Source organism: Parasphingopyxis sp. CP4, assembly GCF_013378055.1.
Taxonomy (GTDB): domain Bacteria; phylum Pseudomonadota; class Alphaproteobacteria; order Sphingomonadales; family Sphingomonadaceae; genus Parasphingopyxis.
This window is the reverse complement of the sequence record NZ_CP051130.1, coordinates 965,905-1,022,691: the sequence shown is the minus strand read 5'-3', so window position 1 is coordinate 1,022,691 and position 56,787 is coordinate 965,905. Positions and strand designations below refer to the sequence as shown.

Sequence of the window (56,787 nt, the reverse complement as noted above, 5' to 3'; positions counted from 1 at the left end):
TTGCCAAATCGATATTCGGATCGAGCAATGATCGGTACATCAAAAAGCTCGAAAAGATCGTCGCGCAGATCAATGCGCTAGAGCCCGAGATTCAGGCTCTCAACGATGATCAACTCAAGGCCCAAACGCCAAAATTGAAGGATCTCCTTGCCGCCGGTGCGACGCTTGAGGATATCCTACCCGAGGCCTTTGCAACCGTGCGCGAAGCAGCCGTACGCACACTCGGCCAGCGGCACTATGATGTGCAGATGCTGGGTGGAATTGTGCTCCACCGTGGCGAGATTGCAGAGATGGCAACTGGCGAGGGTAAAACGCTCGTCGCGACGCTGCCCTGCTATCTGAACGCCTTGGAAGGCAAGGGCGTTCATGTCGTCACGGTCAACGACTATCTGGCTCGCCGCGACGCGGAATGGATGGGACAGGTCTATAATTTCCTCGGCATGGAAGTTGGCGTGATCGTCCCGAACTTGCCGGAAGAAGAGCGCCGTGCTGCCTATGCAGCGGACATCACTTACGGCACGAACAACGAATATGGTTTCGATTATCTGCGCGATAACATGAAATATTCGCGCACGCAGATGGTCCACCGCCCGTTCAATTTCTCGATCGTCGATGAGGTGGATTCTATCTTGATCGATGAGGCGCGGACACCGCTCATCATCTCTGGTCCGACCGAAGATAAATCTGAGCTGTATATCGGCGTTGACGCTGTCGTGAAGAAGCTCGTCGAAGACGATTATGAGCTCGATGAAAAGCAGCGTGCTGTAACCCTCACCGAAGACGGTACTGAAAAAGCCGAGCGACTGCTTGAAGAGGCGGGACTGCTCGAAGGTGCCAATCTCTATGATTATGAGAACACGCTCGTCGTTCACCATTTGCAACAGGCTCTCCGCGCCAACACGCTGCAGAAGCGCGACAAGGAGTATCTCGTCAAGAATGATGAGATCGTAATCATCGACGAGTTTACCGGCCGCATGATGGACGGACGACGCTGGTCAGATGGTCTCCACCAAGCTGTTGAAGCCAAAGAAGGCGTGCCGATCAAGCCGGAAAACCAGACTTTGGCGTCAATCACCTTCCAGAACTATTTCCGGATGTATCCCAAACTCGCTGGTATGACCGGTACCGCGCTGACCGAAGCGCCGGAGTTTTTCGATATCTATCAAATGAATGTGACGACGATCCCGACCAATGTCCCGATCCAGCGCATCGACGATACCGACGAATTCTACAAAGATGAGATGGATAAGTTTGCGGCAATTGCCAAGGCTATTGGCGAGGCGGCTGAACGCGGACAGCCGGTTCTGGTCGGTACGGTTTCAATCGAAAAATCCGAGCTCTTGTCGGAGTTTCTGAATAAAGAGAAGGTTGAGCACGCCGTTCTTAATGCACGACATCATGAGCGCGAAGCCCATATTGTTGCGCAAGCCGGACGCACCGGTGCGGTCACTATCGCGACAAATATGGCGGGTCGTGGCACCGATATTCAGCTTGGCGGTAATGTTGAATTCCGGATTGAAGACGAACTTTCCGATATGGAAGAGGGGTCGGAGCGCGACGCTGCGATTGAGCGCATCACCAAAGAAGTGAGCGAAGAGAAAGAGCGGGTGAAAGCCGCTGGCGGCCTGTTTGTTCTCGCGACCGAACGCCATGAGAGCCGCCGGATCGACAACCAGCTCCGTGGTCGCTCGGGACGACAGGGTGACCCAGGTCTGTCGCGTTTCTATCTTTCACTCGATGATGACCTGCTGCGTATCTTCGGCCCGCAGACAATGTTTGCCAAAATGGTTCGCAGCAATCTCGAAGAGGGCGAGGCGATTGTTAGCCCGTGGGTAGCCAAGGCGATCGAGACCGCGCAGAAAAAAGTCGAAGCGCGCAACTATGATATCCGCAAACAGGTCGTCGAATATGATGACGTGATGAATGACCAGCGCAAGGTCATTTATCAGCAGCGTGGTGACATCATGGATGCCGAGGATGTTGATGATATCGTTGTCGATATGCGTCAGGAGACAGTGAATGGCATTGTGGCCGATCACTGCCCGCATGGCACCTATCCTGAGCAATGGGACGTAGAGGGCCTGAAGAAGACGGTTGATGATCTTCTGGGAATGCAACCGCCGTTCGACGATTGGATGCGCGAAGAGGAAGTGGCTCCCGATCTTCTTGAAGAGCGGCTGTTAGAACTCACCGACCGTCAGGTCGACGATAAGTCCAAGGACATTCCGGCTCCTGACTGGGTTGAGGTTGAAAAGAGCATCCTGCTGCAGAATCTCGATATCCAGTGGAAAGAACATCTCTCCACTCTGGATGCGCTTCGCCAGGTCGTGAACCTGCGGTCCTATGCGCAGAAGAAACCGATTGACGAGTATAAGCGCGAAGCCTTCATGATGTTCCAGCAGATGCTGGTGAATATTCGCGAGGAGGTGACCAAGACTTTGGCATTCGCGCGGTTTACACCCGCCGAACCGCCGCCATTGCCGGATCTGCCAGACTTCATCACCACCCACATCGATCCGCTGACAGGTGAAGATAACAGTGCTGACATCGATGGGGGCGATTTGGGATTGGTGACATCCAAACTACCGCCACGCCAAACAGGCGCTCCACGCTTGGACGAGCTAGCTGCCGGCAATCCTGAGGATTGGAAAGGCAAAGTTAGCCGCAATGCGCCGTGCCCATGTGGCTCGGGACGCAAATACAAACATTGTCACGGAGCGCTCAAATAGGCGCTGCTCATCTGGCACATATTCGGCGGCCACGCATATGATGACGACGGCCGCCGATCCGGTCGTTCTTGCGGACGACGCGCTGTCGCGCGGCGATAATCTCGAGGCATATGATATCGCCATTTCCGCCGAGGCGGAGGGCCAGCAAAGGCCACGCCTTGCCTATATCGCGACGCTCGCCCTTGCGCGTATGGGCGACACGAATATGGCGCTGGATTATTATGACAAGGCGGGGCTTGGCGATATCGATGATGACGATATTCTGGCGCTTTTGGGACGCCTTAAGAAAGATCTGGCTGAAACAGCAAAAGCCAGAGATCAGGCGGAGTTGTTTGCTGAGGCAAGCCGTGCTTATCGCGAAGTTTACGAAAATCGCGAAAGCTATTTTACCGGCATCAATGCCGCCACGACGGCGCTTCTCGCCGGAGATCGGGTATCGGCTGAAGAGCTGGCCGAGAAAATCCTCGACGATCCTGCAGTAGCAAAACCGACGGGATTCTACGCCACCGCGACGGCGGCTGAAGCCAATATATTGCTCGGCCGTGGTGAGGATGCGTTGGATGCAATATCGGCGGCGGTGCGCTGGTCAGATGCGAGTGTGGGATCCAAGGCGTCGACATTCCGGCAAATGATGTTGATCGCAAAAATTGTGCCGGACATGGCAGAAATTATTGCACCGATAATCGAGGTGCTCCGCCCCTCGCCGGTATTGGTTTTCACCGGCCATATGTTTCGTGCCGACCTTAAAGCCGAGGAGGCTTTGACGGCCCAAATAGATGCGGCGTTGGATGAGCTTGAACCGGATACGGCCTATGGCGCTCTTGCCTGCGGTGCTGACATATTGGTTGCAGAAGCCGTAATCCGGCGCGGGTTAGAGCTGCACGTCGTCCTGCCATTTGAGCGCGAGGATTTCATCACTCAATCTGTTCGCCCAGGTGGCGAAGACTGGGTGCCCCGATTTGAGAAATGCATGGAGCGGGCGACCAGCGTCAGCTTTGCGACTGATATGAGCTATATAGGTGACCCCAATATGTTCAGCTATGGCTCGGCCGTTGCAATGGGCCTTGCACGGATGCGGGCCAGGCATTTGCGGACAAGCGCCGTGCAGCTAGCGATTGCTCAGACTGAAGACAACGCGCTGCCTGTCGGCACCAATAGCGACGTTTCGACGTGGAACAGTCTCGGCCATGAAAGCAGGATCATTGATCCAAGTGAGATCGATCGCAATCTTGATCGGCCGCCAGAAATCTCAATGCCTGAAGGGGTTACGCGCGTCGCACATTCGATGATCTTTGCGGACTTTGCCGGTTTCTCGAAACTGTCGGAAGCGGCCCTGCCGCTGTTTGCGCGCGATATCTTTGGACGGGCGGGCAAAGTGCTAGACGAATATGGTGATAAGATTCTCTACCGTAACAGCTGGGGCGATGCGCTTTACGCCGTTGTTTCGACACCAAAAGATGCGGCTGAAATCGTCCTGAAACTACAAACTCAGTTTGCCGAAATTCCCGACCTGTTGCAGGAATGTGCCGGCGGGAATTGTGGGATGCGTATCGGGGTCCATCACGGTCCGATCTATCGCGGCCATGATGCAGTAATGATGCGGACGACATTCTTTGGCACGGAGGTTACGCGAACTGCCCGGATCGAACCGGTAACGCCGACCGGCGAAGTCTATGCGACCGAAGCATTTGCAGCGATATTATCGTTGGAGTCGGATCGGCCATTTGGAACGCACTATGTTGGCCGGGTACAGCTCGCAAAGAATTATGGCACGCTTGCGATGTACAAGCTCAGCCGGCGTAATCTCGATCTGTAAGGAAAGGGTGGCTCCCCGGGTCTGATTCGAACAGACGACCGATCGGTTAACAGCCGATTGCTCTACCACTGAGCTACCGGGGAATGCCCTTGAAACCTGCCTCGCGATTCACGGATCGTCTGGCAGAGGCGCGCCTATAGCAACGCTTTATGGGGCGATGCAAGCGTCTCAGACGATGAATTGTTCGCGGGCGATCCGTTCGTCGAGTGCGTGTTCGGGATCAAACATTAATGTCAGGGCGAGGCTGGCGTCCAAACGGACCTCAACGGTCGCCACATCGCGTACTTCGCGTTGGTCCGCAACCGCGCTGACCGGGCGTTTCAGCGGTTCGAGCACGCGAAAAGCGATCCGCGTATTGTCCGGCAAAATGGCGCCTCGCCAGCGCCGCGGACGAAACGGGCTGATCGGTGTCAACGCCACCATGTTCGATCCCATCGGCAGGATCGGACCGCGGGCAGACAGGTTATATGCCGTCGATCCGGCCGGTGTGGCGACAATCACGCCGTCACAGACCAGTTCTTCAATGACGACATTATCGCCTGCCATCACTTCGAGCTTTGCCGTCTGGCGGGTTTCCCTGAGCAGCGAGACTTCGTTGATCGCGGGACTGGAAACCGTTTCACCCTCTACCGTCACCGCATCCATTCGCAATGGCATCACTGTAAAGGACTTGGCTTTAGACAATCGCTCTTCGAGCCCATCGGGCCGCCATTCGTTCATCAGGAAACCGACAGTACCGAGGTTCATGCCGAACACCGGAAGGATCCGACGTTCTGAAAGCATTTGATGCAGTGTCTGCAGCATGAAACCGTCACCGCCCAGGACAATCGCGGCCTCAGCGTCAGCCATGTCGGCAAAGCTGTGCCGTTCGCGCAGGGCGGCTTCTGCGGTCTGGGCTTCTTCTGTCGGCGAGGCGACGAGCGCATATTTGCTATCGATCGTCATCCGCCGGTTACGCTCATATGCCGCTCAACCGATGGCCTCGAATCGCTTCCAATGGCGAAATCATGACGTTTAGGCTTCATGAGCATCGCGCGATCAAGCAGTGCGTCCAGCGCCTCGCGACCGCCCTTGCGCAGGGCTGTGCGCAAATCGAGATTATCGTCATGTCCAAGGCACATATAGATCTTCCCAGACACAGTGATCCGAACGCGATTGCAGCCGTCGCAGAAATTATTCGTCAAGGGCGTGATAAGGCCCAGTTTCAAACCGAGTTGCTCAACCTGCCAATAACGGGCCGGTCCGCCGGTCCGTTCGGCCAGAGGGTTGAGCGAGAATTGATTTTCTAGCTGACGCTGCACACTATCAAGCGGGAGATACCGATCTTGCCGATCATCGTCGATCTGACCTAGCGGCATTGTTTCGATCAGCGTCAGGTCGTGGCCTTGATCGGCGCACCAGCGCATCATTGGGACAATCTGGTCGTCGTTCAGGCCTTTCAAGCCGACCATATTGATCTTCACCTTCAGGCCAGCCGATTTTGCGGCGGCTATGCCCTGCAAAGTTTTGTCGAGGTCGCCCCAGCGCGTGATGTAGCGAAAGGTTTCGGAATCAAGAGTATCGAGACTCACATTGACGCGCCTAACACCGGCATCCACCAATCGCTCAGCGAATTCTGCCAAGCGCGACGCGTTTGTTGTCATCGTCAGTTCGTCGAGATTGCCACTGTCGAGATGGCGTCCCAGCATATCTACCAAGTCGAGAACGCCTCTGCGAACCAGCGGTTCGCCGCCCGAAAGGCGGATCTTGCGGACTCCACGATCGATGAACGCAGTCGCGATCTGGTCAATCTCTTCGAATGACAGAATCTCGCTCCGCGGCAGGAACTGCATCTTCTCGGACATGCAATAGCGGCACCTTAGGTCGCAGCGATCGGTCACCGATATGCGCAAATAGCTGACATGTCGGCCAAAACTGTCCGTAAGTGGCCGATTCTGTGGGATCGTGTCCGGATTCATATGCTATGCCCTAAAACGGGGCAGTGATGCGGGCAAGTGTGGATCGGATCATTGCGCCGACACTCGGGTAGGATAGACTGAAGTTGGCCTATCGATGGCCGCTCGGGCGGGGAGGCCCAATATTTCGACTTTTGCATCTTCCACCGGAAACCCGCTCTTTCTGCTGTCTTTTCGGCAGCGAAACGAAATGGCGGCCATTGCGGAGCGGGCGGGGTGGTCACCGATCGCCGCACGGCGGCTCGATAAAGCCGAAAGACGGTTTACGCTTTCGGGTGCCAGAATTGCAGTTGTTGACGCGCGTGGTGCGTTTGATGACGGAATAAAAGCGGTCCAGTTGCTGGCTGAAGCGGTTGAAGCCAATGCCGCAGCGTTGCTGGTGTTGATATCCAAAACCGATACTGATCGGATTGATTCCGTACTTGCCGCTGGAGCGACGCATTATTTGGCGAGCCCGTTTGGAGAACAGGAACTCGTTCAGGCACTGCGGTTTGCTGACAGATATACGGTCCGTGTTGGCGGTAGATTTCATCAGGCTGCTCAGCGCGCACCTTCGATGGGCGCTGAACTGGGTTGGCGTTATGACCGAACGACAGGCCTGGTCACACCAACCCCGGCACTTCATGCGCATCTTGGTTTGCCGGGTGGGCCGGGCGAGCCAATGCCTTGGTCCAACTTTGCCGAGCTGCTCGATGACGACGCACAGGGAGATTCCGCGCGGGCGATTGAAAAACTGTTGGCCAATCGCGAGCCTACAGCCTTTGCGCACGACACCCCGAATGGTGGAGCGAGCCGGATGGTGCACCATTTGGCTCTGGATGAGACCGGCAATCAGGTCGACGGACGTGTCGAGCTCCCCGATGAAGAAGCATCCAGTCGATCTACAGCCGACCGAGATTATCTTACCGGTATTGGCGATGTTCGGGCTGCGCATCGATGGCTGGACACACAGCTTGGCGCGCAGGAAGAAGCTGAGCAAAATTTTGCACTGATCCTGCTGTCCTTGCATCGATTTGAACGGATCAACCAAGCCTATGGCAGTGCCATAGGCGATGCTGCCTTGCAGGGCATGGCGCGGCGCATTGAGCGATTGGTTATGGGAATGCCAATGCGCAACAAGTTGATTGCCAGGTTGGCAGGTGCCGAATTCGCTATTGGCCTTGCGCCGGGGGTCTCGCTCGATGAAGCCGAATTCGTCGCACAGCAGTTAAATGGCGTGATAGAGCAGCCGTTTATTACCGATGGTCAGGTTATCCGGCTGAAGGCGCGTTGCGGCATTGTTACAAGCATAGAGACGGATGCAAATGCTGCCGGGATTATGAGACGCGCAAGTGTAGCCTTGGCCGATGCACGGTCCGCAGATGGCAGCGCAATCAGCGTGTTCGGTCGCGACGAAGAGATTGAAGCGGCCAGAGACAGCCGACTCGAGATTGACCTTCGACTGGCGCTGGACCGGGACGAAATCGAAATTCTTTTTCAGCCTCAGGTATCGATTACATCTGGCAAGGTAATCGGAGTGGAAGCACTTGCGCGGTGGCAACATCCAGGCTTTGGCGAACTTGGTGCAGTGGCATTGTTCGCTGCCGCAGAAAGGTCCGACTATCTCACCGAATTGTCGACCCATGTTCAGCGTAAGGCGGTTGAGGTCGCGGCCAGCTGGAATGACGCCCGCGCCAACCTGCGCGTGTCCATTAACGTAACGGCGGCGGATATGGCTGAACAAGGCTTTGTCCAGCGATTTGCCGCGATGGTCGATGATGCAGCATTGAGCCGAAATCTTGTGACCGCAGAAGTAACAGAGAGCGGTTTGATCGAAGATCTTGGCGTCGCCGCTGACCATCTGGCGGAGCTTCGCGCCGATGACTTCCGCGTCGCAATCGACGATTTTGGGACGGGCTATTCGAGCCTAGCCTATCTTAAGTCCTTGCCTATGGACTATCTCAAGATCGACCGTCGGCTCAGTCAGGATATAACCGGCAGCGCCCGGGACCGCATTGTCGTCACTGGCGTAATCGAAATGGCGCGGTCGTTAGGCCTGTCTGTAATTGCCGAAGGCGTGGAAACCGAAGAGCAGTTGGCACTGCTCGCGGAGCAAGGGTGCGAACTCTATCAGGGGTATCTTTTCGCGCCGCCGGTTTCATCGGACGAGCTCGCGAAGCTTGTTTCTCAGGACGATTAGCTGGCTGCCTTGGCCAGTCCCTTCGACAACTGCAGAGCCGCGTTAAGCCGCGCCTGCGGGTCGCCCCAATTGCGCGTGATGACCATCTTGTGGTCTGGGCGCAGCTTTGCCGTACCTTTCAGACGCTCAACATAGTCAATCAGCCCGGCCGGGTTTGGTACGCTGTCCTGGAAGAAGCTGACCAGTGCGCCGCGTGGCCCCACATCGATCTTGGACACATTGGCGACCTTGGCGTTGAGCTTGGTTTCGATGATCTTGAGCAGATTGGATGTCGGAGCAGGGATCTCACCGAACCGATCGATCAACTCTGCCGCGAACGCTTCTACCTCCTGGCGATTTTCGAGATCATTCATCCGGCGATAGAGGCCCATACGCAGATCGAGATCAGGGACATAATCATCAGGGATCAGGATTGGCGCGTCGACAGTAATCTGCGGTGAGAAATCGGTTGAACTGCTATCGATGCCTATGTCGCCAGCCTTGGCAGCGACAATCGCATCTTCCAGCATCGATTGGTACAGCTCGAAGCCAACCTCCTTGATATGGCCGGACTGTTCATCGCCAAGCAGGTTGCCTGCCCCACGCTGGTCAAGGTCATGGCTGGCAAGTTGGAAACCCGCACCTAATGATTCGAGATCGGAGAGCACGCCGAGCCGTTTTTCCGCGGCTTCGGTGACGATGCGATTGGCTGGCGTCGTCAGATAGGCATATGCGCGCTCTTTCGATCGCCCGACACGACCGCGCAACTGGTACAACTGGGACAACCCGAATTGATTGGCGCGGTGAATGATCAATGTGTTCGCCGAAGGGATATCAAGACCGCTTTCGACGATCGTGGTCGACAAAAGTATATCATATTTCTTGTCGTAAAATGCGCTCATCCGTTCCTCGACCATGGTCGGGGCCATTTGACCATGGGCGGTGATAAAGCTGACTTCCGGAATCTCCTCGCGCAAAAACTCCTCAAGATCCGGTAAGTCGGAAATTCGCGGTGCGACAAAAAAGCTCTGTCCACCGCGATAATGTTCGCGCAGCAAGGCTTCGCGCAAAACGACGGGATCCCAAGGCATGACATAGGTACGGACAGCGAGGCGATCGATTGGCGGAGTTTGGATTACCGAGAGTTCACGTAATCCTGACATCGCCATCTGCAGGGTGCGTGGAATCGGGGTGGCGGTCAGAGTCAGGACATGGACGTCAGATTTCAGGGTTTTCAGGCGCTCTTTGTGAACCACCCCAAAATGCTGTTCTTCATCGACAATCACGAGGCCAAGGCGTTTGAAGTCGATCGACTTGGCGAGCAGGGCATGGGTACCGATCACGATATCTATCGAGCCATCCGCAACGCCTTCGCGGGTCTGTTTTGCTTCGCCGGTTGGCACCAGTCGTGAGAGCCTTCCGATCTTCATTGGAAAGCCGGAAAAACGCTCCGTGAAATTTGTGAAATGTTGGCGTGCGAGAAGCGTGGTCGGACAGACCAAGGCAACCTGCATCCCAGCCATGGCCGCGACATAAGCCGCTCGCAATGCAACTTCGGTTTTGCCGAAGCCAACATCGCCGCAGACCAACCGATCCATCGGTGTGCCCTTGCCAAGATCTGTAATCACCTGGTCGATAGCCCGATCCTGATCTTCGGTTTCGGCATAGGGGAAGCGGTCGACAAAGCTCGCATAGCTGCTGTCCGGTTCTGCAATATCGGCTTTGCGCAGGGCACGGGCGGCGGCGGTTTCGATAAGATCGCCCGCAATGGCGCGAATGCGATCCTTCATCCGTGCCTTACGCCGTTGCCACCCTTCACCACCCAATTTGTCGAGTTGGACACCTTCGGTGTGCGCGCCGTAGCGAGACAGGACGTCCAGATTTTCAACAGGGACGTAAAGCTTGTCGCCACCCGCATATTCGAGTGCCACACAGTCATGTGGCGCATTGCCGACGGGTATCGACATCAGGCCCTCGTAACGGCCGATCCCATGCTCGCTGTGGACAACCAGATCACCAGGAGAGAGCGTTGCGAGTTCATTGAAGAATGCATCCGCATCCTTTCTTCGGCGCGTGCGGCGTCGTAACCGATCGCCGAGCATGTCCTGCTCGGTCAGGACCGCGATATTCTGCGCAGCATAGCCGTGATCGAGCGGAATAACCGCAAGCGTGATATCGGCCGTCTGGGCGCTTTGCCAATCGTCGACCATTTGCGCGGCTGGCAGTCCATGCTCCTCGAGCAGGCCGCCAAGGCGTTCACGCGCGCCAACACTGTAGCTTGCCAGCGTAACGGTTTTGCCTTGCGATCTCAGGGCAGCGATATGGGCGACGACAGCTTCGTAGATATTAGCATTGGCCTTGCGTTCCGGTGCAAAATCACGGGCGCTTTCAACGCCAAGGTCGATGACGGTTGCGCTTTCGGGTTCGCGATAGGGGCTCGTGATATGCAGCGGAGATTCGCTGATGCGATTCTGCCACTGCGCTTCGGACAGATAGAGCGTTTCAGGGGTGAGCGGACGATAACTGCCGGGATCGCTTGTGCGAACATTTTCGCGATTACGATAATAGTCGGCGATTGCCTCGAAGCGGGATTCCGCGGCCGCCGGCGATCCACTGTCGCGAACAATGACAGCGCCGTCGCCCAGATGATCGAAAACGGTAGCCAATGAGTCTTCGAACAAGGGGAGCCAATGCTCCATGCCGGCGAGCCTGCGACCCTCGCTGATCGCCTGATACAGCGGATCACCGGTTGCAGTGGCGCCAAATAGCTCACGATATTGGCCACGAAATCGCGTTATATTCTCGGCATCGAGTAATGCTTCGGAGGCGGGCAACAGCGTGAATCGATCTGCGCGGCCGGTTGTCCGCTGATCAGCGGGATCAAACCGACGGATGCTCTCAATCTCATCGCCAAAGAAATCGAGCCGCAATGCTGCCTTTGCGCCCGACGGAAACAGGTCCAGAATTCCACCGCGCACCGCAAACTCGCCAGCATCCGCCACACTCTCGACGAGAATATAACCATTGGCTTGGAGTCTTGCGGTCAGGGCATCGCGATCGATGCGCTCACCGGGTGCAAGATTGGCCACGAGTTGCCGAATACGAAATGGTGTGAGTGTGCGCTGCGTTACCGCATTGATGGTGGTGACGACGAGGCGGGGCTTTTCGGTATCGCGTTGCAGTGCCGCCAGCGCCGCCAGTCGCTCGGCAGAGATACGTAGGCTAGGACTGGCGCGATCAAAGGGCAGGCAATCCCATGCAGGAAACGCAATCACTTCCAATTCAGGTGCAAAATATCCGGCAGCATCCATAAGGCCACGCATGCCCGCATCGTCGGCGGCGACGTATACAGCTGGACGGTCCTGAAAAGCGGCCGCGCGCGCGATATCGGCCATCAGCGCCGGCAGAAATCCTGCCGGCGTACTGGCGAGCGTCACCGGTTCTGACGTATTGAGAAGTTTCTGGATGTCGGTCATTCGGAGATGGGGATGTAATCCAGCTGTTGCATCCGTTTCATCATCGGTCCGTCAATATTTTCAGGCGGAACTTCCGTTCCGATTGCCCATGCCATGATCGAAACATCGTCAATTTCCAGCAATCGCTCAAACCAATCGGTTTGATCGTTGGTCCAACTATCAGAAAAGCGATCAAAAAACCCCCCAATCAGCAGGTCTGCTTCTTTGGTGCCCCGATGCCAAGCTCGGAACTTGAGGCGCTTTAGGCGGTCTGCGTGATTCATAACGGCTCCAACAGCAAAAGGCCGACGGGCGCTAGCGCGGCCTGCCGGCTTCGGTATAGGGTCATCTAATCATGCGCCCCGAAATTCTCAATCCGCTCTTTGCCGAAATCGAGGCACTCAAGGGAGTAGGCAAAGGCCTTGCCAAGCCCCTGGGCCGCCTGAAGCTTGAGCAGATCGTCGATATTCTGTTTCATCTGCCGACCGGATGGATCGACCGGAAACATGTCGAGACGCTCGATATGGCCGACGCTGGCCGGATTGTGACGGCGATTGTGACACCCACCGATTACCAGTCTCGCGGCCCGCGCAGCCCGCTCCGGGTGCAGGCGGTGGATGGCGAGGGCAATGTGATCAGCCTTGTTTATTTTAACAATCCGGGCTGGGCGAAGAAACTGCTACCCCTGGATGAGCCGCGTGCGATTTCCGGTCGTATGGAATTGTACGGCCAAGAATTGCAGATCGTACATCCCGACATAGTCGTGAAACCTGATGAGATTGGTGAAATTCCAAAACGGGAGCCGGTCTACGCGCTCTCAGAAGGGCTGACAAACAAACGCATTGGTCAGCTCGCAGCCCAGGCGCTGGAGCGGGCGCCACAGCTACCGGAGTGGATTGAACCCGGGTTGAAGGAACGCGAAGGCTGGCCCGACTGGCGCGAGGCAATCGAAACCACGCACGGAAACCCGGCCGATGAAAAGGGGCGTCGTCGTCTTGCCTATGACGAGATTTTTGCAAACCAGCTGGCATTGGCACTGGTTCGGGAATCCACCCGCAATCGCCGAGGGGAGGCGCTGTCGCCGGATGGCCGGCTGCGCGATCAGCTGCGATTGCCCTATGAACCAACGGGTGCCCAGAAACGCAGCACGGCTGAAGTGGAGGCCGATGTCCAGCAAGAGCAGCCAATGTTGCGTTTGCTTCAGGGCGACGTCGGATCCGGAAAGACTTTGGTCGCGGTAAATGCGCTATTGATGGCGGTTGAGTATGGAGCGCAGGGCGCGTTGCTGGCGCCGACCGAAATACTCGCGCGCCAGCATTATGACACGATCTCGACAATGCTCTCCGGCTTGCCAGTCAATGTCGCCGTGCTGACCGGACGAGACAAAGGCAAAGTTCGGGAATCGACCCTGATGGGGCTTGCCGATGGATCGGTTGATATATTGATCGGTACCCATGCCATCTTCCAGGAAGCCGTCCAATACAAGAAACTCGCGCTTGCGGTGATCGATGAACAGCATCGTTTCGGTGTCGCACAGCGCATGATGCTGGCGCAGAAGGCGCAGCGACCACCACATCTCCTTGTCATGACCGCGACACCGATTCCCAGAACCCTGACCCTCACCCATTATGGCGAAATGGATGTGTCCCGTCTCGACGAGATGCCGCCGGGTAGGCAGCCCATCGAAACCCGTGTGCTGGCCAGCGCAAGGTTGGACGAGGTGGTCGACGGCCTTGGTCGCCACATTGCGAAGGGCGGTCAGGCTTATTGGGTGTGTCCCCTGGTCGAAGAAAGTGAACTCTCAGATCAAGCTGCGGCAGAGGAGCGCGCCCGCTTGCTCCAGGCGCGTTTTGGGGAAGATCGCGTTGGATTGGTCCATGGTCGGATGAAGGGGCCTGAAAAAGACGCTGTCATGGAGCGTTTCCAGCGAGCAGAACTTTCGGTTCTCGTAGCGACGACGGTGATCGAAGTGGGCGTTGATGTGCCCAATGCGACGTTGATGATCGTCGAGGGAGCAGATCGCTTTGGGCTGGCTCAGCTGCATCAGTTGCGCGGACGGGTTGGGCGTGGCGATGCCCAATCGATATGTTTGCTGCTGCGTGGAGATACGCTTAGCGAAACCGCTCGGGCGCGGTTGAAGCTGTTGCGGGAAACCAATGATGGCTTTCGGATCGCTGAGGAGGATCTCAGGCTGCGCGGGGCAGGGGAATTGCTCGGAACGCGCCAGTCTGGCGATGTCGGTTTTCGGGTCGCATCGCCCGAACTCGTGTCTGACCTCGCACCAACCGCGAATGACGATGCGAGACTATTGATCGAAAACGAAGGCGGCCTGGATAGTGCGCGCGGTGAGGCGGCGCGGATCGCGCTCTATCTGTTCAAACGGGATGCGGCCGTGCCGCTTATGCGCTCAGGCTAGTCGGTATCGTTGCCGGCTTTTTGCGGCGTAGTATCGAGTAGTTCACGATATCCGCGGGCATCGAACGGACGAATGAATTCGGCACCGATACGATCGCTGAGCGACCAGACGATACGGGCATTCACTTCACCGATAAGCGGGAGATCGAGACGCACCAATGTGCCTTCCCGGTAACCGCGAGGAGAAATCGCCATAAATCCAAACGGCGAAAGGTTGCCGACCAGGATTTCATGACTGACCGTGCTGGGCTCGTGCAATGCGGCACGAATTGAGACTGCATCACGCGCAGCACGGCGCTTCTCCACATCGAAGATATGCTGAGCAAGAGGTTGCGCGTTCATGTTCCGACACTCCAATTCATTGGAAACATAGAATCCTAATGGCAGAAACTGTTTAAGCGCTCGCCAAACAAACTGGATAATTACCTGTTTACCATGAGATTTTCTGTACGCTTCCAAGGATTTCGATAAATGGCCTTGCCAGCGGCTTAGCGAATGATCACAGCCCTGTGATGGTCGATAAGCGCGATCTTACGCAGGGTTCGGTGCGTCTCCAGCTTTTCAGACTGGCGAGCCCACTTTCTGTCGGCATTATCGCCATGTTTGCGGTCACGATTGTCGATACGTTTTTCTTGGGACAATTGGGTACGCAGCCGCTTGCAGCGGTCAGCTATGCATTCCCTGTAGCATTTGCGGTTATGAGCCTGGCCATCGGCCTGTCAGCGGGTACGGGATCTGTATTGTCGCGCGCGATCGGCAAGGGTGATCGCAGCCGGATCGTTAGCCTGACAACCCATAGTCTGATCCTCGCACTGCTGTTGGGCATTTTGGTGGCCTTTGTCGGGACCGCGCTTATCCGGCCGCTATTCGGATTGTTGGGTGCAGAGGGTGCGGTATTGGACGATATCGAAACCTATATGAGGATCTGGTTCTACGGCTTGCCGTTGCTGGTCCTTGCCCAAGTGGCAGGCAGCATTCTTCGCGCTAATGGCGATGCCCTTGTCCCTAGCAGCCTCATGATCGCTGGTGCGGCGGTTAATGTCGCGCTCGATCCGATACTGATATTTGGTGGCTTTGGTATTGAAGGCATGGGGATTGAAGGCGCCGCCTGGGCCGCTTTTGCTTCACGCGTTGTTATGCCGGTTGCTATCATTCCCGTGCTCTTGTTTCGGGATAAGCTGATTAACTTGCGTCGGACAAGCTGGGGCGAGGTGTTTGAAAGCTGGAGGGAGATCGCACGGATCGGTGTGACGGCAGCATTGGGGAACGCTGTGAGCCCGATTGCAATCGCCGTGGTGACCGGATTTCTTGCAGTATATGGCGATCAGGTCGTTGCTGGTTTTGGCGTTGTCGGCCGCCTTGAGGGTTTTGCCGTTATTCCGATGCTGGCGCTTTCAGGTTCAATCGGTCCCGTTGCCGGCCAGAACTGGGGCGCCGGGAATTTTGATCGTGTCCGCGAGGCGATCCGCTTCGCATTTGCTGTGTGCGTCGTGTGGAGCGGCATCGTGGCCGTGACCTTTTGGATCTGGGGCCAATGGCTAGCCAATCAGTTTAGCGATGCTCCGGTTGTCGGCGCAGAAGCCACGGAATATCTCTGGATCGTTCCGATCACTTTTGCTGGCTATGGGATCACAATCGTCGCCGCAGCTGCTTTCAACGCGCTCGGACGACCGGCGCTAGGGCTGGTCATTTATCTGCTGCGTGCATTGGTTTTCTATATTCCGCTGGCATTCACTGCGACCACTCTTTTCGACACAACAGGCGTATATGTTGGCATTGCCATTGCTAATGTGCTGGCCGGTTGCGTTATCTTGTGGCTGACATTCCGCTGGGTCGCCAGAATGATCGAGAAGGAACGCGTTGCCGCCTAAGCGCGGACTAGCACCCCGTGCTTTTTCTTGCCGGCGGATATTCGGACGGGCTCGTCGCTTACTGATACGACCATACCGAGATCGGAAACCTGTTCGCCATCTATCCGCGCACCGCCGCCTTTGACGAGCCGCTTTGCTTCGCCTTTCGAAGCGACAAGACCAAGCTCGACCATTGCATCCAGCAGCCCAATTTCACCGCTAACCGACACGGTGGGCAGATCTTCGCCGACCGCGCCCTGTTCGAACGTTTGTGCAGCAGTTGTAGCTGCAGCTTGCGCCGCGTCTGCACCGCGCACCATTGCCGTTACCTCATTGGCCAGGCGGATCTTGGCGTCATTGATTTCAGCGCCTTCCAGCGCTTCCATCCGCGTGATCTCATCCAACGGCACATCGGTAAACAGGCGCAAGAAACGGCCGACGTCTCGATCATCGGTATTGCGCCAATATTGCCAGAAATCATAGGCTGGCAGCTGATCTTCGTTCAGCCAAATGGCGCCATCAACGGATTTGCCCATCTTCGCGCCGTCCGCACGGGTAATCAGCGGGGCCGTTGCACCGTAAAGCTCGCTACCGTCAATCCGACGGCCTAGCTCGATACCATTGACGATATTGCCCCATTGATCGCTGCCACCCAATTGCAGTCGGCAGCCATACTCGCGCGACAGCACAAGGAAATCGTACGCCTGGAGGATCATATAGTTGAATTCGAGGAAGGTAAGTGGCTGCTCGCGGTCCAGGCGCAGTTTGACACTGTCGAAGGTCAGCATGCGGTTGATCGTGAAATGCTTGCCGACGTTGCGGAGCATTTCGATATAGCTGAGTTCACTCAGCCAATCGTCATTGTTGATAAGAAGTGCGCCAGTTTCGCTATCGTCGAAACGGAGGATTTTCTCGAAGCTATCCTGAATGGATGCGATATTCGCATCGAGCAATTCATCGGTCAGCAGCTTGCGAACATCGTCCTTGCCAGAAGGATCTCCGACTTTTGCCGTACCCCCGCCCATGATGACGATCGGTCGATGACCAGCCTGTTGCACGCGCCGAAGCAGCATGATCGATGCAAGGTTGCCGATATGCAGGGACGGTGCCGTCGGATCGAAGCCTACATAGCCGGTTACAGTCTCCTTCAGCGCAAGCGCTTCAAGCCCTTCAGCATCGGTGAGCTGATGGATATGTCCACGCTCTTCAAGGAGGCGCAACAGATCGGATTGATAGTCGGTCATGTCCGGTCCGTTACAGGCTGGACACGGGCTGTGCAATTGCGGCTATCCGAGCGGCGTGAAAATTGCCAATAGGCCGTATGACCTTTGCGCTCACTTACCACCCGGAAACTCCAACCCAGATCGTCGAGCAGATTGCCGTCCATCATGAATGGCGATCGGCCAGTCAGCTGTGGCTGCGTTACCATGTCGATATCCCTCTTTCTGAGTTGTTTCTACCAGATCCGGCCGAACCTGAGCGGATGGACGATCTTTGGCATACAACCTGTTTCGAGCTGTTTCTTCGGGAGCCAGGCGCTTCTCCCTATTGCGAGTTCAATCTATCGCCCTCGAGTCGATGGGCGGCTTACGGCTTCACCGATTTTCGGGAGGGCATGCACGACATGGCCGTACCGCAAGCGCCGGAGATTGCTCTGGATTTCGGAGACTCCTACTTTGCACTTGAGGCACTGCTCACGCTCCCAGATGATCGCGTGCTTCCGAAATTGGCGGCCGCGGTATCGGCCATCATCGTGACGAACAATGGGCACAAGTCGTTTTGGGGGTATCGGCATCCCGACGGCAAACCGGAGTTTCATCATGCGGATTGCTTTGCGGCGCGTTTGACGCCACCTGTTGCAGCATGAAGTTTGGCATTGATCGCCTGCTCGAAGATCAAGAGCTACGCGCGCCGCTTGTCGGCCAGCGAGTGGCGTTGCTCGCGCATCCAGCCTCAGTCACCGCTGACCTGACCCATTCCCTCGATGCACTAATGGATGCTGGCGTGAACATTACGGCTGCTTTTGGTCCACAGCATGGCATCAAGGGCGATAAGCAGGACAATATGGTCGAGACGGCTGATGAGACCGATCCAGTTCACGGTATCCCGATATTCAGCCTCTATGGCGAAGTACGCCGCCCAACCGGTCAATCTATGGGCACGTTCGATACGGTGCTGATTGATCTGCAGGATCTTGGCTGCCGTATCTACACCTTCATCACCACGCTTCGCTACATGCTCGAAGCAGCCGAAGAGCATGGCAAGACTGTCTGGGTGCTCGATCGCCCCAATCCTGCCGGGAGACCTGTCGAGGGCATGATGCTGCGTGATGGATGGGAGAGTTTTGTCGGTGCTGGACCGATGCCAATGCGGCACGGGCTAACGCTTGGCGAAATGGGACATTGGTTTATTGAGCATCTCAATCTCGACGTCGACTATCGCGTGATCGAGATGGAGGATTGGCAACCCGGCGCGGCACCTGGCTTTGGATGGCCGTTGGACAAACGCATCTGGGTCAATCCGAGCCCCAACGCGGCAAACCTCAACATGGCACGCGCCTATGCCGGTACGGTGATGCTGGAGGGGGCAACACTAAGTGAAGGCAGGGGTACGACCCGTCCGCTTGAGATTTTTGGGGCACCTGACATTGATGCACGCGCGACGCTCGCTGAAATGGAACGCCTTGCGCTGGATTGGTTAGCCGGATGCACGTTGCGCGAAATCTGGTTCCAGCCGACATTCCACAAACATGTCGGAGAACTGTGTCACGGTGTCCATATCCACGCCGAGGGTATGGGTTATGATCACGCTCGCTTCAAACCGTGGCGGTTACAGGCGTTGGCTTTCAAGGCGATCCGGCGCCTCTATCCGGATTATGAGCTGTGGCGAGGCAAGGATTTTGCCTATGAGTATACCCAGGACGTGCTTGCCATCGATGTGCTCAACGGCAGTCCATTGCTGAGAGAATGGGTCGATGATGCGGCGGCAGAACCCGGCGATCTTGATGGTATTGCCAAATTTGACGAAGCCGCCTGGACGGACCAACGATCCGCGTCGTTACTCTATTGACGATCGGTTCGACCAGAGACCCAGTTCAGCACTAGCCAAAAAAGAGCGGTCAGCGCGCCATAGCTCGCGCCAATAAGGGCAAGTTTCAGTGCCTTGGGTTGTGACACGCCGGCGAGCGCCAGGACCGAGCCGAGCATCACTCCACCGGTTATTGCGGCGAGCCCCGTTATCGCTATCCATCGTCCGGCGCTATGACCGATCCGTCGACCGAGTTGGTGATCGACCGGCCAAATTATCAGGAACGCACCGATCAATGTGAAAGGCAGCGCATCAAGCGCACCTTGATCGGGTTCTGGCGGAAACAGCAGATTGCCCGTGAATAATCCGCCAATAGCGGCGCCGAGCGACACCGCTATTTTGCGAATACGCGATCCACTCATTAGCCCTGCTTGCGCGTGAGCTCCCGCATGGCGTCATCCAGGCCGCCGAGCGTTAAAGGGTACATTCGGTCATTCATCAGTTCGCGAATGACCTTTGTGCTCTGCGAATAGCCCCATTGTGATTCCGGTACGGGATTGAGCCAAGCGGATGCTGGATAGGTATTTGTCAGGCGGTGCATCCAGACGGCGCCGGATTCTTCGTTGAAATGCTCGACCGAACCACCCGGATGAGTGATCTCATAGGGGCTCATCGATGCATCGCCGACAAAGACCAGCTTATAATCATGGCCGAATTTGTGCAGCACGTCCCAGGTCGGTGTCCGTTCGCTGAAACGACGCCGATTATCTTTCCACAGTCCTTCATAGGGGCAGTTGTGGAAGTAGAAGAATTCGAGATTTTTGAACTCGCTCGTCGCGGCTGAAAACAGCTCCTCACACAGTTTCACATGCGGATCCATCGAGCCACCGATATCGAGGCAGAGCAGCACCTTGATCGCGTTGCGGCGTTCGGCGCGCATATGGATATCGAGCCACCCTTTGCGAGCGGTGCCGTCGATGGTCGAATTGATATCGAGTTCGTCCTGGGCACCTTCGCGGGCAAATTTCCGCAGGCGTCGGAGCGCCACCTTGATGTTCCGGGTTCCGAGTTCCTTGGTAGAATCGAGATTCTGGAATTCGCGCTTTTCCCAAACCTTTACGGCCTTGCCATGTTTGGCCTTACCGCCGATCCGCACGCCTTCGGGATTATAGCCACTGTTCCCGTATGGCGACGTGCCACCGGTGCCGACCCATTTATTGCCGCCTTCATGGCGTTTCTGCTGCTCTTCAAGCCGCTCTTTGAGCGTCTCCATAATCTCTTCCCATGAACCGAGCTTCTCGATCTCGGCCATTTCCTCTTCGGAAAGATATTGTTCGGCAACGGCGCGCAGCCATTCCTCAGGCACTTCTGCACCTTCTTCGCCATAAGTGGTCTCAATTCCCTTGAAGACCTTGGCGAAGACCTGATCGAAGCGATCCAGCAATCCTTCGTCTTTGACGAAAGTCGCGCGTGCCAAATAGTAAAATTCGGTCGGCGACCGCTCGATCACGTCCTTGTCGAGCGCATCTAGCAATGTGAGATGCTCTTTCAGGCTGGCCTGGATCCCGGCGGTGCGGAGTTCATCGACAAAGGAAAAGAACATGCATTATCTCTTTTTCGCGCGGCAGGCTTTTAGACCGTTAGTTGACACTTGTTAACACAGGCAGCTGGCTATCGAGCCGGTGAGTTTCCGTTAACGGAAACTATGGCAGAATGAAACGGCGTAGGAAAGCGATAGCGAAAAAGAAAAGGCGATCTAGAGGCGGACACGCTATTCCGTTGCGTCACCGGTAAGCGAGCTATCGACAGTGATCGCCGTCGCACCATCGGGGGAAGAGAATGCAACCGTGGCATAGGGGTGGGCGGCACCTTCCAACACGGAAGATACGGCGGCCACGGCCTGTTGCGGTGTTGGCATTCCTTCAAAGAAACCAACAACCATGGCTTCCTCTGGCCCATGATAATCCACCTGATAGATGTTGGATTCTGCGCCTGTCAGGGACTGCGAGACTTGCGCTACCTTCCCGCTGTCGCCCAATGCAACCACATAGCCGCTATCGCCGTCGCCTGCGCGATACGCCGCGAATGTAGGCGTAAATCGCTGATCGCGGCAGGAGGGGATGCGAATCTCCGTGGCACTCGTAGCGAGCATGAGGGCCCCGGCCAGTGACAGTTCCATGGTGGCCTCGGCGGTCCTTGCGTCAGTATATGAGAGCAGCTCGTCGCACTCGCGCATATTGGCCGGCGGGGCCGCTTCTATGGCCTGATCCGGCAATTGGAGTCCGGTTATCAGTGATCGAATCGCCACGCGATTTTCGTCTGGTGTCATGTTGAGTGAAGACAGGCGCACCTTGATCAGCCAGCCATTACGTTCTGTTAGTCCGAGCCCCGTGCTCCGATAGTCACCTTCCACGGGAAAGGTGACAAGTCCCGAGTCCGGGGTTTGCTCGCCGAACAAGGAGACCAAATTTGGTGTTCGAGTGCCTCCGCTCTGCGCGCCGAGAACTGGGTTTGTCGAAATCGCAGAATAGGATTGGTCAAACCATAAACCCAAATCGCGATAACCAGTGCGATAGAGATAGAGCGTCGCAAATGACTGATCATCTGCCGTCCGAAACTGAATGAACACGTCGTGCAGGCTCTCGGAGAGATCCCGAATTTCGCCGCGTGCCATGCCTGCCAAAACAGATGGAACGGTGATTCCAGACGGTTCGTGCGCCCAATCCTGGCTGGCGTCGCTCGTGACAACGGTGCCCCGCGCGTGCACAGGCTGGGCGGAGGCAATCGCGCCGCAAACGATCGCCAGAATTGCTGCCGCTTTGATTTGAATGCTCATATCCCTCTCCATGATCCCGCACTGTGTGCAATCTATGCATCGAAGAGGGTAGGCCGAACCTACGCAGTCGCCCAATATCTCATTGCGGGTGACAGGTAGTTGAGTCGTTAGTTGACACTAGTCGACACTAGCCGCTGGCATTCGAGCCAGTGAGGTTCCTTTAGCGGTAATTATGACAGAATGAGGCGGTGTAGGAAAGGATTCCTAGCGCCGTCCTCCAGTGGATCGCGCTATCGTGGCGCCCGTGGCCGATGGACGAGCGAGACAAGAACGAAAGAGATAATCATCAGCAAATACCAGCTGCCGAGTTTCGCCAGCGATACCATTTCCCATCCGGTTTCTTGGCTCGGATAGGTCCAGGCGCGCGCATAGGTACTGATGTTTTCGGCAAACCAGATGAACAGTGCGACGAGAAGGAAGCCGAGTAACAAAGGCATCCGGCGGGCCTTTTTCCAAGGATGGTAATGAACCCAGCACCGCCAGAAAAGCACGGCGGTCAGAAGGAACAATACGTAGCGGATATCCGGTAGCCAGTGATGTGCGAAGAAATTGACATAGATGGCGATGGCCAGAGCAACAGTAGTCCAGCGCGATGGAAAATGGCTGAAGCGCATATCGAAAATCCGCCAGATACGGGCGATATAGCTACCGACTGCTGCGTACATGAATCCGGAAAAAAGCGGTACATCGCCGATCCGCAAGACGCTGTGTTCGGGATAGATCCATGAACCATTGGCGGTTTTGAAGAGCTCCATGACTGTACCGACGGCATGGAAGACCAAAATGACCTTCGCTTCGTCAAGCGTTTCAAACCGTAGCGCCAGCATTGCGACCTGAATGCCGATCGCCGCCAGTGTCAGGAAATCGTAACGCGCAAGAGAGGCGTTTTCGGGATAGAAAAGGAATGTCCCGAGCAGCAGCGCCAGCATGAGCCCGCCGAACAGGCAGGCCCAAGCCTGCTTGAATCCAAACAACAGGAATTCGAACAACCAGCGTTGCCACCGTTGCTCGAACTCAATTGCTTCGAGCGCGTCGCGAACATTGCTGAAGCGTGTGGTCTTGCTGGCGGGTGTCATTGATTCACGCTCTACGCGAAAATCAGCGCAACTGCAGCATTACGATCCTTGCCGTTCAAAACTTGGCAAATCCGGGTCTATGTCCGCACCACTAGCCCGATTGGCGTAGGTTCCTAATTCCCCTCGCGACGGCTCATGAACGCGAGCCGCTCGAACAGCATCACATCCTGCTCATTCTTGAGCAATGCGCCGTGAAGCGGTGGGATAAGCTTTTTCGGATCGCGCGATGTCAGAACATCCAACGGCATATCTTCGTGCAGGAGAAGCTTGAGCCAATCCAGCAGCTCGCTGGTGCTGGGTTTCTTCTTCAGGCCCGGTACGTCGCGGACTTCGTAGAAAATATCCATCGCCTTTGAGACAAGCATCTTCTGGATGTCCGGGAAATGCACGTCGATGATTTCCTGCATCGTATCGCGTTCCGGAAACTTGATATAGTGGAAGAAGCAGCGGCGCAGAAATGCGTCCGGCAATTCTTTTTCATTGTTCGACGTAATGACGACGATCGGCCGTTCCTTGGCCTTGATCTCTTCCTTCGTTTCATAAACGTAGAATTCCATCCGATCGAGTTCCTGGAGAAGATCGTTCGGGAATTCGATATCGGCCTTGTCGATCTCGTCGATCAGCAGGACGGGCAGTTCGTCGCTCGTAAATGCTTCCCAGAGCTTGCCGCGCTTGATGTAATTCTTGATATCATGGACGCGTTCGTCGCCAAGCTGGCCATCGCGCAAACGGGCAACGGCGTCATATTCATACAGGCCTTGCTGCGCCTTGGTCGTCGATTTGATGTTCCACTCAATCAGCGGTGCATCGATCGCCTTGGCCACTTCATGGGCGAGGACGGTTTTGCCCGTGCCTGGTTCACCCTTCACCAGCAGTGGGCGCCGCAATGTCACTGCGGCATTGACTGCAACCTTCAAATCATCGGTTGCGACATAATCCTTGGTACCGTCAAAACGCACGGGCGATCCTTCCCATCAGCTTGGAGTATGGCCGGAAACTGGCCTTTCCGTTAACGTCAAGCGAATAGCGATAGGCGGACGGGTTGCGAGTTGCAACCGTCAAGGATGTTTCAAAATGGAGTTAGATCGATTGCTTGGCGCGATTTACCAGATGTCGCGAGCGGCTTCGCGGGCCTCAAGCAGATTCCATAATCCGCGATGTTGGGCGAGTATTTGTTCCGCGCCAAAGTTTACAGCCCGCTGAATGGCAGGGGCTTCACCACCAAGACTATCGGCGAGTTGAACCGTTTCAGTTGAATCCGGCAGGGCGCAAAGAGGAGCTTCCACGTCGAGCTTTTCCGCTGCCGAAAGCAGAACCGGCCGAATGGCTTGCCAATCGAGGACCAAAGCAATTGCAGCGCCCAGGGCGCAACCGACGCGTTCGGACGATGCCAGCGTTTCGATCGCGTGGCGCTGGCTCAGCACAGCGGCTTCGCTCTTGTCATGACCGGCGGTGCTCGGAAGCGGACCGGCGGCGACCGTAAGGTGAGACAGGAACAGCCGTTCGCGGGCAAATCCGAGTTCGGCCTGTTCGATCCAGCTGCGCGCAACCGGGATTGCCGTCTTCGATGAGGCGAGCTCAATCACGCCCGGATGATGGCCATGCAGCATGCTGAGATAATGGGCGGCATCTGCCAAATTACGAGCGGCTTCGCTGTCACCGTTGAATGCAGGGCCAGAGATATAACTCTGACTGGCCGACCCGTCATGCGCGATCATCGCCGACAGAATCGTTCCAAGCCCTTGATTTACTGCGGCAGTTGCGACGCCGTGCACCATATTTGTTCCCCACTACAACATTGACGCACAGGCATATCCGCACGCGCAAGCCACCCTGATAGGGGAAGCGCGTAAATACGGGGTTTACGGCGCATTAGCTTTGGATTGACGGAGGTTAAGGGGCGTCAACACGCTGCCCAGGTTTGGACGAAGCCGAACCGGGATCAGACATGCTGATGAATAGGCTGATCGCGCTACTGGTCGAGGAAGCTCCGCATTTTGCGGCTGCGGCTCGGATGTTTGAGCTTGCGCAGCGCTTTTGCTTCGATCTGCCGGATACGTTCGCGCGTCACGCTGAACTGCTGGCCGACTTCCTCAAGCGTGTGATCGGTGTTCATGCCGATGCCAAAGCGCATGCGCAGCACGCGTTCTTCGCGCGGCGTAAGCGAGGCCAGAACCCGGGTCACGGTTTCCTTGAGGTTCGACTGGATCGCAGCGTCGACCGGGATGATCGCATTCTTGTCCTCGATGAAATCGCCGAGATGCGAATCTTCCTCATCGCCAATCGGCGTTTCGAGGCTGATCGGCTCCTTGGCGATCTTCATCACCTTGCGCACTTTTTCGAGCGGCATGGAAAGCCGTTCCGCCATTTCTTCGGGCGTAGCTTCGCGGCCCTGCTCGTGGAGGAATTGGCGCGAGGTGCGGACCAGCTTGTTGATCGTCTCGATCATGTGAACCGGGATACGGATCGTACGTGCCTGGTCGGCAATTGATCGGGTGATCGCCTGTCGGATCCACCAGGTGGCATAGGTGCTGAACTTGTAGCCGCGTCGATACTCGAATTTGTCGACGGCTTTCATGAGGCCGATATTTCCTTCCTGGATCAGATCCAGGAATTGCAGGCCGCGATTGGTGTATTTCTTCGCGATCGAAATCACGAGGCGCAGATTGGCCTCGACCATTTCTTTCTTTGCGATCCGCGCTTCCCGCTCTGCCTTCTGGACCATGTTCACGATCCGGCGGAATTCCTTGAGCGATGTGCCGGTGGCCTGGCTGATCTCCGAAATTTCAGTGCGAATACGATCGACCGCTTCGCCTTCCTTGTCGGCGAACTTTTTCCATTTCGCGTCGATCTTCGACACCTTCTTCAGCCAGCCATCTTCCAGCTCGCGACCCATATATTCATCGAGGAAGGATCTACGGGCGACTTTGTGCCGCTCGGCAAGGCGCAGCATCTGGCCGCCAAGCGCGGTCAGGCGCCGGTTGTAGCTATAAAGCTGATCGACCAGATATTCGATCTTGGTCGCGTGAAACTGTACACTTTCAACTTCGGCGGTCAGCTCTTCGCGAAGATTATGGTAGCGGGTTTCCTGCGCCTTGGGGAAGTCCTTGCTGCTTCCCAGCGCATCTAGCCGGCGTTCCTGGATCTTGGAGAAGGTGCGATAGAGCTTGGTGATCTTGGCGAACCGCTCAAGCGCATCAGGCTTCAGAGCCTCTTCCATCTGGGCGAGAGAAAGCTGGTTATCGTCTTCTTCCTCTTCCTCACGACGGCGTTTGGCGACGGGATCCTCTTCCTCTTCGCCATCTTCGCTATCGCCGTCAGAATCTTCCTCGTCATCATCATCATAATCGTCGTCATCGTCTTTGATCGAGACGCCGGCGGTTTTTTCCGAGATTTCACCGCTATCATCGTCATTTTCGACTTCTTCGAGCGATGGACCTTTGGTCAGCATGGCTTCGAGGTCGAGGATTTCGCGCAACTGCATTTCTTCGTCGTTGAGTGCGTTCGACCATTCGATGATCGCGTTAAAGGTGATCGGGCTTTCGCACAGGCCCATGATCATCATGTCACGCCCGGCTTCGATACGCTTGGCAATCGCGATCTCGCCTTCGCGGCTGAGCAACTCGACCGCGCCCATTTCGCGCAGATACATACGCACGGGATCGTCGGTGCGGTCACCCGTCGTTTTCTTGGCCGGCGCCTCGACAACTTTCTTGTCGGGGCCGTCTACAGCTTTTGGTGCATCCTTGGCTTCGGCGGCCTCTTCTTCGCCCGCATCTTCGTTTTCGACGATGTTGACGCCCATTTCGGACAGGGCCGACATCACATCTTCGATTTGCTCGGATGACATCTGATCCTGTGGCAGAGCCTCATTCAGCTCGTCATAGGTCAGATAGCCACGCTTCTTGGCCTTGGTGATCAGCTTCTTGATAGAAGCCTGATTGAGATCGATGACCGGAGCATCGCCTTCGGCCTGCTCCGCAGTTTTTGCTTTTGCCATGTAAAACCTTGTGTCCTTGGCCGCCTATGCTGCGGCTTCCCCTAACAACTCCAATTCATCGTGCAAGCGCTGCTTTTCTTCCATCAGCTGTTTGCGACGTTCCGACTCCCTGTTCCAGACGCTTTCAAAATCTTCTGAATCCGCCGCCTTTTCGAGATTGGCACGGACAGATTCCAGATTTTCGTCAAGCTCCTGGCTGCGGGCAATAGTATCGATGGCGGCTTCCAGATCGCGCACTGCAATTTCGGGATCCGTCTTCCGCTTGAAGAACGAGAATCCAAGATCGCGCCAAGAATGCCTCTTTTCCGCCGATTCTAACTCCGCATCTGCCAATATGGTTTCGATCATGTCTGCATCAAGGTCCGGCCGCTCAAATGCCGCGCCGACAAGTAAATCGCGCCAGCGGCCCAGCAAGGCCTCGCCAATCTGCAACGACTGTATTTGATCCGCTCTGGATTTCACGACTGCTGGATAGCGCGACAGTCCCAGTAAAATCGCCCGTACATAAATATCAAGCCCTGTGAGCTGATTGCGACCTGCGGTCGCGGCGAGAGCATCGCGGACAAAATCGACTTCTTTCTTTTTCCAGCCAAAAGCGTCCCAAAACCGTTCGCGAAAATCCCGGCCAAACTCTTCGCGCATGGCTGGGTCGCCAATAGCGCCTGCAACATCAGCAAGCCGACGTTTCAGTTTTGCACGGTCAGTCGGGTTCTTCGGATCAATCTGCGCGGCTTCGTACCGCCAGAGAAATGCATCGAGGCTGAGCGGCGCATCAAATTGCGCACGCAGGCGATCAGTACCGCCGCTACGGATCACATCATCGGGATCTTGACCGGGAGGCATCTGAACAAATGCCAGGCTGCGTTCAGGCTGGATAGCGGGAAGGGCGCGCTCGACGGCGCGCATCGCGGCCTTTTGCCCGGCGGCATCGCCGTCGAAGCAGAATATCGGTGTCTCATCGACGCGCCAAAGCATGACGAGCTGGTGCTCGGTCACCGCGGTACCGAGCGGCGCGACGGCTTCCTTGAACCCGGCCTGGTCGAGCGCGATCACGTCCATCTGGCCCTCGACGACAATAATCCGCTTCGTATCGCGCGCCGCCGGAGACGCGCGATCGAAATTATAGATGGTCCGACCCTTGTCGAAGAGCGGGGTATCGGGCGAGTTCAGATATTTGGGTTTGCCATCACCAATGATGCGCCCGCTAAAGGCAATGACACGACCGCGCTGATCGCGGATCGGGAACATCAGCCGGCTGCGAAACCGGTCATAGGGTGAGCGATCGGCTTCTTCGGGGATGGCGATCAGGCCGGCTTCGACGAGCATCTCGCGCGGAAACTCCTTGAGCGCTTCCTCAAGCTTGCCGCGCGCATTGGGCGCAAATCCGAGACCGAACGCCTGTTGTGTTTCCTGGGTGATGCCGCGCTCTTCGAGATAGGCACGCGTTTCTGCGCCCGCCGGACTGGCAAGCTGATCGATATACCAACGCGCCGCCGCTTCCATCACATCGCGCAGTGACGCCGATTTTTCCTGCCGCTCGCGCATCCGCGGATCGGGTGCTGGAACCTGCATCCCAGCGCCATCAGCCAATTCCTTTACGGCATCGATAAAGGGCAGACCGCGGGTCTCTGTAAGGAAGCTGATCGCATCGCCATGCGCGCCACAGCCAAAGCAATGATAAAAGCCTTTTTCATCATTGACGGTGAAGGATGGCGTCTTTTCCTTGTGGAACGGACAGCATGCCTTCCACTCACGACCGGCCTTTTGGAGTTTGGTATGTTTCCCGATGACGCTGGATAGCGTCGTGCGCATGCGAAGTTCATCGAGAAAAGCAGGCGAGAGGGACATGACCCTATTATAACGCGACTAGCGCATCGCGCAGCGAAATTCAATTACCCGCTTTGCGCTGTTTCGCAGATAGCCGCGATTTCTCCGCCTTCTGCTGGCAATGGCCCTGGGCCAGTTGCCTCCAACTCGTCTCCAACAAAGCGATACTCGCCATCCGGGCCGGTTGGCGGCTGAGTCGTTTGCCAGAAAAATGTGATCGTTTCGCCGGTGCTCCAGCCGGATTCTTCGGGGAAGCTCCAGGTAATCTGATTGTCGACACAGCTGATCGAGCCGACAAAGCCTTCGGCGAGCACTTCATCGGCATCATAGACCGAATAGCCAGCAACGCCGGTAAAGCCATGCGCGGGAAAGCCGAGGGCAAAGCTGGATGCGCTTTCGATCGGCCGTACCGTTTCAGGCATTTCGAACGGTGGATCATTCGGCCCGTCAAAGCCGGGGCGAACCTCATATATATAGGTATAGATCGTGCCCTCTTCGGCGGTATTCGGATCGCACGGATCAACGCCGTCCGGACATTGGACGCGGCTCGCAATGTCGGCGATCGCCACGCCGTCGGCACTCAACGACGCTTCGACCTCGGGCCCGACCGGCCCCTGGATCGTGCCGCCAAGTGTCAGCGACGCGAAATCAGTGGGAGCAATCACATTGTCCGGTTCGGCCAGTGTGGCGTCCTCTGCAGGATCGGCTGGCTCTTCGATTGGCGCGCCTGAACAGGCTGCGACAAGCAGGGTAGATAGCAATAGAGGGGCGCGACTCATGACGGTCCTGATTTTATGTTCTGTGTTGGAAGTCAACGCGGCATGTTGGGGCCGGGTTCCTTCTCGTCAAGTCACTAGCCCCCAATCAGGCGTGCTTTCACTAATCCGCTGGCCTTGCCCATGTCGATATCGCCGGCATGGCGCGCCTTGAGCTGACCCATGACTTTTCCCATGTCCTGAGGACCCTGGGCACCGAGCTCTTCGATAAGCGCATCGATAATCTTGCCGGCTTCATCGTCGCTCATCATTGCCGGTAAAAATTCTTCGATGACCGCCACCTCGGCTTTTTCAGCGTCTGCCAGTTCCTGGCGACCGCCGCTTTCATACATGGAAATCGACTCGCGGCGCTGTTTCACCATTTTCTGGAGAACGTCGACAACCATCGTGTCGTCATCCTTGGCACCGCCTTCGGTACGCAGCTCGATATCGCGATCCTTGACCTTGGACAGGATGAGCCGGAGCGCCGCTGTGCGGCCACTGTCTTTCGCTTTCATCGCCGCCACCTGAGCGGCCTTGATATCGTCGCGGAGCATCGTCTTGTTCCTTTGAAAATTGATCGCCATCATCTAGCTGGGGATAAAGCGAATGAACAGCCATTGACCGCACCGGCACGGCACCCTAGCTGACAGCCGTTTGCGCGCCCGGCAAACTATTGAAATAGGGACTGACCATCATGGCTGACGCCACATCAACCAGCACGCCCCAGGGAGCAACGGGCGTATTGGTTTTGGCGGACGGCACATTGGTCTGGGGTCGCGGCTTTGGTGCAGAGGGCGATGCGGTCGGCGAAGTCTGCTTCAACACCGCAATGACCGGTTATCAGGAAAGCATGACCGACCCGAGCTATGCCGGGCAGATCATAACCTTCACTTTCCCGCATATCGGCAATGTCGGCACCAATCCCGAAGACATGGAGAACACCAACCCGCATGCACTGGGTTGCATCGTTCGACAGGACATCACCGACCCCGCCAACTTCCGATCGACCCAGCATTATGATCAATGGCTGAAGGTGAGCGGCCGGATCGGTCTTTCTGGTGTCGATACGCGCGCACTGACGCGTCTCATCCGGATGCAAGGCGCGCCCAATGGCGTGATCGCTCACAATGCACGGGGGGAATTTGACCTCGACGCACTGCGGGCCAAGGCAGCAGACTGGCCGGGCCTTGAAGGGATGGATCTCGCCAAGACGGTAAGCACCACCCAGCAATATGATTGGCATGATGGACTTTGGTCGCTGGAAGACGGCTTTGCCAAAGGGCAGGGCGATGATGACAGCCGGCCGCATGTCGTTGCCATCGATTATGGGGCAAAACGCAATATCCTTCGGCACCTAGTGAACGCCGGTGCACGGGTGACCGTCGTGCCGGGCGAAGCATCCTATGAGGATGTGATGCGCCACGAACCCGATGGCATATTTCTCGCCAATGGCCCCGGCGATCCGGCAGCGACGGGCGAATATGCGGTGCCAGTGATCCAGAAACTGCTTGAGACGGGTAAGCCGCTGTTTGGGATTTGCCTGGGCCATCAAATGCTCGGTCTCGCGATGGGTGCCAAGACCATCAAAATGCATCAAGGGCATCGCGGTGCGAACCATCCGGTGCAGCGGCTCGAAGATGGTCGGGTCGAGATTACCAGCATGAACCATGGCTTTGCGGTGGATATCGACACGCTGCCGGGCGGAGTGAAAGCCACGCATGTCAGTCTGTTTGATGGCAGCCTGTGCGGCCTGGAATTGGAAGATCGTCCCGCCTTCAGCGTGCAATATCATCCCGAAGCGAGCCCCGGCCCGCAGGATAGTGCATATCTGTTCGCGAAATTTGCCAAGATGCTATAGTGTTAGGGTTGCCAAATGGGGTCGCAGTCCAGGAGGCACGGAATGGTCCGCGTCACACACATGATAGGGGGTAATAATATGCGTATTTTGATTTTAGGAGCCGCGACGATCGCGCTTGCAGGTTGCGGCGGAAGCGGGCTTGAAAATGTCGCGCGTGAACAATGTATCGAACAGGGCGCACAAGTCGAAGGTCAGCTGGCGGCTGCCGGTCTTGATCTTGAAGAATATTGCGCCTGTGCGACCGAAGGCCTGACGGCTGCAGACGCCACCAACCAGGAGGAACTGGCCAGTCGCGCGCAGCAATGCATCAGCGATGCGATGTCGAACGCATCGGCTGGTTAATCCGTAACCCAGAAATCAGCCGCGCCGTCATCCGCAAGGACGCCGGCGCGGCTTTTTTAAGAAGATCCGCCTAATGCCCAAACGCACTGACATATCTTCAATCCTGATTATTGGCGCGGGTCCGATCATTATCGGTCAGGCTTGCGAGTTTGATTATTCGGGAACCCAGGCCGTCAAGGCGCTGAAGGAAGAGGGCTATCGGATCATCTTGGTGAATTCGAACCCGGCGACGATCATGACGGATCCGGAGCTGGCCGATGCCACCTATGTCGAACCGATCACGCCGGATATTGTAGCAAAGATCATCGCCAAGGAGCGTGAGGAGCGGCCGGACGACACCTTGGTCCTTTTGCCAACCATGGGCGGACAGACGGCACTCAATACGGCGCTCGCGCTGCATGATGATGGTACGCTTGAGAAATTCGGCGTCGAGCTCATCGGTGCGGATGCCGATGCGATCGACAAGGCGGAAGATCGCCTGCGCTTTCGCGACGCGATGGACAAGGTTGGCTTGGAAAGCCCGCGTTCGCGGATCGCTCATTCAATGGAAGAAGCGCTGGAAGGGCTCGCCTTTGTTGGGCTGCCGACGATTATCCGGCCAAGCTTCACGATGGGCGGCACCGGTGGCGGTATCGCTTATAATCGTGAGGAATTTGAAGAGATCGTTCGTGGCGGTCTATCCGCCAGTCCGACCACCGAGGTGCTGATCGAAGAATCCGTCCTCGGCTGGAAAGAATATGAGATGGAGGTTGTTCGCGACAAGAATGACAATGCCATCATCATCTGCTCGATCGAGAATGTGGACCCGATGGGCGTCCATACCGGCGACAGCATCACCATCGCGCCAGCCCTGACGCTGACCGACAAAGAATATCAGATCATGCGCAATGCATCGATCGCCTGCCTGCGCGAGATTGGCGTCGAGACCGGCGGATCGAATGTGCAGTTCGCCGTCAATCCGGAAGATGGCCGGCTGGTCGTGATCGAGATGAACCCGCGTGTGTCACGCAGTTCCGCGCTGGCCTCCAAGGCCACCGGCTTCCCAATCGCGAAAGTCGCGGCCAAGCTTGCGGTCGGCTATACGCTCGACGAGATCGACAATGATATTACCGGTGTGACGCCGGCGAGTTTCGAACCGACTATCGATTATGTCGTCACCAAGATCCCGCGCTTCGCCTTTGAGAAATTCAAGGGTGCGGAGCCGGTGCTGGGAACGGCGATGAAATCCGTCGGCGAAGTGATGGCAATCGGCCGCAGCTTTACCGAGAGCCTGCAAAAGGCGCTGCGTGGGCTAGAGACCGGTTTGGTGGGTCTCAACTGGGTCGATGATCTGGTTGATGCACCCAAGCCGCGCATTGAAGCGGCGCTGTCCGAGGTATCGCCAGAACGCTTGTTGGTGACCGCTCAAGCCCTGCGCGAGGGGCTGAGCGTCGAAGAGGTCCATGCGATCACCAAGTACGAGCCTTGGTTCCTCGAGCGGCTCTCCGAGATTGTCGAGGCTGAAAAGGGCGTGATCGAAAACGGCCTGCCCAACGACGCAGATAGCCTGCGCTCGCTCAAAGCCATGGGATTTTCCGACAAGCGTCTCGCGCGGCTGGCGCTGGCGTCAACGCACATTGCCGAAGGGATGGAGAAGGCGGCGTATAGCCCCGGCCTGATCGGCGAAACGCTGCAGGCGATGGCAGGGGCTGTGACTGAGGGCCAGGTGCGCGCGCTGCGCCACAAGCTTGGCGTCCGCCCGGTGTACAAGCGGATCGATACCTGTGCGGCTGAGTTCGAAGCCAAGACGCCCTATATGTACTCCTCCTATGAGGCGCCGAGCTTCGGAGAGCCCGAATGCGAAGCGCAGCCGAGCGATCGGAAGAAAGTGGTGATCCTGGGCGGTGGCCCCAATCGGATCGGGCAGGGGATCGAGTTCGACTATTGCTGCTGTCATGCCTGTTTCGCGCTGGAAGACCAGGGCTATGAAACGATCATGATCAACTGCAACCCGGAAACGGTGTCGACCGATTATGACACATCCGATCGCCTCTATTTCGAACCGCTGACGGCCGAAGATGTGCTCGAGATTCTGCATGTCGAGCAACAGTCTGGAGAACTGGCTGGGGTGATCGTGCAGTTTGGTGGGCAGACGCCTCTCAATCTTGCTCAGGCATTGGAAGAGGAGGGGATCCCGATCTTTGGCACGTCGCCTGATGCAATTGATCTTGCGGAGGATCGTGAACGGTTTGCCGATCTCGTATCGCGGCTTGAGTTGAAACAGCCGGAAAATGGCATTGCGCGTAGCGCCGAGGAGGCGCTCAGCGTTGCGCAGCGGATCGGTTATCCGGTGCTGATGCGGCCCAGCTATGTCCTGGGTGGTCGCGCGATGGAAATTGTCGACAGCGATGCGCAGCTCGAAGACTATATCCAGACGGCCGTGCAGGTGTCAGGCGATAGTCCCGTCCTGATCGATCAATATCTGCGCGATGCAATCGAGGTGGATGTCGATGCGATCGCCGATGGTGATGATGTAGTCGTCGCCGGTGTGCTGCAGCACATTGAAGAAGCTGGCGTGCATTCCGGCGATAGCGCCTGCACCTTGCCGCCCTACAGCCTGCCTGATGAGATCATCGCGGAGATTGAGCGGCAGACCAAGGCGTTGGCCGTCGCGCTCGAAGTGCGTGGGCTGATGAATATCCAATTCGCGATAAAGAATGGCGATGTCTATCTGATCGAGGTGAATCCGCGGGCGAGCCGCACAGTGCCGTTCGTTGCGAAGGCGATCGGTCATCCGGTCGCCAAGATCGCGGCGCGCGTCATGGCCGGCGAGAAACTGGCCGATCTCCCGGATATTGACCGGGCCATCACGCATATTGCCGTCAAAGAGGCGGTTTTCCCCTTCGCCCGCTTCCAGGGAACGGATCCGGTGTTATCACCAGAAATGAAATCCACCGGCGAAGTTATGGGTATCGATGGCGACTTTCCGGTTGCCTTTGCCAAATCGCAGCTGGCCGGGGGAACGACATTACCGACTGAGGGTCGGGTGTTTGTTTCGGTCAAAGATAGCGACAAGAACCATATCCTGCCTGCCGTAAAAGACATTGTGAATCATGGATTTACAGTCGTTGCGACGGGAGGAACGGCCGATTTCCTGCGCGACAATGATGTACCGGCGGAGCGGATCAACAAGGTGGCGCAGGGTCGCCCTCACATTGTGGACGCGATCGTCGACGGGGAAATCGATCTGATTTTCAATACAACAGAAGGCTGGCAGTCACTAAAAGACAGCGCTTCTATCCGAAAATCGGCAGTTTCCAGCGGGATACCTTATTTCACGACTGCGGCAGCAAGCGTGGCTGCCGTAAGGGCAATTGGGGCATTACGCACCTCAGAGCTTGAAGTACGACCGCTTCAGGACTATTATTCAACAGCCGATCGCTAATCCCGACAATTTGTGCGGAATTAAAAAGGCGGACCCGATAGGGCCGCTGCACGGCAGGTTTTTGACGAAAGGTAAGGCAATGGCGACGATTGAAAAAATGCCGATGTTGCTGGAAGGTTATGAGCGGCTGAACGCCGATGTGAAGCACCTGAAAGAGGTAGAGCGTCCCGAAGTGATCGATGCGATCGAGGAAGCGCGCGCCCATGGTGATCTCTCGGAGAACGCTGAATATCATGCGGCGAAGGAACGCCAGGGCCAGATTGAGGCAACGATCGCCGATTATGAAGATCGGTTGACCCGGGCCCAGGTAATCGACCCGAAAGAGCTTTCGGGCGACAAGGTTGTGTTTGGTGCGACAGTTCATCTTCTGGACGAAGATGATAAGCCGCTGAAATATCAGATTGTCGGTGAAATCGAAGCTGATGCCAATTCCGGAAAAATCTCGTACAGCTCGCCGCTTGCCCGCGCCCTGATCGGCCGCAACAAAGGCGATGAGGTCGAGTTTACGGTCCCGGCCGGCGATAAATATTTCCTGATCAAAAAAATCGAGTTCGTATAGGGCGCATGAGCGAGGGATAGTCTCATGGATTGGCAGACACGCCTCGCTCAATCGTCGCTTACGACCAAGATCATCATTGTCACGGCTGTCGCCTGGCTGCTGGTAATGGCGCTCGGGCAGGAACGCTGGGCCTATCCATTTGGCGGATTCATTCCGTTGCGGTTCGATGATGGCTTCACCGTGGAAGGCGCATTGCCTGCAATCCTGACGCCGCTTTCAGCGACATTGCTGCATGCGGATTTCATGCACCTCGCTTTTAACATGCTGCTGATGTTCGTCTGCGGAAAAGGCGTGGAAGAGGCGCTTGGTGGGCGCGGCCTGATGGGGCTCTATGTGATCGGCGCCTATGTCGCTGCCGCCGGGCATTATCTCTTCAATACCGACAGCGCCGGGCCAATGATTGGCGCAAGTGGTGCCGTGTCCGCGATTATCGGCGCCTATGCCTTGCTTTACTCAAAGCCGCGCAACGGCGTGGGCGGGTGGAAACATGTCGCATCGCTCGCCGGCGCCTGGATCATCATCCAGCTGCTGATCGGCCTGACCACTGTCGGTTCACCGACTTCGATTGCGATCATGGCGCACATCTTCGGGTTCGGCGCAGGCCTGGCATTGGCCCGCCCGATGCTGATGTGGCGATATCGAGACGCCTAACGGCTATTTCTTGCCGGGCTCGATCAGTTCGGGTTCGAACAGTCGATGCAGATGTACGACCACATATTTCATTTCGGCATCATCGACGGTGGCTTGGGCACGTCCGCGCCAGGCTTCTTCCGCTTCGTCATAGCTCGGGAAGATACCGACCAGGTCCATTGAATCGAAATCGTTGAAATCGAGGGTGCGCGGGTCCGACACGCGGCCGCCAAATACGAGGTGGAGTTTGTTTTCGCTCATGGCCGCGCCCTTAATCCAACAGGACCAATAATGCTACTATTGATGTGGCTAAAGCTGCACACAGGCAGCCATCGTTGGTTGGCTGTTATGCGCCCCGCTGACGCATGAAGCTGACTAGCCGGTCAAACCCGTTTCGCTGGATATAGCTGTCAAAGTCCTGGGCCTGGTTCAGCGTCAGGTTTATCCCGGCAACCCGCATATTATACACCTGATAGTTGCCACCTGACCGCGTAAGATACCAGATCGCGGTTACCGGGCGCTGGCCAGGGTTCGTGATCCGGGTCTGGACGAGATAGGTGCTGCCGCGCTGAGTGGCATTGGTTACTTCAACCCGAGCGCGTGCATAGGTCGACAGCCGATCCGCATAGGTACCGAGGATGAAGCCGGGCAGGGCGTTCTGATAGGCGCGATACTGCGCCGTGCTGATATCGTCGCGCCAGCGTCGAATCAGGCGATCACCGATCCGGTTGACTGCAAAATGCTCACCGAGCAACGAACGGAACCGGCTACGGCGTTCAGAAGCAGATCCCGATCGCAATGTTGCCAGACCATCTGTCGAAAGGCTTTCCACAAAAGCAGATGGGCTCGCCTGGCTGACAGCAGCGTCAGCGGGTGTGGCAATAGCGGTGGTGCCAGCAATCGCGCTGACTGCAAATGCGCCGGCGGCGAATATCGTCGAGATTCGTTTCATTCTGTCCCAAAACCCTATTATTTCAGTTGATTACTGATGTAGACGAACCCGCCTGAACCGGAATTGAACTGATCGTAATGCGGATTGAAAGCTAGTCTTCGCCGCGGGCCTTGCGGGCAGCGGCGGACCCAGCCTCGCTGGCGGCCGATTTGGCTTCTTCGATGACCTTTTGAGCAGTTTCGCGAGCATTTTCTTTCACAAAACCGAGATCGTCCAGTTTGTCCTGGCCGACGGCTTTCGCGGCTTCGGCGGCCTCGCGGGCGCGGTTGGTAATCTGACTGCCATAGGGGCCCAGTAGTTCCGTCTCGCGACGCGTGCGGGGAAGAAGAGCTCCAATCAACATCCCGACGCCCAAACCACCGATCAGGGCAGCAAGTGGATTGTCCTGAACCGTATTGGCGGTGCGCCGACCTGCAACGGCTGCCTGTTCGCGTGCGGTGGCATAAAGTTCTCCGGTGCGCGCTGCTGCAGCTTCATAGGCATCGCCTGCACGCACCCGAGTGGCGCGATAGGATTCGCGGACTGTTTCACCGGCTTTGCCGGCGCTTTCCTTGATCGTCATGATGTCACTTCCTCAGTCAAAATTGTCTTGGGGGTCGGATCGGGGATCGGACCGCCACTGGGTTCGGGCGCGTCTAGTGGCTCGGGCCTTGCCTTGCTCTCTTGGTATCGCGTGATTTGTTTGCGCACTGCCGCCGCAATCGGTTTGCGAAAAACGAACAGTCCGATCGCTGCGCCAATCGCAATAATTGTGCCCGGGCGCTTTTTCACAACGCCGGTCGCAGTCTCAACAGCAGTAGTTGCGCTATCTTTCACCCGGTCAACTGCGTCCTGCGCAATGGCTTTTGGTGCCAGCCGCGCTTGCGCGACGCCGAGCGAATAGAGCCAGTCGGCGCGGGCCTGTCGTTCGGCCTGACGGGCTTCGGCAAGGCGCGCCTTCGCATCGCTCACGGTTCTATCCTGTCTCTGGTTTCGTCGAGTGCGGACAGGGACGGCGCGACGTCGAATTCATCATCGTCGAACAACTTCTCGTCGAGGTCAGGGAATGTCTTCACACCCCAATAGGTGAGCAGCGCCGCGAGTAGCAGCCCGGCACCGCACACGATGATCCCGGCCAGTAGCGGGCCAACGCTAAGCGATAGGGACAGGACGAGCGCCATGAGGAGCGCGACCAAAGCAGCCGCAGCGATCAAGAAGGCAATGGCGATAAGGCCTACCGCTTTCTTGGCCTGCGATACGCGGTACAATACGACCGCGCGGTACAGCTTGATCTTCGACTTGGCGAATTGCTCGCCATCTTCCATCAGGCCGGCAACTATCTGCCGATATGTGGCGTCGTCGACGTCCGGATCGCTCATAGTTCGTCCCGTTCTCCGAGCCCGGACTTCACAAGGCGCGCAATCGCAAAGCCAGCAACAGCAGCAAGGCCAATCGCGATAACCGGACTGCGCCGGACAAAATCTTCTGTGTCACGCAGCATATCATCGACTTCCTTGCCGTCGAGCTTGTCGGCAAAGGTTGCGACGGCACCCGCCGCCTTGCGGGCATATTCGCCATAATCTTCGCCAAGCCGTTCATCGACGGACTTCGCGGCGTCATCCATTGCGGCCGATACATCCTTGATCGTGCCGGTCGCTTTGTCCTTGCCGGCGGTTGCATATTCGCGCGCCTGGTCGGTGGCTTGAGTGCGCAGGTTCTGCGCCTCGTCCTTGATGCGTTCCTTGGCCTTGGCCACGGCACCTTGTTCGGCGTCGTCTGTGAGGACTTCGATCTCCGTATCGGTGGCCTCAGCCGCGTCTTTCTTCTTGCTTGCCATCATAGTTTCTCCGTTACGAGATTAGCATCTGTGTATTAATCGCATAAAACGCAATCCAGTTCCGCAATTTTTCCCACCTTAGACCATTTGCTTCGCGGACGCAGCATGGATAGAGCAACCGGGTAAATAGCCCGTAATCGAGAAGGTTTTTTCCCTCATGACCGCCATTGCCGATATTCGCGCCCGTGAAATCCTGGATAGCCGCGGAAATCCGACCGTTGAGGTCGATGTCGCACTGGAAGATGGCAGTTTTGGACGGGCTGCTGTGCCATCGGGCGCCTCCACGGGTGCCTATGAAGCGAATGAAAAACGCGACGGAGACGCTGATCGGTACAAGGGAAAAGGCGTCCTAAAGGCCGTTGAATCGGTAAATGGCGAGATTGCGGACTTGTTGCGCGACGCTGATGCGGAAGAACAGGTCGCGATCGATACAGCGATGATAGCGCTCGACGGTACGCCAAACAAAGCGAACTTGGGTGCCAATGCAATCCTCGGTGTAAGCCTGGCCGTGGCAAAGGCTGCGGCAGAAGCGCGCGGTCTGCCGCTCTATCGTTATGTTGGCGGCACATCGGCGACGACGCTTCCCGTACCGATGATGAATATCATCAATGGCGGCGAACATGCCGATAACCCGATCGACTTTCAGGAATTCATGGTCATGCCGGTGGGTGCCGAAAGCCTCGCCGAAGCCGTGCGCTGGGGTGCGGAAATTTTCCATACCCTCAAGAAAGAGCTGCATGATGCCGGGCACAATACGGCAGTCGGCGACGAAGGCGGGTTCGCGCCCAATATCGGTTCGACAACGGATGCGCTCGATTTCATTCTGAGCTCGATTGAGAAAGCTGGTTATACGCCTGGCGATAATGTGATGCTGGCGCTGGATTGTGCAGCGACGGAGTTTTTCAAAGACGGGAATTACGTCATGGCGGGGGAGGGAACGACCCTGTCACCTGCTGAAATGGCCGCTTATCTGGCCGATCTGGCCGGCAAATATCCGATCCTGTCGATCGAAGACGGCATGGCCGAAGATGATTTCGAAGGCTGGAAGGCGCTCACCGATGCCGTTGGCGATACGGTACAGCTGGTCGGCGACGATCTGTTTGTGACCAATCCCGAACGGCTTTCAATGGGCATCGAAAAAGGCCTCGCCAACTCGCTGCTCGTCAAGGTCAACCAGATCGGCACGCTCACTGAAACGCTGGAAGCCGTCGATATGGCGCATCGCGCAAATTACACCAGCGTGATGTCGCATCGTTCGGGCGAGACCGAGGACGCGACCATTGCCGATCTCGCCGTCGCCACCAATTGCGGCCAGATCAAAACCGGCAGCCTTGCGCGCTCAGACCGGCTCGCCAAATATAACCAGCTCATTCGTATCGAAGAAGAACTGGGCGGCGTCGCACATTATGCAGGGCGGGAGATTCTGCGATAGCAAGATATTGGTATTGGCTGTTTTTTGCTCTTTTTGGGATCTCTTCACCTGTGTGTGCGGATGAGTTAGACGACTATGTAGCGGAGTTGGAACAGATTCAGGCGGCGGGACGCGCTAATTTTTATGCAGCTCTGGAAAACTGTTCAGAGGATAATGCGATACCGGTGGCATTTGCCCAGCTGGTGGGGAACGGTGTCGGCTATATTGATCGTTGTGTTCAGATTTCGGGGTTAATCTACGGTAGGCAACTGTTCTCAATTCCCGACCAAGTATATCTTTCTGATCGCTTCTCAGCATTTCAAGTAATCCATCACGACCCGAACCCTTTCAGGCTGGATGGAAAGCTGGCGTCGTGAGCTTCGTTTTGACGATAGGCTTTATCAAGCAACTGTGATCGGCATCGCGAGAGATTGCGGTGCCCAGGACGGTCGTTGGAGTCAGGCCGTTTGGGCACAAGCCGTTCTTAGCGGTGGCGTGGTGGTTTCGGGAAGTGACGGATTTTGTGGTTGGCATGGCTATGGAACTGTCATCGTTCCGGTCGAAGTCGAATATGGAAATCATCTACAGTATCCGAGGAGAATGGGGCCCGAAGCATCGGCTCGTATCGGATCGCTATGGGAGATTGAATCTGGTAATCCACTGCACGGTCCGTTGGTCGAGTTCATGACAACTTTCCTGTCGGACCTTCGGTCCGGCGATCGAGGTCGATTTGTCGATGACGAATATTCTGAAAACACGCGATTGATTGGTATGCTGTTCGACCCGGATCCCCGATCCCCATTCTATTTTCTAATGCGTGGAGGGAACGATCCACAATATGCCTTCTTCTGGTCCAATGATTCGGAAAATTGGCTCCCGTCCAGCCAGGTCAATCCCGATGAAGATGGCGGTGAACAAGTGGCAGCGTGCTTCTGCCGAGATGAAGATTGCACAGGTCGCTGGCCGATTGCCTGGTTCGATGCGGCGCCGAAGTTAGGTCAACCGTATGTTTGTATTTTTGGGCGGGCGAATTTGAGCTATCAAGAACAAGCCGTGATTGAGCGTGTTGTGCCGAGAAGCGAACTCTTTCGCGGAGCGTCACCATTTTACGAACCCGAGCAGCACGGTACTGACTAATCCACTCGTCGTACGCCCGATTCCATTCGTCGCAAAAGGGAGTCGGTTGGCGAATCCCCCTTGAATCCACGAGTCGCTTGTGATTCAACGCTGTCATGACGCGTTCACAAAATCTCGCCAACATATTGCGATCGGCCGCTGCGCCGGCGCTGGCGATCCTCGTGATTGCGAACTTTGCCGGCTATGCCTTGCTCGGCCCGAACGGCCTTTTTGCCTGGGGTGATTATGCCCGTTTGCATGAGCAGCGGCAGATCGAACTGACACAACTCAGTGAGGAGCGAGACCGTCTCGCCAACCGTGTTGAGCTGCTCAACCCAAACAGCGTCGATCCGGACTTTGCCGATGAGTTAGTGCGCCGGAATACGGGCAAGGTGAGCGAAGACGAACATATCGTCATCACCGACTGACTTTCCCTTATCGTAACGTTGCGGAATCGTTCAGCCTGAGCCATATCCAATGCCGAATTCAGCAACAGGGAAGGCCCAGATCTTGGCCAAGGCACCTGCGTCTCGAAAACGCACTCCTCGCAAATCGCCGAGCAAGAAGGCGGCTCCGAAAAAGGCTGCGGCCAAGGCTGCGCCGAAACGGGAACGCCCGGCTGAGCCGAAGCGCCGCAAGGCGCCGAAAGCCGAACTGCTCGAATATTATCGCCAGATGCTGCTGATCCGGCGGTTCGAGGAGAAAGCTGGCCAGCTCTATGGCCTCGGGCTGATTGGTGGCTTCTGCCATCTCTACATTGGTCAGGAAGCGGTAGCTGTCGGCCTGCAATCTGCACTCGACAATGACAAGGACAGCGTGATTACCGGCTATCGCGATCATGGTCATATGCTGGCCTATGGCCTCGACCCGAAAGTGATCATGGCGGAATTGACTGGCCGTGCCGCCGGGATTGCCGAGGGCAAGGGCGGTTCGATGCACATGTTTTCTGTCGAGCATCGCTTTTATGGCGGGCATGGTATCGTCGGTGCGCAGGTGCCACTCGGCACTGGCTTGGCCTTCGCTCACAAATATCGCGAAGACGGTGGCGTATGCCTTGCCTATTTCGGTGATGGCGCGGCCAATCAGGGCCAGGTTTATGAAGCCTTCAACATGGCGGAGCTTTGGAAGCTGCCGATCATATTCGTGATCGAGAATAACCAATATGCGATGGGCACCAGCGTGAACCGTTCATCCGCCGAGGATCAGCTCTACAGGCGCGGTGAGAGCTTCCGCATTCCCGGATTGCAGATCAACGGCATGGATGTGCTGGAAGTGCGCGGCGCGGCGGAAGTGGCGCTCGACTGGGTGCGGAGCGGGAAGGGGCCGATCCTGCTCGAGCTCAAAACCTATCGCTATCGGGGTCATTCGATGTCGGACCCGGCCAAATATCGCTCGCGCGAAGAGGTGCAGTCGGTTCGTGAAAAATCCGATCCGATCGAAGCGATCAAGAAAGAGCTGGAATCCGCCGGTGTCAGTGCTGACGAAATGAAAGCGACCGACAAGGAGATCAAGGCGATCGTGGCCGAGGCTGCTGACTTTGCCGAAAGTTCGCCCGAACCGAATCTCGCCGAGCTCTACACCGATGTTCTGGTGGAGCAGTATTGATGGCGATCGAGCTCAAAATGCCGGCCCTCTCGCCGACGATGGAAGAAGGCACCTTGGCCAAATGGCTGGTCAAGGAAGGCGATGAAGTCAGCGCTGGCGACATTATGGCCGAAATCGAGACCGACAAGGCGACGATGGAATTCGAAGCCGTGGACGAGGGCGTATTGGCGCAGATTCTCGTTCCAGAAGGTACAGACGAGGTGCCGGTTGGCGCCGTGATAGCGATCCTGGCCGAAGAGGGCGAGGATGCGTCCAGTGTCGACGCGGCTCCATCTGCTCCGCCGCCGGCTGCGCCTGAACCGGTTGCCGAGGCACCCGCCGCCGAAGCCGCCACTCCGGATGTTGAACGACCGGCCGAGAGCGTGCGTGCCGATGACCCAGATCTGCCAGACGGAACTGCAATGGTGACATTGACGGTCCGGGAAGCTCTGCGCGATGCAATGGCCGAGGAAATGCGCACCGACGAGCGTGTATTCGTGATGGGCGAGGAAGTTGCCGAATATCAGGGCGCTTACAAGGTAACCCAAGGCTTGCTTGATGAATTTGGCGCACGGCGCGTTATCGATACGCCGATCACCGAATATGGTTTTGCAGGTGTCGGCACTGGCGCGGCGATGGGCGGCTTGCGGCCCATAGTGGAGTTCATGACGTTCAACTTTGCGATGCAGGCGATCGACCACATCATCAATTCCGCCGGCAAGACCAATTATATGTCCGGTGGCCAGATGCGCTGTCCGATCGTGTTTCGCGGTCCGAACGGTGCGGCCAGTCGCGTGGGCGCTCAGCATAGCCAGAATTACGGTCCCTGGTATGCGGGCGTGCCCGGACTGATCGTAATTGCGCCTTATTCGGCAGCGGATGCCAAGGGTCTGCTCAAATCGGCAATCCGCACGGAAGACCCGGTCGTGTTCCTCGAAAATGAACTGCTCTACGGCCAGAGCTTCGATGTCCCTGAGCTTGACGATTATGCCCTGCCAATCGGCAAGGCCCGCACCATGCGGTCCGGTAATGACGTTTCGATCGTCAGCTATTCGATCGGCGTCGGCATTGCGCTTGAAGCGGCGGACAAGCTCGCCGAAGAGGGTATCGAAGCCGACGTAATCGATCTGCGGACCTTGCGTCCCCTGGACAAGGCCGCTGTGCTTGAGAGCCTGTCGCGCACCAACCGCATGGTCGTTGTCGAAGAAGGTTGGCCGGTTTGCTCCATCTCGTCCGAGATCGCATCGATCTGCATGGAAGAAGGGTTTGACGATCTTGATGCGCCGGTAACGCGCGTCACGAACGAAGATGTCCCGATGCCTTATGCAGCGAACCTCGAACAGTTAGCGCTCGTCAATGCCGACAAGGTAATCGCAGCGGTGAAAGCAGTCACCTATCGATAGCGTCAAATAGCGACTCTATCGTGTCAGGCGCAACCGCCCGATACCCTGTCCGATCTCGGCAAACACGTCATGTAGATCGCTGCCATCCGAAACGAAGAAATGGCCATTACTAGTCGCACAAGGTCGGATATCGTCAATTTCCGTGACGTCGAGGGCGATAACCCAGATCGTCATGCCCATTGTCTTGGCGGTATTGCAGGCGGATTGGAACCGCTCTCGATGCCGCGCCTCGAGCGATCCCGAACCGTCGATTCGAGATGCCCGGCGATCGACGCCATAGGCCGAATACGCGTTCCCGTCGGTATTCAGTATACCATCGGTTAGAAACGCGATGTGCATGGAGACTGGTGCGCCATTGTGAGTTGATGTGTTGTCGGCGGAGAACATGCCTGTCCGGGAGAGAAAGCGGGCACCCCAGATCAGTCCGATGTCATGATAGGTATGTCCGCCAATCACATCGGTCGCATCGTTAATCGCGGCGTCAAACTGACCGGTGCCGGAATAGAGCTGCAATCGCGAAGCGGAATTCGGGCAGAGTGACGTTCCTGCGCCCATTTGTTCTCCCGGATCATAGCGTCCCCATTGCAGATCGGCATCGGCATCACTCGCAGCGATGCTGTCAATATCTGCCGATGACACGCTTGTGCCAACCGATACTGGAAGCGCGCTGGTGCCCGCATCCGATCGTTCTTCGATGCAGGCTTCGCTGCTTGTGCGCCAAACCGCAATATCCTGGGCATCCGAGCCACCCTCCCATTGGGTGTCATCGATATGAATACCTGTAAATTCCCACCGGTTGCGGCGAAGGCGTTTGTGGTAATGGGTCGTTCGCAGGATGTCCTCGTCTTGCAGCGATCCGCCGACATTTACCGTCATCGAATAGGGCATGATCCCGTATCGCGTGCGACTGTCGCTATCGACGTCCAAGGCCTGATAGAGACTTGTGGCTGCCGTCCGCAAACGGGTAATCTTTGGGTCGCCGCCGACTGTTGGGGCATCGTTCATCGAACCGGTAACATCGAGCACCAGCATAATATCTGCATGACCTTGGTCTTTGTTGGCATCGCATGTGACAGAAATCGGTACGGAATCCCTGCCGAACAACGACATGACCGTCGTCGGGATATCGGCCGATGCCTGCACTATGATCGTACTGGCATCGGCCGCGCTGGGGTCAATATTTCGAGTGACGTTTTCCGCCTGCATTGTCGTCGCGGGGAAGTTGAAATCGAAAAAGCGTTCGCCGTCGAAGCGAACCTCCTCGCTGAACAAGCTGCCGGCCATGCTGCGCCGCGCCGCCAGCGCAGCCGCGTCACAGGCATTCTGAAGCTTAGACTGGGCGGTATAGGCGCGGCTCATATCGAGCCCCGAGCCGATAATCGCGGCAATCGGGAAGATTGCAGCTGCAGCGAGAATTAGCGTATTGCCGCGCGAATCCTGACAGAAATTCCGCAGGAAGCGGGAGATCGACAACTTTTGACGGGGCAGTCCCATCTTTAGGCGAGGGAACATTATTTCCTCTTGGGTCAGACGTTTGTCCCCCAAGGGCTGCGGATCGAATAGATCGCAATCTGTTAAAAAATCGTTTCTAGCCGGCGTGCATCATTCCATTCCCATCAGCCAGATGAGTATAAAAAGTATCGGTTTGTGTGGCTGAGCTGCGAGTGACAGCTCGTCGAAACACATCGCTTAGCAGGAATTGACGGTAAGACCCTGCGTATTGGTGATATCCTGGTTCACCCGTTCGCGCACATTAAACGCGCTTTCGTAGCGAATTTCTCGCGTACCAAGGAAACCAAGCTCAGCGACGAGTGGCTGATAGGTGTAAGTAACCTCGACAAACATCACCGCGGTACCATCTGCTGCTACGATCCGGTTCCCGGCTTCACCCATTCCGAATTCTAAAGAATCGTTCGTGCGGCCTTTGTCTTCGAGGCCATATGCGGGTGTCGCAGCCGTCATTTGCCCGGCACAGCGCTGCCAGTTGATCATTTGACCCTCATTCGACCCAGTCAGGCCGTTGGGTTGCAAAGACGATAGAACCACCCGCCCGTTTGCCATGAAATCAAGCGATTCACCGACCAATCCGGCACCGGCGAAAACCTCATAGATATTCGCTTCGTCGATCGTCGTGTCTACACGCCCGGCATTGTCGGCAACGGTCATTGCAATCTGACTTACGCGCAGATGGGCAAGGGCGTAGTTGGCGGTCTCAAGGCCTCCAAATATCAACCCGAGCAGGATCGGCAGCGAAAAGGCAAACTCAACTAGAGCGATGCCTTCGCTGTCATCCTTCATGCGGCGGACGCGCGCAATGCGCTTGAGAAACTTCTTTGTGATCATGGGCCACACACCGTCGGAGGAACGACCTGGTCTTCGAAAGGCTGGTTACGAACCGCCGCCTGGGCCGTGATTGCGTAATTATCAGGAACACCGATTAGTCCCATTACCGGGACAATTCGCGGCATCGTGATCGTCACTTCATAATAGACAACATCATCGGCGCCGCCCTGGCCTGTATCGCCGGCATCCAGATCGAACGCACCATTATTATTGATGTCCTCAAAACAATCGCCATCGACTGCATCATATTCGCCATTGGTATTGTTGTCGGTGAGCAGCTTTTCTGCGTTACCGACGCCTGAGAACTCGTAAAAGTTGGTCTGAGTGATCGTGTAGGTCGCGTTGCGTGCAATGCCGTTTACGCGCTCTTGAATAGCGTTTTCGATCCGCTCTTCAGTTGACGTGCCAGCATAGCCAGAGAAATCTGGCGATTCCACGACGGCTGTTCGAGCCACATCATTGAGCACGCCTTGTAGCTGTGCCCGGACATAGCTTTGATAGCCAATATCGAATGCGCCCAGCAGGATCACCATCAATGGCACGACGATCAAGCCGAATTCGGTGGCAGCAATACCGCGATCGTCCGAACGCAGCTTGCGGATATGGCGGATAATCTTCCTCATGTCGTGAGCCTTAAGCGACCGATGCCCTGGCCGATCCGCGTAAAGACGCTCTCCAGATCGGATCCATCGCTAATGAAGAAGTGACCGCTGCTGGTTGCGCAGGGTTCAATATCATCCGTGCTGCCAACATCGAGCGCGATCACCCAGATCGTCATGCCCATCGACTTCGCCGTTGCGCATGCTGCAAGGAAACGCGCCCGGTGATTTTCATCGTTCGAGCCCGAGCCTGTCATGCGCCCATCCTGGTTCTGCGCACCATAGGATGAGTAGAAGGATCCGCCTGTATCCAGCGTACCGTCGGTCAGGAACACGATGTGCATCGCCACCGGGACATTGTTGAATTCTGCCGGATTGCGAGATGTGTTCATGCCGGTCTGCGACAGCAAACGAGCCGCCCAGATCAGACCTACGTCATGATAGGTACCACCTGTCACATTCTGCGTCGCATCATTAATCGCCGTCGTGTAGGTCGCTTCACTGCCATAGGTGCGAAGGCGGGTCGCTTCGTTCGGGCACGCCCATTGAGTCTGAGATTCCTGCTCATCTGGGTCATAGCGACCCCATTGGCGGGCCGTGTCGCTGCCGTTTACCGCAGTCAGGTCGATATCGTCCTGCGTGACAGTGGTGTCTGCAACGATTGGGTGAGCGGCATTACCGATATCGGGACGTTCTTCGACGCAGCCTTCGCCACTCAAACGCCATTCACGAATGTCTTTGTTGTTATTGCCGCCTTCCCATTCGGTATCGTCAATATGAACGCCGACGAGATCATAACTTCCGCCCACATCTTTCTGGTAGAAGGTGGTTTTGAGAATATCGCGGTTCCGCAAGATGCGTCCGACATTCACGGTGCCCGAATAGGGAACGATGCCAAAGCGTGTGCGTGTGTTGGTCGCGCCTGAAAGGGCGCGATATAGGCCAACAGCTCCGGTCCGCAATCGTTCGATCCGGGTACCGCCACCGCCACTGGCATTGTTGTTCATTGAGCCGGTAACATCGAGCACCACCATGATGTCATTATTGCCGTAATCTTGGTCGGCATTGCACGATACGCTGATCGGAATGCTGTCTTTTCCGAACAAGCCCATGACGGAGGTCGGCACATCAGCGCTTGCCGTCACCGTCACAGCAGACGGGTCAGTGCCGCTCTGTGCCACCGTACGGGTGACATTCTGAGAATTCATCGTCGAAGACGGGAAGTTGAAATCGAAGAAGCGTTCGCCTTCTGTCTGGGCGTCAGAGGTCCATGTTTCGCCAGCCATTACACGGCGGGCCGCAAGCGCGGACGCGTCACATGCGTTTTGAAGCTTGGCTTGCGCCATATAGGCGCGGCTCATATCCAAGCCCGAACCGATCATGCCGGCGATTGGAACGAGCGCGGCGCCAGCCATAGCTAGCGTATTGCCGCGACTATCACTCCGGAGACGAGAGAGAAAAGGCTTCGCTTTCGCGACTCGCCGCGATACGTTTCTTTTCAACCAGTTGCTCATATTTACCCCTGCCGTTGTGGCATGTTTCACCCAAGGTTCGGCACGTTATGAACGGACAAACTTAAACAGATGTCTCGCAGCAAGGTTAACGAGATGTTTGCCATATCCCGCGGCGCACTTCAGAGGGTTTCACGTGATGCACAGACTGGCTGATCCGGAGCGCGAACTCGCCCTGAGCTACGCGAAGAAGACCGCAAGGCCTTTGTTGCGAACTTTATGGTCCGTCGATGAACGCTTTGGATCGATCGTTGCCGGCACCACTGAAACGACTATTGGCGAGATGCGATTGTTGTGGTGGCGCGAAGCATTGGCCGCGGCTTCTGATCATGCTGCCGCCGAACCCTTGTTGCAGCAAGTCGCAGACAGTCTGGGACAAAGCGGCGCTGACGGTGCGGAATGGGGCAAGATGGCGGAGGGTTGGTTTGCGCTTCTCCAAGAGCCACTGGAGTCAGTTGATCTGGAGCGATTTGCAGAGGATAGGGGCGGACCCCTGTTTCGTCTGTCTGCGGCATTGTTAACCGAAGACGTGCCGGACTGGGTTTCAGACTATGGCCGAGCTTGGGCGCTTGTTGATCTCTCATTCCGTATCCGGGACGAAGTCGCGGCGAGCCAAGCCCGCAGTCTGGCCGGTGATATCCTCGCGCGTATGGATCCCCACAAATGGCCGCGTACATTGCGATCGCTGGGCGCATTGGTGATCCTCACCAGGCGCGATATTGGCAAATCCGAACGACGCCAGGGATCACCTTCGCGCGTGTTGCGCATGATTTATCATAATATTACAGGATATTAAGCCTATTCTCATCCTACTGCTCCCGCTAAAGGCTGGGAGAGGAGGCTGGTGATGGGTCGCTTTCTGGCCGGTATCATGTCGGCACTATTGTTAATGGGCGCGGGATTGTTCGTCTGGGAAACATTGGCCCAGCAAGACGAGCCGCCTCCGCCTGCACCGCCGCCGCCGGAGATTGAACCAATCGATCCGATCGACGCGCCGCCTCCGGTTACCATTGGTCCGCCACCGCCCGAGGCTACAGAGCTCACTCGTGAGCAGCGCAGATTTGGGCGATATGACCGTGATCGGGATGGCGCGATCACGCGCGCGGAAATGATGAGCAGTCGCACCGATGGATTTCGCGCACTCGATACCAATGGCGATAACTATTTGACGTTTGAGGAATGGGCGGTCCGGACCAGCGATCGCTTTTCCGCGGCAGATGCTGATCAGTCAGGCGCACTTACACCGGCAGAATTTGCCACCACGCGTCAGTCCCGATCATCATCTACTCGCCAACGGTGTAATTGTTGAGTTGACGATGCGGGTTCGGCCAGCGATTGCTTTGCCCATGAAAATGAAGCTCCTGACCGTCGCCGCGCTTGCAGCGCTTCCTCTGAGCGCAGCATTTGCCATGCAGCTAGATCCCGCGCCCGATACCTATGATGCCGAAGTAGTACAGATGCGGGAGGATCCGCGCATGGTGGCGGCATTTGCGCACCTTAACGAAACGCATGAGGCCCGCCTTGCCGACATGATCACCCTGAATGAGGTGCCAGCGCCTCCTTTTGGTGAAGAGGCGCGAGCGGCTGTGTTTGCCGAAATGATGCAGGCGACCGGGTTTGGCGACGTGACGATCGACGAGGTTGGCAATGTCGTCGCCAGTCGCGCTGGCACTGTAGGTGAGCGCACGGTCACGGTCGCCGCGCATATCGATACCGTCTTTCCGATCGAAACTGATGTCACGATTCGCGTTGAGGGCAACCGCTACATCGCGCCCGGGATCGGCGACAATACGCGCGGTGCCATCATGTTGCTCCAATTTGCGTCGGCCATCGCATCTGCAGACATCGCCACGGAAGCGACCATCGTGTTGGTCGGCAATATCGGCGAGGAAGGTCTTGGGGATCTGCGCGGGGTTCGGCATCTCTTCCGCGATGGCATTGATCATCCCGATGCGTTTATCGCCATCGACGGTGGCAATGACGCGCGGCTTGTTACCAGCGCCGTTGGCTCAAATCGTTACCGTGTCACGATGCAGGGGCCCGGCGGTCATAGTTGGGGCGACTTTGGGGATGGCAATCCGCATCATGCCGCATCTCGGGCGATCACGCGTTTTGTAAACGCGGCGCGCCCGATCACCCAGGATGGCCCGCGCTCAAGTTACAATATCGGGCGCATTGGCGGCGGAACATCGGTCAATTCAATTCCGTTTGAAAGTTGGTTTGAAGTCGATATGCGCTCCGGTAATCCGGAAAAGCTGGCTGCTCTCGATGTCGTGTTCCAGCAGGCGATGCGTGACGGCCTGGAAGCTGAGAATGCCGTGCGTGGCGACGGTGATTTGCTGACGATGGAAGTTGCACCAATCGGCCAGCGACCAGCAGGTGAGGGCGATACAAGCGTTCCGCTCGTTCAGCGCGCTCTGGCGCTTCTGCGGGCTGATGATATTGAGCCGAGCATGGTTGGGTCATCGACCGATTCCAACATTCCGATTTCGCTCGGCATTCCGGCCATCACGATCACCCGGTGCGGCGTGAGTAGTGGGGCGCACTCGCTCAGCGAAACATGGGAAGATGATGGCAATGTTCCAGCATGCACAATGCGCGGATTGATGCTGCTGGTCGGTGAGGCTGGGTTAGCCGAAAACTAAGCCGCGGCTCGCGGAGCAATCGCGCTCACCCATTTCGCCATCGCCGTGCGGGCACGCGTGGTCATCGCTTCCTTGCGTTGCTTCTTATGGACGCGTTCGGCAAGCGGCGGAAACAGACCGAAATTGACATTCATCGGCTGATAGTCGCGCGCATCCGCACCGCCGGTAATGTGGCCCAGCAACGCGCCTAGCGCCGTTTCAGCTGGCGGAGGCGTAAGCGTTTCGCCGCGCAATTCTGCGGCAGCAAACCGCCCGACCGTCAGGCCGACAGCCGAACTTTCGACATAGCCTTCGCAACCCGTGATCTGCCCAGCAAAGCGAACATGCGGCGCTGATTTCAAGCGCATCTCGCTGTCGAGCAGCTTGGGTGAATTGATGAAGGTGTTGCGATGCAGCCCCCCGAGCCGCGCAAATTCCGCCTGTTCCAATCCAGGAATCGTCCGGAACAGCTCGACCTGGGCGCCATATTTCAGCTTCGTCTGGAAGCCGACCATGTTCCACAAGGTGCCGAGCGCATTGTCCTGGCGCAGTTGGACAACGGCATAGGGCCAGCGACCGGTGCGCGGATTATCGAGGCCGACCGGTTTCATCGGGCCGTAGCGTAGCGTATCCACGCCGCGCTCCGCCATGATCTCGATCGGCATACAGCCTTCGAAATAGGGCGTGTCCTGTTCCCATTCGCGAAACTCGGTTTTCTCGCCGTCGATCAAGCCTTGATGGAAGGCGAGATATTGCTCCTTGTCCATCGGGCAGTTGACGTAATCATCGCCTTCGCCCTTATCCCATCGCGACGCCATCCAGCAGATATCCATGTCGATACTGTCTTTGTGGACGATTGGCGCAATGGCATCGAAAAAGGCGAGCGCATCATCGCCGGTGGCCGCGCCAATGCTTTCAGCTAGGGAAAGTGCAGTGAGAGGACCCGTCGCCACAATCGTCAGACCGCTTTCGGGCAAACTGTCGACGCGTTCGCGGACGATCTCGATATTGGAATGCTGCTCAAGCGCTTGCGTGACCGCATCGGAGAACCCATCGCGGTCCACAGCTAAGGCAGAGCCGGCCGGTACCTTGTGCGCGTCCCCGCACTGCATGATGATCGAACCAAGGTCGCGCATCTCCTGATGCAGCAGGCCGACAGCGTTACGTTCGGCATCGTCGGACCGAAAGCTGTTCGAGCACACCAGCTCCGCCAGCCCGTCCGACTGGTGTGCCGGGGTCATCTCCCCGCTACCACGCATTTCGGAAAGCCGCACTTTCACGCCCTGTTCGGCAAGCTGCCATGCAGCCTCGGACCCAGCCAGGCCGCCGCCGATAATATGTACGTGATGGTCACTCATGGTCTTGCTTCACCCGGGCGCGATAGATTTTGCCGTGCTTTGGTTACATATTGGAAGGGAACGCGATGTAGGGCAATGCATGCAGAGTGCAACCGCCAGGTCACGAAATCCGGCCATGTCGCTTGCTAATCAACCTGCGGACTTTCGGTAAAATAGTAACATATCCCTGCACAGCTTCCACCGGTAACGCCCATTGCAATTAGCATTTCCATTGAGAACTGTTCGAAGCCGACAATCGCGGGGCCTGCAAGCATCGTCAGAGTTCCAACGGCAATCCAGACACCAGGCGAATGAGATTCGATCCAATGCTCGCCAATCCTGATCATAATGACGGCTCCAGCAGCGTTGAAGGCGAGGGCCACAAAAGTGCCAAAGATACTGGCGGGGATTAGCGTGCCGACAAAGTTTGCTGCCATCTCCACATCGATTGTCCCTGGCATTGGTAGCTGCAGATAGTAAGTTGCCAGGGCGTCAGTGATCATAAGAATGGGGCCAGCGGCGAGGGATGCCAAGAAGATTCCACGAAAAAGATTGCCTTGTTCGGGCATTTTGATGCTCCAAATTTGGATCGGGGCGGGCACCGCGGACGGCGCCCGTTTTCTCGCGACTAGACAGGATCCGACTGCACGAACTCCTGATCAACGATCCAATCATTCAACTTGCGACCAAAGCGTGCGATTGCGGACATATTGAAGAAATGCATCCCGCCAAGGACGAGGACCGCCAGGCCAACTTTTCCGCTTAGGAAACGAATGGCCTCCGGCAACGTGCTGGGCTCGTTACCGATGCTCAAGGTTAGCGTGATGAAGCCGATATTGACGAGATAGAATCCCACAACTAGCAGGTGATTGGTCGATTTGGCCAGGACCGAGTTATGGCCGAAACACTGGATGAGGAACACTTCGCCATTTTTTGACAGGGTACGCGCTACCCAGATCGTGATTGCGATGGTGATAGCGAGATAGAGACCATAGGAAATTTCGACCATTGTTCTTTCCTCAAATAATGTAATTTCTGAAAAAACTGAAACGATGTGGCGTGCCTAATCTCAGCCTGGCATTGTGTCCTCCTATCTTAGTCTTTCTTTTTAGTGATCGGTTTGACGAAACGCGCGACCTTACCGCCGAGCTTCATCAAAGTTACCAGAGTGGGCTTGGGCAGCACACGAACCTGTTCGTACCAGTTCCCGAGCGTCGAGATGAACTCGTGCATGCGGGTTACGCGCTCACGGATATAAGGAGGTGCGCCTGGATCGTCTGCCATCTTTTGCGACAGTTCTTCCAACAATTGGATTGTCGGATCGATTTCACGACGTTTCCGTTCCGCCACGATCTGCATCAGCATATCCCAAAGGTCGGTCTCGGCTACAAAATGGTCGCGCCGATCGCCCTCGACATGAACGCGTCGAACGATGCCGTAGCCTTGCAACTCTTTGAGGCCATTGGAGATGTTAGATCTAGCCAATCCGAGTTGCTCGACAATTTCATCTGCCGTTACAGGTCGGTCTGATAAGTAGAGCAGGGCATGCATTTGAGCCACGGACCGATTGACGCCCCATTGTGTGCCCATCTCACCCCAGTGCAGGATGAATGCTTTGGCGTCGGGATGATTGGTTATTGCCATTCCATAATTTCTGTAATTACAGAAATAAATGATGTCAATGTTCTTTTCATAGAAATCGGGCTAGCAATCGACGGATCCTTAAACGGAGGCATCTTACGAGCATGACTGACACACCATCGACGAAATCCGGCGGCTTCACCACTCTCGTGCTGCTGCTCTCGCTATTGGCGGGGCTGAGCTATTATCTGGCTGGTCGGATCCTGGAGCCTTCGACGCTGTTGATCGCCTGGAAGGGGGCAGGGGTCGCTTTGCTGGCCGTATGGGCCGGGATGCAGGCGCGTAACCTGGACGGTTGGCTGATCGCGCTGGTGATGGCGTTGGGGGCGACTGGCGATGTGATGCTCGAGACCCACGGTATGACTCAAGGTGGTTTGGCCTTTGCCGCCGGGCATTTGGTGGCGATCCTCTTGTTCTTCCGCAATCGCCGACCGGAAACGACGCTGAGCCAGAAAATGCTCGCGGTCCTGCTGATTCCGGCCGTGATCTGGATTGCCTGGAGGCTACCGGCAGATCGCGCGATGGCGACGGACTTGGCCGTCTATGCGACCCCGCTGGCCTTTATGGCGTCGCTGGCCTGGATCAGCCGCTTCTCGCGCTATCTCACGGGCGTTGGCGCGATACTCTTTGTGATTTCGGATCTCTTGATCTTCTCGCGGTTCGGTCTATTAGCCGCCTCACCGCTTCCCGATCTCCTGATCTGGCCACTCTATTTCACCGGCCAGGCGATGATCGCAATTGGCGTGGTGCGGGTTCTTTCACGCGATAGCGAAACTTAGGCAGCCGGCGTCGTTTCCGCATTGTCGCCCTCGCAGGCCAGCAATGCGACAAATTTCTCGGCATTGATCGCCACATCATCTTCGCCAATCTGGTCAAACGGATCTTCCAGATGGTCCTGAATATTGGCGAGGCCGACCAGGATGACCGAGAACAGGATCGGCATCACATAGACCAACGCCAGCGAGTAATTGGCGGCTTCATGTGCGAAATAAGGTCCGTAGAGGATCGGCAGCACGACGATGAAAAAGTCGCTGAATGCATTGAGCGTGCGCGGCGTGCGATACTGATAGATATGTTTGATCTGCTCGAATGAGACGATCATCTTGCTGATATATTGGTTGCAGCGCGAACACTCACCTGATGCGAGCCCCTCGTTGCGCATCCGTTTCACGAACACCGATAGCTCCGAAAAGGCCGAGTAAACCTCTTTCTCGTGGGTCGCCATTTCGCTGAGGGGGCTTTTGAACATGTCGCGGCAGCCTTTGAGCAAATGGCCCAACACTTCCTCGATCCGACGCAAGCGATCTTCGTCGCGATCCGGCAGCCAATCGCGCGCGGCGAAATAAATCGCCCGGCCATGGGCCTTGATGATCCCATAATCGTCGAGCGCCTTTTCGCGGCGCTTAAACGCGTGCCCGATGGCAAAAACGATGGGAAAGACAATCGCGGTGGCGATCAGGGTCAAGGGGAAATTGCCAGTGATCCCATATTCAAGGCAATACCAGGTCGACAGTACGGCCAAGCCGCTGACTAACAGGCTCCGCATGTCGATGACTTTACCGATGACCAGCATGTTGCCCATAGCGCTTTACCTACCCTGTTTCCCTGACAGGCAGGATAGCGGGAGGCTGCCGCGCTTGGCGAGATTTACCGATGATCGTCCTGTGGAATAACGGCGCCCGATGATAGGTGCGGCGAGGCTAGATCGCTACTCTGCTTCGCCTTGCGGCTCATC

At 56.6% G+C, this 56,787-nt stretch carries 54 protein-coding genes and 1 tRNA gene (2 of these 55 cut by a window edge); 22 read left to right on the top strand and 33 right to left on the bottom strand.

Annotated features, from left to right (window positions below; translation table 11 throughout):
• Positions 1-2,729, top strand: the 3' portion of a protein-coding gene (secA, locus tag HFP51_RS04855) for a preprotein translocase subunit SecA (RefSeq protein WP_176876547.1). The gene continues 13 nt to the left of window position 1, outside the view; only the last 2,729 of its 2,742 coding nucleotides appear in the window; its start codon lies off the left edge, out of view; its stop codon occupies positions 2,727-2,729.
• Between the two features lie 37 nt (positions 2,730-2,766).
• A complete protein-coding gene (locus HFP51_RS04850; protein WP_176874624.1) occupies positions 2,767-4,545 on the top strand; it encodes an adenylate/guanylate cyclase domain-containing protein in 1,779 nt (592 codons plus the stop codon).
• Positions 4,546-4,553: 8 nt separating this feature from the next.
• Here HFP51_RS04850 and HFP51_RS04845 read toward each other — a convergent pair.
• From HFP51_RS04845 to moaA, 3 genes are all read right to left on the bottom strand, one after another.
• Positions 4,554-4,628: transfer RNA gene (locus HFP51_RS04845), tRNA-Asn, on the bottom strand.
• 85 nt (positions 4,629-4,713) lie between these two features.
• Positions 4,714-5,490 (bottom strand): NAD kinase, encoded by a 777-nt coding sequence (locus tag HFP51_RS04840; protein WP_176874623.1) that lies wholly within the window; start codon positions 5,488-5,490, stop codon positions 4,714-4,716.
• On the bottom strand, positions 5,487-6,503 hold the full coding sequence (gene moaA / locus HFP51_RS04835; RefSeq protein WP_176874622.1) for a GTP 3',8-cyclase MoaA: 1,017 nt from the start codon (positions 6,501-6,503) through the stop codon (positions 5,487-5,489). Before moaA ends, HFP51_RS04840 begins: the two co-directional genes overlap by 4 nt.
• 187 nt (positions 6,504-6,690) lie before the next feature.
• On the opposite strand from moaA, the gene HFP51_RS04830 reads away from it, so the two are divergent.
• A complete protein-coding gene (locus tag HFP51_RS04830; RefSeq protein ID WP_255454869.1) occupies positions 6,691-8,679 on the top strand; it encodes a bifunctional diguanylate cyclase/phosphodiesterase in 1,989 nt (662 codons plus the stop codon).
• Here the strand turns inward: HFP51_RS04830 and mfd are convergent.
• Positions 8,676-12,134, bottom strand: coding sequence for a transcription-repair coupling factor (gene mfd, locus HFP51_RS04825; RefSeq protein ID WP_176874621.1), 3,459 nt, complete (start codon positions 12,132-12,134; stop codon positions 8,676-8,678). The genes HFP51_RS04830 and mfd overlap by 4 nt on opposite strands.
• Positions 12,131-12,397 carry a succinate dehydrogenase assembly factor 2 gene (locus tag HFP51_RS04820; protein ID WP_176874620.1) on the bottom strand — a complete coding sequence of 89 codons (267 nt, stop codon included), beginning with the start codon at positions 12,395-12,397 and terminating at the stop codon, positions 12,131-12,133. The genes mfd and HFP51_RS04820 overlap by 4 nt, the downstream gene beginning before the upstream one ends.
• Before the next feature lie 71 nt (positions 12,398-12,468).
• On the opposite strand from HFP51_RS04820, the gene recG reads away from it, so the two are divergent.
• Positions 12,469-14,529, top strand: a complete 2,061-nt coding sequence (gene recG, locus HFP51_RS04815) for an ATP-dependent DNA helicase RecG (RefSeq protein WP_176874619.1) — start codon at positions 12,469-12,471, stop codon at positions 14,527-14,529.
• Here recG and HFP51_RS04810 read toward each other — a convergent pair.
• Positions 14,526-14,870, bottom strand: a complete 345-nt coding sequence (locus HFP51_RS04810; RefSeq protein WP_176874618.1) for a PilZ domain-containing protein — start codon at positions 14,868-14,870, stop codon at positions 14,526-14,528. The genes recG and HFP51_RS04810 overlap by 4 nt on opposite strands.
• Positions 14,871-15,040: 170 nt before the next feature.
• Between HFP51_RS04810 and HFP51_RS04805 the strand changes: the two genes are divergently transcribed.
• On the top strand, positions 15,041-16,399 hold the full coding sequence (locus HFP51_RS04805; RefSeq protein WP_176874617.1) for an MATE family efflux transporter: 1,359 nt from the start codon (positions 15,041-15,043) through the stop codon (positions 16,397-16,399).
• On the opposite strand, the gene tyrS is transcribed toward HFP51_RS04805, so the two are convergent.
• Positions 16,396-17,622, bottom strand: a complete 1,227-nt coding sequence (gene tyrS / locus HFP51_RS04800; RefSeq protein WP_176874616.1) for a tyrosine--tRNA ligase — start codon at positions 17,620-17,622, stop codon at positions 16,396-16,398. The two genes, HFP51_RS04805 and tyrS, sit on opposite strands and share 4 nt — an antisense overlap.
• A gap of 77 nt (positions 17,623-17,699) precedes the next feature.
• Here tyrS and HFP51_RS04795 point away from each other — a divergent pair, with 77 nt between their 5' ends.
• Both HFP51_RS04795 and HFP51_RS04790 read left to right on the top strand, forming a co-directional pair.
• Positions 17,700-18,245 (top strand): hypothetical protein, encoded by a 546-nt coding sequence (locus HFP51_RS04795; RefSeq protein ID WP_176874615.1) that lies wholly within the window; start codon positions 17,700-17,702, stop codon positions 18,243-18,245.
• Entirely contained in the window at positions 18,242-19,447 is a 1,206-nt protein-coding gene (locus tag HFP51_RS04790; protein ID WP_176874614.1) for an exo-beta-N-acetylmuramidase NamZ domain-containing protein, read from the top strand. Before HFP51_RS04795 ends, HFP51_RS04790 begins: the two co-directional genes overlap by 4 nt.
• Here the strand turns inward: HFP51_RS04790 and HFP51_RS04785 are convergent.
• From HFP51_RS04785 to HFP51_RS04740, 10 genes are all read right to left on the bottom strand, one after another.
• The gene (locus tag HFP51_RS04785; protein WP_176874613.1) at positions 19,441-19,827 is read right to left on the bottom strand and encodes a hypothetical protein; all 387 of its coding nucleotides are present in this window, start codon (positions 19,825-19,827) and stop codon (positions 19,441-19,443) included. The genes HFP51_RS04790 and HFP51_RS04785 overlap by 7 nt on opposite strands.
• Positions 19,827-21,008, bottom strand: coding sequence for a VWA domain-containing protein (locus tag HFP51_RS04780; protein WP_176874612.1), 1,182 nt, complete (start codon positions 21,006-21,008; stop codon positions 19,827-19,829). The genes HFP51_RS04785 and HFP51_RS04780 overlap by 1 nt, the downstream gene beginning before the upstream one ends.
• 168 nt (positions 21,009-21,176) lie before the next feature.
• Positions 21,177-22,241 carry a hypothetical protein gene (locus tag HFP51_RS04775; RefSeq protein ID WP_176874611.1) on the bottom strand — a complete coding sequence of 355 codons (1,065 nt, stop codon included), beginning with the start codon at positions 22,239-22,241 and terminating at the stop codon, positions 21,177-21,179.
• A 230-nt stretch (positions 22,242-22,471) separates the two neighbouring features.
• Positions 22,472-23,317 carry a DUF817 domain-containing protein gene (locus HFP51_RS04770; RefSeq protein ID WP_176874610.1) on the bottom strand — a complete coding sequence of 282 codons (846 nt, stop codon included), beginning with the start codon at positions 23,315-23,317 and terminating at the stop codon, positions 22,472-22,474.
• Positions 23,318-23,430: 113 nt separating this feature from the next.
• The gene (locus HFP51_RS04765; protein WP_176874609.1) at positions 23,431-24,276 is read right to left on the bottom strand and encodes a MoxR family ATPase; all 846 of its coding nucleotides are present in this window, start codon (positions 24,274-24,276) and stop codon (positions 23,431-23,433) included.
• Between the two features lie 144 nt (positions 24,277-24,420).
• Entirely contained in the window at positions 24,421-25,095 is a 675-nt protein-coding gene (locus tag HFP51_RS04760) for a hypothetical protein (protein ID WP_255454868.1), read from the bottom strand.
• 194 nt (positions 25,096-25,289) lie between these two features.
• Entirely contained in the window at positions 25,290-27,317 is a 2,028-nt protein-coding gene (gene rpoD / locus HFP51_RS04755; protein ID WP_176874608.1) for an RNA polymerase sigma factor RpoD, read from the bottom strand.
• Between the two features lie 24 nt (positions 27,318-27,341).
• Entirely contained in the window at positions 27,342-29,165 is a 1,824-nt protein-coding gene (dnaG, locus tag HFP51_RS04750) for a DNA primase (RefSeq protein ID WP_176874607.1), read from the bottom strand.
• A 44-nt stretch (positions 29,166-29,209) separates the two neighbouring features.
• Positions 29,210-29,923, bottom strand: a complete 714-nt coding sequence (locus HFP51_RS04745) for a hypothetical protein (protein ID WP_176874606.1) — start codon at positions 29,921-29,923, stop codon at positions 29,210-29,212.
• Positions 29,924-29,997: 74 nt separating this feature from the next.
• Entirely contained in the window at positions 29,998-30,456 is a 459-nt protein-coding gene (locus HFP51_RS04740) for a GatB/YqeY domain-containing protein (RefSeq protein WP_176876544.1), read from the bottom strand.
• A 140-nt stretch (positions 30,457-30,596) separates the two neighbouring features.
• Between HFP51_RS04740 and carA the strand changes: the two genes are divergently transcribed.
• The 5 genes from carA (at position 30,597) to HFP51_RS04715 (ending at position 36,736) form a co-directional block, all read left to right on the top strand.
• Positions 30,597-31,760, top strand: a complete 1,164-nt coding sequence (gene carA, locus HFP51_RS04735) for a glutamine-hydrolyzing carbamoyl-phosphate synthase small subunit (protein WP_176874605.1) — start codon at positions 30,597-30,599, stop codon at positions 31,758-31,760.
• A 78-nt stretch (positions 31,761-31,838) separates the two neighbouring features.
• Positions 31,839-32,102: a hypothetical protein gene (locus HFP51_RS04730; RefSeq protein ID WP_176874604.1), complete on the top strand. Its 264-nt coding sequence runs from the start codon at positions 31,839-31,841 to the stop codon at positions 32,100-32,102.
• Between the two features lie 73 nt (positions 32,103-32,175).
• Positions 32,176-35,526, top strand: a complete 3,351-nt coding sequence (gene carB, locus HFP51_RS04725) for a carbamoyl-phosphate synthase large subunit (RefSeq protein WP_176874603.1) — start codon at positions 32,176-32,178, stop codon at positions 35,524-35,526.
• Between the two features lie 79 nt (positions 35,527-35,605).
• Positions 35,606-36,085, top strand: a complete 480-nt coding sequence (greA, locus tag HFP51_RS04720) for a transcription elongation factor GreA (RefSeq protein WP_176874602.1) — start codon at positions 35,606-35,608, stop codon at positions 36,083-36,085.
• A 24-nt stretch (positions 36,086-36,109) separates the two neighbouring features.
• Positions 36,110-36,736, top strand: a complete 627-nt coding sequence (locus HFP51_RS04715) for a rhomboid family intramembrane serine protease (protein WP_176874601.1) — start codon at positions 36,110-36,112, stop codon at positions 36,734-36,736.
• A 3-nt stretch (positions 36,737-36,739) separates the two neighbouring features.
• Here HFP51_RS04715 and HFP51_RS04710 read toward each other — a convergent pair whose 3' ends face one another.
• The 6 genes from HFP51_RS04710 to HFP51_RS04685 all read right to left on the bottom strand — a co-directional run bounded on the left by HFP51_RS04710 (position 36,740) and on the right by HFP51_RS04685 (position 39,486).
• On the bottom strand, positions 36,740-36,976 hold the full coding sequence (locus tag HFP51_RS04710) for a DUF4170 domain-containing protein (RefSeq protein ID WP_176874600.1): 237 nt from the start codon (positions 36,974-36,976) through the stop codon (positions 36,740-36,742).
• Positions 36,977-37,061: 85 nt separating this feature from the next.
• Complete coding sequence (locus tag HFP51_RS04705) at positions 37,062-37,667, bottom strand: phospholipid-binding protein MlaC (RefSeq protein ID WP_176874599.1); 606 nt, start codon at positions 37,665-37,667, stop codon at positions 37,062-37,064.
• A 91-nt stretch (positions 37,668-37,758) separates the two neighbouring features.
• Positions 37,759-38,229 (bottom strand): hypothetical protein, encoded by a 471-nt coding sequence (locus tag HFP51_RS04700; protein ID WP_176874598.1) that lies wholly within the window; start codon positions 38,227-38,229, stop codon positions 37,759-37,761.
• Positions 38,226-38,618 carry a hypothetical protein gene (locus HFP51_RS04695; RefSeq protein ID WP_176874597.1) on the bottom strand — a complete coding sequence of 131 codons (393 nt, stop codon included), beginning with the start codon at positions 38,616-38,618 and terminating at the stop codon, positions 38,226-38,228. Before HFP51_RS04695 ends, HFP51_RS04700 begins: the two co-directional genes overlap by 4 nt.
• Entirely contained in the window at positions 38,615-39,025 is a 411-nt protein-coding gene (locus tag HFP51_RS04690; RefSeq protein ID WP_176874596.1) for a phage holin family protein, read from the bottom strand. Before HFP51_RS04690 ends, HFP51_RS04695 begins: the two co-directional genes overlap by 4 nt.
• Positions 39,022-39,486, bottom strand: coding sequence for a hypothetical protein (locus tag HFP51_RS04685; protein ID WP_176874595.1), 465 nt, complete (start codon positions 39,484-39,486; stop codon positions 39,022-39,024). The genes HFP51_RS04690 and HFP51_RS04685 overlap by 4 nt, the downstream gene beginning before the upstream one ends.
• Positions 39,487-39,640: 154 nt before the next feature.
• Here HFP51_RS04685 and eno point away from each other — a divergent pair, with 154 nt between their 5' ends.
• The 6 genes from eno (at position 39,641) to HFP51_RS04655 (ending at position 44,997) form a co-directional block, all read left to right on the top strand.
• A complete protein-coding gene (gene eno / locus HFP51_RS04680) occupies positions 39,641-40,915 on the top strand; it encodes a phosphopyruvate hydratase (protein ID WP_176874594.1) in 1,275 nt (424 codons plus the stop codon).
• An 86-nt stretch (positions 40,916-41,001) separates the two neighbouring features.
• Entirely contained in the window at positions 41,002-41,271 is a 270-nt protein-coding gene (locus HFP51_RS04675) for a hypothetical protein (protein WP_176874593.1), read from the top strand.
• Positions 41,252-42,031 (top strand): hypothetical protein, encoded by a 780-nt coding sequence (locus HFP51_RS04670; RefSeq protein ID WP_176874592.1) that lies wholly within the window; start codon positions 41,252-41,254, stop codon positions 42,029-42,031. The genes HFP51_RS04675 and HFP51_RS04670 overlap by 20 nt, the downstream gene beginning before the upstream one ends.
• Before the next feature lie 95 nt (positions 42,032-42,126).
• Positions 42,127-42,438 carry a septum formation initiator family protein gene (locus HFP51_RS04665; protein ID WP_176874591.1) on the top strand — a complete coding sequence of 104 codons (312 nt, stop codon included), beginning with the start codon at positions 42,127-42,129 and terminating at the stop codon, positions 42,436-42,438.
• A gap of 82 nt (positions 42,439-42,520) precedes the next feature.
• On the top strand, positions 42,521-43,615 hold the full coding sequence (gene pdhA / locus HFP51_RS04660; RefSeq protein ID WP_255454867.1) for a pyruvate dehydrogenase (acetyl-transferring) E1 component subunit alpha: 1,095 nt from the start codon (positions 42,521-42,523) through the stop codon (positions 43,613-43,615).
• Positions 43,615-44,997, top strand: a complete 1,383-nt coding sequence (locus tag HFP51_RS04655; protein WP_176874589.1) for a pyruvate dehydrogenase complex E1 component subunit beta — start codon at positions 43,615-43,617, stop codon at positions 44,995-44,997. Before pdhA ends, HFP51_RS04655 begins: the two co-directional genes overlap by 1 nt.
• Before the next feature lie 15 nt (positions 44,998-45,012).
• Here the strand turns inward: HFP51_RS04655 and HFP51_RS04650 are convergent, their stop codons facing one another.
• The 4 genes from HFP51_RS04650 to HFP51_RS04635 form a co-directional block, all read right to left on the bottom strand.
• On the bottom strand, positions 45,013-46,509 hold the full coding sequence (locus tag HFP51_RS04650; RefSeq protein WP_176874588.1) for a pilus assembly protein TadG-related protein: 1,497 nt from the start codon (positions 46,507-46,509) through the stop codon (positions 45,013-45,015).
• Positions 46,510-46,686: 177 nt separating this feature from the next.
• Positions 46,687-47,340, bottom strand: a complete 654-nt coding sequence (locus HFP51_RS04645; RefSeq protein ID WP_176874587.1) for a TadE/TadG family type IV pilus assembly protein — start codon at positions 47,338-47,340, stop codon at positions 46,687-46,689.
• Positions 47,337-47,963, bottom strand: coding sequence for a TadE/TadG family type IV pilus assembly protein (locus tag HFP51_RS04640; protein WP_176874586.1), 627 nt, complete (start codon positions 47,961-47,963; stop codon positions 47,337-47,339). The genes HFP51_RS04645 and HFP51_RS04640 overlap by 4 nt, the downstream gene beginning before the upstream one ends.
• Positions 47,960-49,354: a pilus assembly protein TadG-related protein gene (locus HFP51_RS04635; protein ID WP_176874585.1), complete on the bottom strand. Its 1,395-nt coding sequence runs from the start codon at positions 49,352-49,354 to the stop codon at positions 47,960-47,962. Before HFP51_RS04635 ends, HFP51_RS04640 begins: the two co-directional genes overlap by 4 nt.
• A gap of 235 nt (positions 49,355-49,589) precedes the next feature.
• Between HFP51_RS04635 and HFP51_RS04630 the strand changes: the two genes are divergently transcribed.
• From HFP51_RS04630 to HFP51_RS04620, 3 genes are read left to right on the top strand one after another with little or no spacing between them, the layout of a single operon-like run.
• Complete coding sequence (locus HFP51_RS04630) at positions 49,590-50,246, top strand: squalene/phytoene synthase family protein (protein WP_176874584.1); 657 nt, start codon at positions 49,590-49,592, stop codon at positions 50,244-50,246.
• Between the two features lie 51 nt (positions 50,247-50,297).
• Positions 50,298-50,759: an EF-hand domain-containing protein gene (locus HFP51_RS04625; protein WP_176874583.1), complete on the top strand. Its 462-nt coding sequence runs from the start codon at positions 50,298-50,300 to the stop codon at positions 50,757-50,759.
• Between the two features lie 37 nt (positions 50,760-50,796).
• Positions 50,797-52,095, top strand: a complete 1,299-nt coding sequence (locus HFP51_RS04620; RefSeq protein WP_176874582.1) for a M20/M25/M40 family metallo-hydrolase — start codon at positions 50,797-50,799, stop codon at positions 52,093-52,095.
• Here HFP51_RS04620 and trmFO read toward each other — a convergent pair.
• The 4 genes from trmFO to HFP51_RS04600 all read right to left on the bottom strand — a co-directional run bounded on the left by trmFO (position 52,092) and on the right by HFP51_RS04600 (position 55,055).
• Entirely contained in the window at positions 52,092-53,432 is a 1,341-nt protein-coding gene (gene trmFO / locus HFP51_RS04615; RefSeq protein WP_176874581.1) for a methylenetetrahydrofolate--tRNA-(uracil(54)-C(5))-methyltransferase (FADH(2)-oxidizing) TrmFO, read from the bottom strand. The genes HFP51_RS04620 and trmFO overlap by 4 nt on opposite strands.
• A 125-nt stretch (positions 53,433-53,557) precedes the next feature.
• The gene (locus HFP51_RS04610) at positions 53,558-53,980 is read right to left on the bottom strand and encodes a hypothetical protein (protein ID WP_176874580.1); all 423 of its coding nucleotides are present in this window, start codon (positions 53,978-53,980) and stop codon (positions 53,558-53,560) included.
• 59 nt (positions 53,981-54,039) lie between these two features.
• Entirely contained in the window at positions 54,040-54,420 is a 381-nt protein-coding gene (locus tag HFP51_RS04605) for a hypothetical protein (protein WP_176874579.1), read from the bottom strand.
• 86 nt (positions 54,421-54,506) lie between these two features.
• Positions 54,507-55,055 carry a GbsR/MarR family transcriptional regulator gene (locus HFP51_RS04600; protein WP_176874578.1) on the bottom strand — a complete coding sequence of 183 codons (549 nt, stop codon included), beginning with the start codon at positions 55,053-55,055 and terminating at the stop codon, positions 54,507-54,509.
• 101 nt (positions 55,056-55,156) lie between these two features.
• On the opposite strand from HFP51_RS04600, the gene HFP51_RS04595 reads away from it, so the two are divergent.
• Positions 55,157-55,831 (top strand): lysoplasmalogenase, encoded by a 675-nt coding sequence (locus HFP51_RS04595; RefSeq protein WP_176874577.1) that lies wholly within the window; start codon positions 55,157-55,159, stop codon positions 55,829-55,831.
• Here HFP51_RS04595 and HFP51_RS04590 read toward each other — a convergent pair.
• Both HFP51_RS04590 and gyrA read right to left on the bottom strand, forming a co-directional pair.
• Positions 55,828-56,634 (bottom strand): hypothetical protein, encoded by an 807-nt coding sequence (locus tag HFP51_RS04590; RefSeq protein WP_176874576.1) that lies wholly within the window; start codon positions 56,632-56,634, stop codon positions 55,828-55,830. The two genes, HFP51_RS04595 and HFP51_RS04590, sit on opposite strands and share 4 nt — an antisense overlap.
• A 126-nt stretch (positions 56,635-56,760) precedes the next feature.
• On the bottom strand, positions 56,761-56,787 hold the 3' end of the coding sequence (gene gyrA / locus HFP51_RS04585) for a DNA gyrase subunit A (protein ID WP_176876543.1). It continues 2,628 nt past the right edge of the window; the window shows 27 of its 2,655 coding nt (coding positions 2,629-2,655); its start codon lies off the right edge, out of view — the gene reads right to left on this strand; its stop codon occupies positions 56,761-56,763.

Coding starts and splice junctions, on each gene's coding strand:
- HFP51_RS04685 (WP_176874595.1), bottom strand. CDS start 39,486: ATGATGGCAAGCAAGAAGAAAGACGCGGCTGAGGCCACCGATACGGAG.
- carB (WP_176874603.1), top strand. CDS start 32,176: ATGCCCAAACGCACTGACATATCTTCAATCCTGATTATTGGCGCGGGT.
- HFP51_RS04850 (WP_176874624.1), top strand. CDS start 2,767: ATGATGACGACGGCCGCCGATCCGGTCGTTCTTGCGGACGACGCGCTG.
- HFP51_RS04830 (WP_255454869.1), top strand. CDS start 6,691: ATGGCGGCCATTGCGGAGCGGGCGGGGTGGTCACCGATCGCCGCACGG.
- HFP51_RS04715 (WP_176874601.1), top strand. CDS start 36,110: ATGGATTGGCAGACACGCCTCGCTCAATCGTCGCTTACGACCAAGATC.
- trmFO (WP_176874581.1), bottom strand. CDS start 53,432: ATGAGTGACCATCACGTACATATTATCGGCGGCGGCCTGGCTGGGTCC.
- carA (WP_176874605.1), top strand. CDS start 30,597: ATGGCTGACGCCACATCAACCAGCACGCCCCAGGGAGCAACGGGCGTA.
- HFP51_RS04780 (WP_176874612.1), bottom strand. CDS start 21,008: ATGTTCTTTTCCTTTGTCGATGAACTCCGCACCGCCGGGATCCAGGCC.
- HFP51_RS04635 (WP_176874585.1), bottom strand. CDS start 49,354: ATGGCTGGCGCCGCGCTCGTTCCAATCGCCGGCATGATCGGTTCGGGC.
- rpoD (WP_176874608.1), bottom strand. CDS start 27,317: ATGGCAAAAGCAAAAACTGCGGAGCAGGCCGAAGGCGATGCTCCGGTC.
- HFP51_RS04740 (WP_176876544.1), bottom strand. CDS start 30,456: ATGCTCCGCGACGATATCAAGGCCGCTCAGGTGGCGGCGATGAAAGCG.
- HFP51_RS04775 (WP_176874611.1), bottom strand. CDS start 22,241: ATGAGCATTCAAATCAAAGCGGCAGCAATTCTGGCGATCGTTTGCGGC.
- HFP51_RS04690 (WP_176874596.1), bottom strand. CDS start 39,025: ATGAGCGATCCGGACGTCGACGACGCCACATATCGGCAGATAGTTGCC.
- HFP51_RS04820 (WP_176874620.1), bottom strand. CDS start 12,397: ATGAATCACGCAGACCGCCTAAAGCGCCTCAAGTTCCGAGCTTGGCAT.
- HFP51_RS04625 (WP_176874583.1), top strand. CDS start 50,298: ATGGGTCGCTTTCTGGCCGGTATCATGTCGGCACTATTGTTAATGGGC.
- HFP51_RS04670 (WP_176874592.1), top strand. CDS start 41,252: ATGGAAAGCTGGCGTCGTGAGCTTCGTTTTGACGATAGGCTTTATCAA.
- HFP51_RS04790 (WP_176874614.1), top strand. CDS start 18,242: ATGAAGTTTGGCATTGATCGCCTGCTCGAAGATCAAGAGCTACGCGCG.
- HFP51_RS04785 (WP_176874613.1), bottom strand. CDS start 19,827: ATGAGTGGATCGCGTATTCGCAAAATAGCGGTGTCGCTCGGCGCCGCT.
- HFP51_RS04805 (WP_176874617.1), top strand. CDS start 15,041: ATGGTCGATAAGCGCGATCTTACGCAGGGTTCGGTGCGTCTCCAGCTT.
- greA (WP_176874602.1), top strand. CDS start 35,606: ATGGCGACGATTGAAAAAATGCCGATGTTGCTGGAAGGTTATGAGCGG.
- HFP51_RS04745 (WP_176874606.1), bottom strand. CDS start 29,923: ATGAGTCGCGCCCCTCTATTGCTATCTACCCTGCTTGTCGCAGCCTGT.
- HFP51_RS04655 (WP_176874589.1), top strand. CDS start 43,615: ATGGCGATCGAGCTCAAAATGCCGGCCCTCTCGCCGACGATGGAAGAA.
- HFP51_RS04710 (WP_176874600.1), bottom strand. CDS start 36,976: ATGAGCGAAAACAAACTCCACCTCGTATTTGGCGGCCGCGTGTCGGAC.
- eno (WP_176874594.1), top strand. CDS start 39,641: ATGACCGCCATTGCCGATATTCGCGCCCGTGAAATCCTGGATAGCCGC.
- mfd (WP_176874621.1), bottom strand. CDS start 12,134: ATGACCGACATCCAGAAACTTCTCAATACGTCAGAACCGGTGACGCTC.
- HFP51_RS04730 (WP_176874604.1), top strand. CDS start 31,839: ATGCGTATTTTGATTTTAGGAGCCGCGACGATCGCGCTTGCAGGTTGC.
- HFP51_RS04645 (WP_176874587.1), bottom strand. CDS start 47,340: ATGATCACAAAGAAGTTTCTCAAGCGCATTGCGCGCGTCCGCCGCATG.
- recG (WP_176874619.1), top strand. CDS start 12,469: ATGCGCCCCGAAATTCTCAATCCGCTCTTTGCCGAAATCGAGGCACTC.
- HFP51_RS04705 (WP_176874599.1), bottom strand. CDS start 37,667: ATGAAACGAATCTCGACGATATTCGCCGCCGGCGCATTTGCAGTCAGC.
- HFP51_RS04700 (WP_176874598.1), bottom strand. CDS start 38,229: ATGACGATCAAGGAAAGCGCCGGCAAAGCCGGTGAAACAGTCCGCGAA.
- HFP51_RS04795 (WP_176874615.1), top strand. CDS start 17,700: ATGACCTTTGCGCTCACTTACCACCCGGAAACTCCAACCCAGATCGTC.
- HFP51_RS04810 (WP_176874618.1), bottom strand. CDS start 14,870: ATGAACGCGCAACCTCTTGCTCAGCATATCTTCGATGTGGAGAAGCGC.
- HFP51_RS04640 (WP_176874586.1), bottom strand. CDS start 47,963: ATGAGGAAGATTATCCGCCATATCCGCAAGCTGCGTTCGGACGATCGC.
- HFP51_RS04620 (WP_176874582.1), top strand. CDS start 50,797: ATGAAAATGAAGCTCCTGACCGTCGCCGCGCTTGCAGCGCTTCCTCTG.
- HFP51_RS04650 (WP_176874588.1), bottom strand. CDS start 46,509: ATGTTCCCTCGCCTAAAGATGGGACTGCCCCGTCAAAAGTTGTCGATC.
- HFP51_RS04770 (WP_176874610.1), bottom strand. CDS start 23,317: ATGACACCCGCCAGCAAGACCACACGCTTCAGCAATGTTCGCGACGCG.
- tyrS (WP_176874616.1), bottom strand. CDS start 17,622: ATGACCGACTATCAATCCGATCTGTTGCGCCTCCTTGAAGAGCGTGGA.
- moaA (WP_176874622.1), bottom strand. CDS start 6,503: ATGAATCCGGACACGATCCCACAGAATCGGCCACTTACGGACAGTTTT.
- HFP51_RS04590 (WP_176874576.1), bottom strand. CDS start 56,634: ATGGGCAACATGCTGGTCATCGGTAAAGTCATCGACATGCGGAGCCTG.
- HFP51_RS04665 (WP_176874591.1), top strand. CDS start 42,127: ATGACGCGTTCACAAAATCTCGCCAACATATTGCGATCGGCCGCTGCG.
- HFP51_RS04600 (WP_176874578.1), bottom strand. CDS start 55,055: ATGGCAATAACCAATCATCCCGACGCCAAAGCATTCATCCTGCACTGG.
- dnaG (WP_176874607.1), bottom strand. CDS start 29,165: ATGTCCCTCTCGCCTGCTTTTCTCGATGAACTTCGCATGCGCACGACG.
- HFP51_RS04630 (WP_176874584.1), top strand. CDS start 49,590: ATGCACAGACTGGCTGATCCGGAGCGCGAACTCGCCCTGAGCTACGCG.
- HFP51_RS04595 (WP_176874577.1), top strand. CDS start 55,157: ATGACTGACACACCATCGACGAAATCCGGCGGCTTCACCACTCTCGTG.
- HFP51_RS04840 (WP_176874623.1), bottom strand. CDS start 5,490: ATGACGATCGATAGCAAATATGCGCTCGTCGCCTCGCCGACAGAAGAA.
- HFP51_RS04605 (WP_176874579.1), bottom strand. CDS start 54,420: ATGGTCGAAATTTCCTATGGTCTCTATCTCGCTATCACCATCGCAATC.
- HFP51_RS04610 (WP_176874580.1), bottom strand. CDS start 53,980: ATGCCCGAACAAGGCAATCTTTTTCGTGGAATCTTCTTGGCATCCCTC.
- HFP51_RS04760 (WP_255454868.1), bottom strand. CDS start 25,095: ATGGTGCACGGCGTCGCAACTGCCGCAGTAAATCAAGGGCTTGGAACG.